Below are 55,086 nucleotides of genomic sequence, written 5' to 3' on the forward strand. Positions count from 1 at the left end.
GCATGATCCCGGAGCAATCGACCTCCGTTGGGCCGGCGCCATCGTCACCAGGAACGGTGAAGTGGAGGAGACCGGTCTTGGTGCGGGCGTCCTCAACGATCCGGTCGAGAGCGTCGTTTGGCTGGCGCGCCGCATGGCCGATTACGGACAGACAATCGAAGCCGGACAGATTATTCTGTCCGGATCCTTCATCCGGCCGGTGGAATGCCCGTCCGGTTCGAAGGTCCACGCCGACTTCGGCCCGTTCGGGTCTGTTTCCTGCTCCTTCGCCTAATAGGGAAAACCATGCCAGCGCCTCAAAACGCCTTCAAAGCCGCCTTGAATTCCGGTCAGCCGCAGATGGGCTGCTGGGTCGGGCTTGCCGATGCCTACACGGCGGAGATTACCGCGAGTGCCGGCTTCGACTGGCTGTTGATCGATTGCGAACACGCGCCCAACGACCTCAGATCCATGATGGCGCAGCTGAAAGTGGTCGAGGCCTCTGGCAGCAAGCCGGTCGTGCGGGTACCCATTGGCGAGACCTGGATGATCAAGCAGTTCCTGGATGCCGGTGCGCAATCGTTGCTGGTCCCGATGGTGGAAAGCAAGGCGCAGGCAGAAGAGCTCGTCAGTGCAGTACGTTATCCGCCGGTCGGTGTGCGCGGCGTTGGATCCGCGCTTGCCCGCGCGTCCGGCTTTTCCGCCATTCCCGACTATCTGGCGACTGCCGACGGTGAGATCTGCCTGCTGGTTCAGGTGGAAAACCGCGCTGGCCTGGCAGACCTCGACGGCATCCTGTCGGTCGACGGTGTTGACGGTGTCTTCATCGGACCCTCGGATCTGGCCGCCGATATGGGCCACCTCGGTGACCCGATGCATCCTGAAGTCGTTGCCGCGATCCTCGACGCCATGAAACGCATCAAGGCTGCCGGCAAGGCACCGGGTATCCTGACCACCAATCTGGATTTCGCCCGCACCTGTCTGGAGCTCGGCGCAACCTTCGTTGCCACGTCGATCGACGTCACCCTCTATGCCGCGGCCATCCGCGGTGCAGCCCGGCAGGCAAAGGAGTTACTTGGGTCGGTCGAAGGCTAAAGGCCAGAGGCTCGATGCAGTCTCTTGAACAAGGTGCCCATCCTTCGAGATGGGCCTGAAGGCCCTCCTCAGGATGAGGCCTTGGGGCGGTAGTATGAACTGTCCTTGACTGACCGGATCCGAGACGCCTGCCTGCCAGAACCCCGGTAACTACGTCAGACAGGTGACCATGCCGGACTTTCCATCCCCGGGAGCCCCTTCACCGAAGAGCCTCCCAACCACCCTCCTCATCCTGAGGAAGCGCGAAGCGCTGTCTCGAAGGATGGGCCGCGTGAACGAAAAAGAGCCGCCAGTCTATCTGAGGAGACCTGGCGGCTCTTCAAACATGAGGCCGTAGTGGATGGTGCCGAAAACCTAGCCCAGCACAACCACCTTGGCGCCGACATTGACGCGGTTGTAGAGATCGATGATGTCCTGATGCCACATGCGGATACAGCCGCTGGAAGCATTGGTACCGATGCTGGAGGGCTGGTTGGTGCTGTGGATGCGGTAGAGCGTATCCTTGTTGCCTTGCCACAGATAAAGCCCGCGTGCGCCGATCGGATTGCTCGGACCGCCGTCCTGCCCGTCACGATATTTTTCCAGTTTCGGATCCCGTTCGATCATCTCGTCCGGCGGAAACCATTTCGGCCACTCGCGCTTGAAGCGGATTTCCGCCTCACCGTTCCAGGCAAAACCGGCGCGACCGACACCGATGCCATAGCGGATGGCACGACCACCGGGCTGGATCAGGTAGAGATACTTGCTGCCGGGATCGACAACGATTGTGCCGGAGGGATATTTGCTCGGATAGAACACCACCTGGCGCAGATATTTCGGGTCGAACTTCTGATACTGGATCGCCGGTATCGAAAACCCGCCATCGGTTCTGGCGGCATAGGCCGTCGCGTAATCCGGTGTCCCGTCGGCCAGCGGGGTCAATCCCGCCTGCACGGTTGAACTCTGCTGGCTCTGGCAGGCTGCCAGCAGCAGGGGTATTGCAGCAACAAATGTGCGTCGGCTCATCGTGGAAGCCATATTCGCGTCCTTTCAGCGGCGTGCACGAACCGTCAAACTTGCAATAATACGGTTCTGACCGGATCAGAAAATTCTAAAGACACATCACGCGATCCATGAGCGAAAGCAACATATTTATGGTAAACAGTTGATTAAAATTGGGGCTTTTCTGCCGTTAGGTTACACAAACAATCAGGCGCTCAACCTGTTGCGGCAGGCAATCAGGTCCATTCTTGTGACAGGCACCAGCGCTCCACGGCTGCCGATCACATGCGCGGCAAGGGCACAGCCCGCACGAACAGCCTCACGCGTTCTTGCCCGTTCCATGTATTCGACCAGGAACGCCGCATTGAAACTGTCGCCTGCTGCCGTCGTGTCGACGACCGTGCTTGCCGGTTCCGGCTGATACTGAAAACTGTCGCCATCGGCCCCGCGCACTAGGATCGGCCCCGCCCCGTTCTTGACCACGACCAGCCTCGCCCCATTGGCGAGATAGCGCGCCGCGGTCGCCGCTTCGTCGGTATCCTTGAAATGGCTGGCTTCATCTTCAAACGACGGCAGCACGATGCCGGCGACACTGGCCGCCTTCATCGTCCAGCGGCACATTTCGTCACTGGCCGGCCACAGGCGCGGCCGCAGGTTCGGGTCGAAGACGATTTCCGCGCCGCGCCCGGCAGCTGCCTGCAGGGCGGCTAGCAGCCGGTCCCGGGCCGCTTCGGCAAGAATGGCCACTGTGATACCGGAAAAATAGAGCAGGTCCCCTTCCCCGGCTGTCTCCAGTGCTGTGAGATCGTCGGCAAGATGCCGGGCCGCGGACTGCGAGCGCCAGTACTGAAAGCTTCGTTCGCCTTCGCTGAGGAAGATCATGTACATGCCCGGCGCAGCACCTGGCACCCTGGCCATCAAGGGCCTGATTCCAGCAGCTTCGATAAAGTCCGTCAGTTGTCCGGAAAGTGCGTCATCGCCGACAGCACTCAGGTACCCGACATCCAGCTTTTCGGTGTCCGTCAGCTGGCGTGCGTACCAGGCCGTGTTGAACGTATCGCCGGCAAAGCCGACGGCGTAGGTTCCTGACGGTGTCGGTGAAAACTCGACCATGCATTCGCCGATGGCGAGAAACCGCATCGGCATACTCATTCCTCGAAATGGTTCAGGTTCTCGGCGCGGATGCGGCCGAGAATGGTGGCAATCCGGCCCAGGTGTTCAGTCAGCATGGATTCGGCCAGTTTGCCGTCCCGCCTGCGAATGGCCGACATGATACGGAAATGGTCGTCCAGTGCGACTTGCGCGCCGGACGCCAGCGACAAGAACCGCACCCGGTCCATATGCGCTTTCTGCTCGCGGATCAGCGCCCAGACATAGTCGTGGCCCGAGATTTCACAGATCCTCCGGTGAAACGTATCGTCAAGCGTGTGAAACAACTGGCGTTCATTCGCATCCACCGCCGCCTGCTGCTGTGCAAGCAGCTCGTCCAGATCATCGATCTGTGCGTCTGTGATCACTTCGATGGCGGCTCGCATGCAGGCAACTTCCAGTGCCGTCCGCACGAACTTGGCCTTCAGCACCGCAACTTCCGAGATCTTGGAGATAACCGTTGCCCGCTGGGGCCGGATCAAAAGGAACCCGAGCTGCGACAGCCGGTAGAAGGCATCGCGCACGGGTTGGCGAGACACGCCGAAGGCCTTGGCCACTTCCGCTTCCGACATGCGCGTGCCCGGCGCCAGGTCCAGTGACAGGATCTGCTGGTGCAATTCCTCGAACACCGTATCTGCGACGGTCGGGATCTTGATCGGCTCGAGCACCTTCAGGGCGCTACTTTCTGACATCAGCGTTGTCTCCGTTGACTCGTCTACTCAACTAGCATATCAGTTTACTAGTAGCAACATCAGCCTGCCCAAAGGCGCCACGGGAGAAACGAATGTCACTGGAAAGAGCGGATGCACCGGATACTTCGGAACAGGGCCTTGACCCGCACCGCCTGTTTCCCGCCGATGCAACCTCGCGCAAGATCGCGACGGAGCTTTATGCCACCGTCAAGGATCTGCCGATCGTCAGCCCGCACGGGCACACGGATCCGCGCTGGTATGCCGAAAACGAAGCTTTCCCCGATCCGGCGCAACTGTTCATCGTTCCCGATCACTACGTCTTCCGCATGCTGTTCTCGCAAGGGATCGACCTCAGCCAACTGGGTGTACCGCGCATCGACGGCGGCTTGAGCGAGACCGACAGCCGCAAGATCTGGCGCACCTTTGCCGAAAACTTCCATCTTTTCCGGGCCACACCTTCACGCATGTGGCTGGAGCATTCCTTCCAGGAAGTCTTCGGCTGGACCAAACGGATCTCCGCCCATACCGCGGATGAAGCCTACGACCACATTGCCGATTGCCTGAGCCGCCCGGAATTCCGGCCGCGTGCGCTGTTCGAGCGCTTCAACATCGAGGTGATCGCAACCACGGAATCACCGCTGGACGACCTGAAATGGCACCGACAGATCCGGGACAGCGGCTGGAAAGGGCGGGTCGTCACGGCTTATCGCCCCGATGCGGTTGTCGACCCGGAGTTCGAGGGATTTAGCGCCAACGTCGAAAAATTCGGCGAGCTCGCCGGTGAAGACACCACCAGCTGGCAGGGCTACCTCAATGCCCACCGGGTGCGCCGAGCCTATTTCAAGTCCTTCGGTGCAACGTCGTCCGATCATGGTCACGCCACCGCACGCACCGAGAACCTGCCGGCTGCGGATGCTGAAGCCCTGTTCCAGAAGGCCCTGAAAGGCAATTGCTCACCAGCGGAAGCCGACGCATTCCGCGGCCATATGCTGACGGAAATGGCACGAATGAGCCTCGAGGACGGGCTGGTTCTGCAGATTCATCCGGGCAGCTACCGCAATCATTCGTCCGGCATCATGGCAGCTCATGGCCGGGACAAGGGTTTCGACATCCCAACCCAGACCAGCTACGTCAAGGCGCTCAAGCCGCTGCTGGACGCGGTCGGTCTGGAAAAGGACCTTTCGATCATTCTCTTCACGCTGGACGAAACGGCCTATTCTCGTGAACTGGCCCCGCTTGCCGGCGTCTATCCGACGCTCAAGCTCGGTCCGGCCTGGTGGTTCTACGACAGCCCGGAAGGCATGCGACGCTACCGGGAACTGACCACGGAAACCGCGGGTTTCTACAACACAGTCGGTTTCAACGACGACACCCGCGCCTTCTGCTCGATTCCGGCCCGCCACGATGTGGCCCGCCGTGTCGATTGCGCTTACCTCGCATCGCTCGTGACATCCGGGAGGCTGGACGAGGACGAGGCATATGAGGTCGCTCACGACCTCACTTACAGGCTTGCCAAGCAGGCCTATCGGCTCTGACGAGCCAATTTCGGGAGGAGACTATGAAAGTATTGAAGACCCTTGCGGCATCGCTTCTGGCTACCGCCGCGCTCACATCCGCATCGCTTGCATGCGAAGTGACACTGAAATCGTCCGACACCCATCCGGACGGCTATCCGACGGTGGAGGCCGTCAAGCAGATGGGCAAGCTGCTGGAAGAGCGCACTGACGGCCGCATCTGTGTCGAAGTGTTCCATTCCGCGCAGCTTGGCGAGGAAAAGGACACCATCGAACAGACCAAGTTCGGCGTCATCGACCTGAACCGCGTCTCCATGGGCCCGTTCAACAACCTGGTCGAGGAAACCAAGGTTGTCTCGCTGCCTTACATCTTCAAGGGCGTCGATCACATGCACACAGTGATGGACGGTCCGATTGGTGACGAGATCCTGGCGGCGTTCGAACCGCACGGCTATGTCGGCCTTGCCTTTTACGACGGCGGGTCGCGCAGCTTCTACAACAAGGTCAAACCGATCAAATCGATTGAAGATCTTGAAGGCATGAAGGTTCGCGTCATGCAGTCCGACATCTTCGTCGATATGATGTCGGCGCTCGGTGCCAACGCGACGCCGATGCCCTATGGCGAAGTCTATTCGTCCATCCAGACCGGCGTTATCGACGGTGCGGAAAACAACTGGCCGTCCTACGAATCCTCCGGTCACTTCGAAGTTGCCGGCTACTACACTCTGGACGAACACCTGATCGTGCCGGAAGTGCTGGTGATGTCGAAGAAGTCCTGGGACAATCTGTCTCCGGAAGATCAGGCAGCCGTCCGCCAGGCCGCAAAGGACTCGGTCCCCTTCATGCGCGAACAGTGGCAGGCCCGCGAAAAGGCGTCTGAAGAAAAGGTCCGCGCTGCTGGTGTCGAAGTCGTCACGGAAATCGACAAGGAGCCGTTCATGGCAGCCATGGACAGCGTCTACGAGAAGCACGTGACCTCCGAAAATCTGAAGGATCTCGTCGCCCGCATCCGCGCGACCGACTGATCTTCGCAAGCCCGCAGCCGGCAAAGCTGTTTCGCGGTCCATCGACCGCGGAACGGCCCGGCTGGCTGCTGGCCGTTTTTCAGGATCCGCCTTGACCCGGTTCCCTGCTTCAGGATCTCGACGTGCAGCCTCATCTCAAGTTCACCGCGCAGATGTTGCGCCATGTCTCCACGGCAGCGCTCTGGCTTGCCGGAGGCGGCCTCATTCTCATGACCGTGTTCATCACGGCGCAGGTCTTCATGCGCTACGTCATGAACGACAGTCTCGTCTGGTCGGAACCTGCTTCCGTCATCCTGATGGGCTGGTTCATCTTCCTCGGCGCCGCCGTCGGCATCCGTGAAGGTTACCATCTCAGTTTCGACGTCCTGCTCTACTTTCTGCCGCAGGGAGCCAAACTGGTGCTTTACAGCATCTCCGATGCCGTGGTCGCCGCCTTTGGCGCGGGCATGGCCTGGTACGGCGCGGAACTGGCGCTGTCGGCCTGGGATGTAAAACTGCCGTCGCTCGGCGTTTCAGGCGCGGTTGATTTCCTGCCGCTCGTTGGCGGCGGTTGCCTGGTTTTTCTCTTTTCCATCGAACGCCTGATGCGTCGCGCAGCCGGTCTGCCGACCGCACGCTTCGGCGAAGATCCCATCGAAGAGGCTGCTTGATATGGAACCCGTTATCCTCTTCGGCACATTCACGGTCCTGCTCCTGATCGGCACACCCGTTGCCTTCTGCCTGGGCGCAGCGTCACTGGCCACCGTGCTCTACATGGGCCTGCCGCCCGTCGTCGTCTTCCAGCGTCTGAACTCGGGTGTCTCCGTTTTCGCGCTGATGGCGATCCCCTTCTTCATTTTTGCCGGCGAACTGATGGTGCGCGGCGACATTGCCCGAAGGCTGGTGGCGCTCGCCGGGGCCGTGGTCGGGCATATGCGCGGCGGTCTCGGTCAGGTAAACATCACCGCCTCCGTACTCTTCGGCGGCATCTCCGGCTCTGCCGCGGCGGATGCAACCGCCATCGGCGGCCTGATGATCCCGCAGATGAAGGAAAAGGGCTATTCGGTCGAATACGGTGTCAACGTCACCGTGGTTTCCTCGATCATTGCGCTGATGCTGCCACCCTCGCACAACATGATCATCTATTCGATCTCGGCTGGCGGGCGTCTTTCCATCGCCGACCTGTTCACCGCGGGCATCCTGCCGGGCCTCTTGCTCGCAGTTTCGCTGATGGTCACTGCCTGGTTCGTTGCCCGCCGTGCCGGTTATCCGACGGAACGTTTTCCCGGACTGTCGGCTCTTGGTGCGATGTTCATCAACGCCATTCCAGGCCTGCTGTTGATCGGCATCATCTTCGGCGGCGTGCGCTCCGGTGTGTTCACCGCTTCCGAGAGCTCCTGCATCGCGGCCGTCTACGCGCTGCTGGTGACCACGCTTGCCTACCGCACCATGCACTGGCCGGAATTCGTCGCCGCCACGAAAGCCGCGGTGCGCACCACTGCCATGGTTCTGCTGGTCATCGGCTGTGCGGCTTCCTTCGGCTGGCTGCTGGCCTTCCTGCGCATTCCCGCGGAACTTGTGGCATTCATGAAGGGCATTTCCGAGAACCCGCTGATCATCCTGCTGATGATCAACATCGTGCTGCTCTTCCTCGGCACCTTCATGGACATGTCGCCGCTGATCGTCATCACCACGCCGATCTTCCTGCCGGTTGCCACCGCTTTCGGGGTCGACCCGGTCCATTTCGGTGTCATCCTGGTGCTCAACCTCGGGATCGGCCTATGCACGCCGCCGGTCGGCACAGTGCTCTTTGTCGGCTGCGCCGTTGGCCGGATATCGGTCTGGGATGCGATCAGGACGATCTGGCCCTTCTATGGTGCCGCCATCTTCACATTGCTCCTGGTGACCTACATCCCGTCCCTGTCGCTGTGGCTGCCATCCCTGTTCCATTGAGGCAAAACCAATGTTCGTGAAAACCTTTCCCGAAGTGACCGCCGACCCGGGCATCCGCCGGCAGGTGCTGTCCGACAGTCCCGACCTGATGGTCGTCGCCTTCCGCTTCCAGCAGGAAGGCGCGGAAGGCAAGCTGCACAATCATCCACACGTACAGTCGACCTATGTCGAAAGCGGCCGTTTCCGCTTCACCATCGACGGCGAGACCTTCGACGTCAGTCCCGGCGACAGCTTCGTCATCCCCTCCAACGCCCTGCACGGGTGCGTGTGCCTGGAACCGGGGACACTGGTCGACACGTTCACGCCGCGCCGCGACGACTTTCTTTGAACACCGCCTGCACCCAAGGACTTTGCCATGCTGACCGTTGAAACCCGCTACGCCATCGACCCGGACACCGCCAAGACCCTCGACACCACGGGGCTTCGCAAACATTTCCACGCCGCCGACCTTTTCCAGGATGGCAAGATCAACCTGATCTACACCCATTACGACCGGCTGATCCTGGGCGGCGCCGTCCCCGGAACTGGCGAACTCGTTCTGGATGAAGTGAAGGAAGCCGGCACCCCGTCCCTTCTCGATCGCCGCGAACTCGGCATTCTCAATATCGGGGAGGCCGGCACCGTGAAGGCGGGTGGGGAAACCTATCAGGTCGGCAAGGGAGATGTGCTCTACATCGGCATGGGCTCCGGACCCGTCACCTTCTCCGGCCCGGGCCGCTTCTACATCCTGTCGGCGCCCGCGCACCGGGCCTGCCCAAGCAGGCTGATCACCGTCAAGGACGCGCGCCGGGTGGAACTCGGCTCGGCGGAAACCTCCAACGAGCGCGTCATCCTGCAATTCCTGCATCCGGAAGTCGCCGAAAGCTGCCAGTTGCTTATGGGCTACACCCAGTTTGCGCCCGGCTCGGTCTGGAACACCATGCCGGCCCATGTCCATGACCGGCGCATGGAAGCCTATCTCTATTTCGAACTTGGCCCGGACCAGCGTGTGTTCCACTTCATGGGCAAGCCGGACGAGACCCGGCACCTGGTGATGGCCAACGAGGACGCCGTGGTCTCTCCGCCCTGGTCTATCCATTGCGGCGCCGGCACGGGAGCCTACACGTTCTGCTGGGCCATGGCAGGCGATAATGTCGACTTCACCGACATGGACATGGTCGCCATGGGAGACCTGCGATGAGCCCGTTTTCCCTGGAAGGCAAACGCGCCCTGGTGACAGGCGCCAACACCGGCATCGGCCAGGCCATTGCCATCGCCATGAGCAAGGCAGGCGCCGAAGTTCTGTGCGCGGCCCGGCGCGATTGCGACGAAACGCTGGCCCAGATAACCAGGGGCCGCCATGTGCACCTCGATCTGTCCGACCCGATGGCTGCGATGCCCCTGTTCGAGGCGGAACAGATCGACATCCTGGTCAACAATGCGGGCATCATCCGCCGCGGCACGGCGGACAGCTTCAGCGAAGCCGACTGGGACGACGTGATGGACGTCAATCTGAAGTCCGTCTTCTTCACCTGCCAGGCTTTCGGCAATGCCGCCTTCAACACCGGCCGGACCGGGGCAATCGTCAACATTGCCTCGCTGCTGTCCTTCCAGGGCGGTATCAAGGTCGCGTCCTACACCGCGGCCAAACACGGTGTTGCCGGCATCACCAAACTGCTGGCGAACGAATGGGCGGCGCGGGGCATCAATGTCAACGCCATTGCGCCGGGTTACATCGCCACCAACAACACCGAAGCCCTGCGCGACGACCCGGAGCGCAGCCGGCAGATCCTGGAACGCATTCCGGCTGGCCGCTGGGGTGAAGCCAGCGACATTGGAGAAGCCGCGGTCTTTCTCGCTTCACCGGCTGCAAAATACATTCACGGCGCTGTCCTCAATGTGGATGGAGGCTGGCTTGCACGCTGACTTGCCGCGCCTTTCCAGAACAACACCGGCGGCAAAAACCGGCATCGTTCATCTGGGGCTCGGAGCATTCTTCCGGGCCTTCGGAGCGATCTACATAGAAGAAGCCATGAAGGCCTCTGGCGGCACCGGACAGAACAACTGGGGCATCATCGGCGTCAGCCTGCAAAGCCCGCGCATGCATGACCAGCTGGCTCCGCAGGACTTTGTCTACACAGCGCAGGAACTTGGCCCGGAAGGCGAAACCCTTCGCCAGGTAGAGATCATCCGGGATGTGCTGGTCGCACGGGAAAACCCGGAAGCCGTGCTGGCCGCGATGGCGGATCCGGACGTCAGGATTGTCACCCTGACCGTGACGGAAAAGGGTTATTGCCACGATCCGGCAACCGGCAGACTGAATGCCGATCACCCGGACATCACACACGACCTGAAAGCCGCGCTGCCTGTCTCCGCTCCGGGTTACCTCGTGCGGGCGCTCGCAAGGCGGAAGGCCGCAGGCCTGCCGCCCTTCACAGTGCTCACCTGTGACAACCTGCCGGACAATGGCCGCCTGGTCCGCCGGATTGTGCTGGATCTTGCCGGGAAGCTCGATCCGGAACTGGCCGCGTGGATCGAAACCAAAGGCCGTTTCCCGGCAACCATGGTCGACCGGATCGTGCCTGCCACAAAACCCGAGGATATCGACGCCCTGGCCCGCAAGACCGGCCGCTACGATGCAGCCCCTGTGCTGCATGAGCCGTTCCGGCAGTGGGTGGTGGAAGATGACTTTGTCCCGGCTTACGGCGCCGATGCCAGGCCGGACTTAGGTGCCGTAGGTGTCGAGCTTGTTGAGAGCGTCACCGCGTTCGAGCACATGAAGTTGCGTATGCTCAACGGCACGCATTCCTCGCTGGCTTACCTCGGCTATCTCGCCGGGCACGAGACGATCGCCGAAACCGTTGCAGATCCGCTGTTTGCCCGGTTCGTGAAAAACCTGTGGCGCCAGGAAATCATTCCGTCCTTCGAGGCTCCGCCGGGTGTTGATCTGGAAGCCTACGCGGATGCGCTTTTCGAACGCTATGCAAATCCCGGCATCCGGCACCGCACCTGGCAGATCGCCATGGACGGCAGCCAGAAACTGCCTCAGCGCATTCTCGGCACCGTGCGCGACAACCTGACGAACGGTCGAAACTGCCCGGGCCTTTGCCTCGCGATTGCCGCCTGGATGATCTATGTCGGCGGCACCGATCTTGAAGGCAAGCCGATTGACGTGCGCGATCCGCTGAGCGATCGCCTCAAGTCTCTTGTCGGAGAAAGCGATGGCGACGCCGGCAAGGTGGCAGCGCTTCTGGGTGTCACCGAAGTCTTCGAACCCGACCTCGCCGCTGCCATTCTGGCGCCCGTCACCGCCGCCTATGCTGCCTTGAAGGCTGACGGTGTCGGCAAATCAATCGGAACCCTGTCATGATCGAAGGTTGGCGCTGGTATGGCGGCTATGACCGCATCTCGCTTTCTGAAATCGCCCAGACCGGTGCTGTCAGCATCGTCACGGCACTGCACGAAATTCCCTACGGCCAGATCTGGCCTCGCGACACAATCGCGAACACCAGGACCCGGCTTCACGCTGCCGGTTTCGACTGGACCGTGGTGGAAAGCCTGCCGGTTCACGAAGCCATCAAGCGCGGGGAAGGCGATCTTTCGGAACTCTTCGCCAACTACCGGCAATCGATGGCAAACCTGGCCGCTGAAGGCATAAAGGTCATCTGCTACAACTTCATGCCGTTGCTCGACTGGACCCGGACGGACCTGGCCGCGCCCGTGGCACGTGGCGGTACCTGCCTGCGGTTTTCCGCTGCCAGGATGGCGGCCTTCGAAATCTACATGGTCAAGCGCCCCAAGGCGGAAGACGACTATTGCGAACAGGTTCTGGTCGAGGCAAAACGCTGGTTTGATGCCGCAAACCAGCCGGATCTCGACCGCTTGACCCAGGCCATCATGGCGGGTTTGCCCGGGGCCTATGATCGTTACGACCCCAACGGCCTGCGTGAGGCACTGGTGCCCTATCAGGGACTCGACCGGGCGGCTCTCAGACAAAACCACAAGCGCTTCCTGGAGGAAGTGGTCCCGGCTGCCGAAGAACTTGGCCTGAAACTGGCGGTGCATCCGGATGACCCGCCCCGGGATCTGCTCGGTCTTCCGCGGATCGTCTCGGATGCGGACGACATCGACTGGATCCTGTCAGCGGTGGCCAGCCCTTCCAATGGCCTGACGCTGTGCTCGGGCTCTCTTGGCGCCAACCCGAAGAACGATGTCCCTGCAATTGCGGAACGCTTTGCCGGCAAGATTCATTTCGCCCATCTGCGCAATGTCGCGAAAGATCCGGATGGCTCGTTCGAGGAAGCAGCACATCTTGGCGGCGACACCGACATGCCTGCATTGCTCGGCGTTCTTCTTGGCGAAGAAGCCAGACGGCGACACGCGGGCCGTAAAGATGCCGAAATCGTCTTCCGGCCAGATCATGGCCACGAGCTGCTGAGCGATGCCGACCGCGGTGCGCACCCGGGCTATCCCCTGATCGGGCGAATGCGCGGACTGGCGGAACTGCGCGGCGTGATTGCAGGTTTGACGGCTCGCCGCGCTGTCCAGGCCTAGCCGTTACACAGGACGTGCCCGCGGACTTCGTCTTCGGGCACGCCCAGCGCCTTCAGAAGAGACGGATCGATAACGGTTTCGGAGCGGTTCAGCAGATCCTTGTTGGCCCGCCCGATGGCCTTGCGCGTGTTCGGGCCGAGCGACCCGTCCGGAGCGCCCACGTCAATGCCGCTGTTGTTGAGACCGGCCTGCACCAGCCGCACAAGACCGGCATCATATTCATCGATCTGACCGCAGAACTCCCGAGGCACCTCGGCAAAGGCAAGGCTTGCCGGAATGCGTTTGAAGGATGTCTCGAACGTTCCCATGTTTTCGGCGAACAGCTCGACAAAATAGAGCAGCGCCACCCGGTGATTGTACTCCTTCAGTGCCAGACCAACCTCGGTATTGTCGATCCCTGCGGCAATGTTCATCAAGGCCGACGCATCCCGGTCACGAAACCCCGAAAGCTTGCCGTTGGCTTCCAGCTCGAACAGCGCCACTTGCCCGAAGTCGCCGAGCAGACATTTCGAACTGCCATCGCAGACGTAGGACCGCCAGCTGTCGCCATTCGGGCTCTTCACGCCCAGACAGACAAAATTCTGCCCGGTGACATAGGTCAGGAAAGTGCGTTCGTTCGATTGCAGATTGGCCAGCAGGTCCGGTGACACGGTGTTGAAGCGTCCGTGATACAGGCTGGAACAATAGGACAGCATCTGGCTGCGGCTGAGATTTGACAGATCCTGCGGACGTCCAACGACGAAGATCCCTTCAGCAGCCATTTCCGCCAGGGACAAGTGATACATGGACCCGGGCTTCGTGCCGTACATGTTGCGCATGAAGCCGATGCCGATACCTGTGCTGAGGAAATAGTCCGTAACCTCGTTGACGCCCCGATTGATCAGCTGAACGACTTGCCCGACCTGCTCCGCGCTGTAGTTGCCCTCAGGAAGCTGGATATAAGGCTGATGAATGCCGAGACGGGCGGTTTCATGTGCAAAACGGCGAGGAAAGAAGAACCCCTCGTATCGCGTGTAGCCCGCCAGAAAGACCAGGGAACAGGCGGACTCGCAGACGGCATTTTCCGGCAGCAGCGTGATGAAGTTCTGCTCCGCGATGTATTTGCCGATTTCCAGCGCCTCGCGCAGGTTGCCGCCCGGGCTGTTGAGCGAAATCACGTTGTTATAGGGGCAGTAGCCGGGCCTCAGGCAGTCCGAAAAGCCGGTGCGTTCCACAAGAGCCTTCAGGTGATCGAGGTCCCCCTTCTGGATCTGTCCCTCGATGGATATGACCTTGCCCGTCTTCAGCCCACCCCAGGCCGGCACGATATGCAGTGTCTCATAGGTATGCGCGCCATCGCCTGCGATGCCGTTTTCGAAATAAGGCAGTGATCCGTCCTTGACGGCACTCTTCGATGTAAAGCCGTCTTCAAGGCCCTTGGCGTGACCGACGGCTTCTGCGCTCACCGTCCCAAGGTCCAGAAGTTGGTAGCCGGCGGCTGATGCAGGATTGCTGTCGAGAAGACGCATTTCCGCAGCATGGGCCACCGAAAAGGCAGGAATACATACAGTCACCGACGCAAGCGTCTGTATTACGCTTCGGGCAACGCCTTTTCCCGCCACCGCCGCTACAGCGTTTCGCAACATGATCAGCCCCTCATTCAATCCAATTGTCTGCAATTTGATTTTGTAAGGCCGCAAATGTGGCAGGGATGATGGGACAGCGTCAAATATCCAACTGACGCAGTGGCCACTTTCATTTTTTGCCAGCCGTATGGTAGAAACGGATCAATCCGTGAAACGACCACGTAACGGTTCGGGATATTGCCATGAAGCCTTTTGCATTTCTTTTGATTTTTATTTCCCTGGCTCTGCCTGCCGCGGCGCAAAGCACTATCACACTTGAGGATTTCGATCTTGGCGGCGACACCAAACCCGCAACTTCCGCCTCGCGTGACGCCAGTGCCCCGGCGGAGACCGACATGGAAAAATGCCTGCTTGATCAGGCCGCCTGCAGCAACTCGGAATTCAAGTCAAACACCGCCCTGTCGATGGACGATGTAGTGAACCTCAAGCTTGTCGATCGAGAAGGTGCTGCCTCCACCCCGCCACCAGTCGGCGGCTCTTCGGAAACTGCGTCATCGGCTCCACTGCCGACGATCGACATGGAAATCCTGTTCGACTACAACTCGGCATCGCTGCGTCCGGACCAGGCCGCGAAGATTACCGAACTCTCGCGCATTCTGAGCCAGGACAAGTTCAAGAACTATCGCTTCCTGCTGCTTGGCCATACGGATGCAAAGGGCAGCGCACAGTACAATCTTGCCCTCTCGCAGCAACGCGCCCAGACGGTAGCAGGTTTCGTTGCAGCCTGGGGTGGGCTTTCAGAGCAGCGTGTTCTGGCAAGCGGAATGGGCGCCTCCAGGCTGAAGGACCAGAGCGATCCCTACGGCGAACAGAACCGCCGCGTCCAGCTGGTCCTGCTGCCGGTCAACTGATCCTCACAAGAGGACCTGCCTACACAGTCGCCTCCCCGACGTCCTCCCGGCCAATCGAAGCGCGGGCTGGGATCGGGGATGCACAGACCTTTCGGTCTCAGAGCGCGGGCGCATCTTCGTTGAAAGCGCCCCGCCTCTTCTCCTGCGTCAGTTGATCTTGAACTCGGCAAAATGATAGGCGACCCGTTCCGGGTCGGACCCGATGGTTCCGGACATCTCGTTTTGCGCGAGCTGTCCGTTGATCCGCCTGAGCACTTCCTTCTTCTGCTGATCGGAAAGAGCGGGTCCCATTGAGCAGAAGAAGCCGATGCGGTTCGCCCCCTTCTCGTCCGCTTCTTCCACGACCAGCCCATAGCGCGAGCCGGGCGAGATTTCGTACCGGATTTTGCCGCCGCCGAGTTCAACCGTCTTGAAGTACGAAGTCGGGATCGGCGTCACCCGGTTTGACGGTGTTATGTTAAAGAAATCCGGTGCGCACTGCTGCGGCACATCCGCCAGAACCGAGACTTCCTCGCCGGCACTGACCGAACCGGGATAGACCGCCAGCAGGGTCTGCTGATCATCTGTCTCCGGAGCGGCTGCGTTGGTGCGCTTGAAATAGAATTCCGTCTGCATCTGAGACAGCTGCTGCGGCCGCTGCTCGCCGTCGGTCTCGGCCATCACGTCACGCGTCACCCGCTTCATCAAGACGGAGACTTCCGCATCCGGTGTGGCGACGTGGCGGGCCAGCGCCTTGGCAAAAGGCGAGTTCTGTCCGGCACCATCCTTTGCAACGGAATTCGGCAAGGTGGCAAAAGTGACCAGCATGTCGCCAACGGTGCGGATAGGGGCAAGCCCGCGGGTGATCCCGGCGGACCGCCCGTCGGAGGAGGACTGCGACAACAGATGTTCGGCAAAGGGGTTGTTGCGGCAGGCGTCAAGGAACAGGAGACTGATCGGCACCTCTTCCATCACCTCCATGAACGAACGCAGACTGACCGTTTCCCGTTCGATCGAGGTCGCAGATTTCAGTTGCGCATCCACGGGGATCAGAAAATTCTCACCATCCTTCTGAATGCCATGGCCTGCGAAATAGAGCACCGCCACATCCAGGTCCGGAGCACGATCGGCAAGATCGTCCAGGACCTTGCCAAGACCGTCCTCATCAAGGTCGAAATGAACCGAAACTTCGAATCCGACCGCTTCCAGCGACTTGGCGACAAGATCCGCATCCCGTCCCGGGTTTCCGAGCCGGCCGATCTTCTCGTAGGACGAATTACCGATAACAAGCGCAAAGCGGTTTTCCTCTGCCTGCGCCAGACCGACGGCCATCAGAAAAAGACAGCAGAACCCCGTCAGAAGCCTGACACATCTCGACATTTGACCGCCCGGCACCACTGCAACCTCATCCTTAGAAATCATCAATTTGAAATACCTCATGACGCCCTGACAATTGACTCAAGCGACCCTGCGTGATGTTGTCTTGCGAACAGATTGAAACGCAATAAGGAACGGAGAAGCAACCGGGATTTTACACCGGTGCGTCAGTTGCAACGTCTGCGAGCCCGGAAACAACCGGCCCTCAACCCTTCGCTGCAAACACCCGCCAGACCGACCTATTTTATAATTTATCATGCAAGAGTTGGAGAGACTTTCCAGCATGCCGCTTATCAGAACTGTTTTACCCGCCCGCCTTATGCACCTGGCGGGCCTTGCCGTCTCCACCGTCATCGCCCTGCCCCTCCTGACCACTGACGCTTCCGCACAACTCGTTTCATGCGAGAGCATTCAGAAGGACTGGCTTGCGATGCCGCTGAGCGCCGGTCACGAAGACCGCGTCAGGATCTACGACCAGGCCTTCAATGACAGCGATTGCGACGGCATGGTGGTGGAAGGCTTCGGCAAGGAAATCATCGATGCCCGGCTCGACGTCATCGCGCCGTTTCAGGATCTTGAAGGCTATACCGGCAACCTTGAAACCCTGAAACAGGACCTGGCCGACCTTCAGGAATTCGGCAGCCACTGGCGTATTTCCTATCTGCTCGGAGAAATTCTGCGCAAGCAGCAGCAAACCCTGCCGGCGTTCCGCGCCTATCAGGAAGCCCTTGGCCTGGTGGATGACACCGAGCTGACCCCTGCGGAACCGGCACATGCCATGATCGCCCGGCTGCGCGACCGCCTGGATGAGCTGGCGGTGGTCGTTGCCCAGATTTCAGAGGAACCGGCAGACATCAAGATCCCGGTCACCCGCAGTGGGCAGTCGATCTCGCAATACAGCTTTTCCACGCGCGGCTACAAACGCAAGAAGACCCTGGTTCCGATCCAGTTCGTCTACGATCAGGATGTCATGACCAAAGCCGGCCGGACCAGCTTCGAAGATGTGCAGGAAGCGCTGGAAAAGCAGGGCTCCCCGGACATCCAGGTCGTCGGCCATACCGATCCGGTCGGCTCTGATGCCTACAACATGCAACTGTCCATGAAGCGTGCCGAGGCCGTACGTAGCGCCTTGCTGGCAGCCGGATACTCCGGCTCCATCGAGGTGCTTGGCATGGGTGAAAGCCAGCCGTTCCAGTTCGACGATCCATCCCTCTACACCGAGGACGTGCGCAATCAGGCGCACCGGCGCGTTGAATTCGTCCGGAAATAGGCGGCCCGCATGACCAGATCCATTCTGCCGGCCTCCGCAGCTTTCCTGAGAAAGCGGGTGCCGGGATTTGCCCCTGCCCTCGTGCTTGCAGCAGGCCTTGCCGCGCCGCTTCCCGCATTTGCCGGCAATCTCTACGGCCTCGTCATCGGCATTGACGACTATCAGCACATCACTGACCTCAAGGGCGCCGTCAATGACGCGAGAGATGTTGCCGGAACACTGGAAAAGCTGGAGGCCAGCAAGGTCATCCTGCTGACCGATGCCGACGCCACACGGGACAACGTCTTTGCTTCGTGGCGGGAGCTGACGGAGCTTGCCGGCCCGGGGGATACGCTGGTGTTTCATTATGCCGGTCACGGTGCCCGGCAGGAAGCGATCCTTCCCGGGCACGAAGAACTCGACAACATGTTCCTGCTGGCGGGCTTCGACGAAACCGGCCCGGGTGTCAACGAGCGCATCATCGACAACGAGGTCGGCCATCTGCTGGCCGAAGAAAAGGAAGCAACCGTCGTCTTCGTCGCCGACAGCTGTTTTGCAGGCGATATGGCCCGGGCAGCCGATTTCCGCGCCGAAGTAAATGTGCGCGTTGCCGATGTTCGGGTCGACAAATCCTCGGACCGGATCGCCGAGCGGGTGAGGCAACTTGGCGAAGTTGAGGAAGATGCACTTCAAAATGTCATCTGGCTTTATGCCCAGGACCGCAACAAGGTCACCCAGGAAGTGCGGATCGGCGAAGAGCTGCGCGGTGCGCTCTCCTATGCCTTTTCCCGCGCTCTTGAGGGTGAAGCGGACGGTGACAGCAACAGCGTATTGAAGACGGCCGAACTGAAGCGTTACGTCAACAGCTCGGTCAAGCGCCATACCGAACGTCGGCAACGTCCGGAAGTCAATGCCGGATCCAGGGACCTGGAAATCCTGCTGCATGATGCTGCCGGCACGCCTGCCCCGAGCGCCGGATTGCCGGAACTGACGCTCTACGCCGCCCCCGGCGAGACAATTCCAGCCCTGTCAGGCATCCGCAAGGTCGACAGCAAGGCAGAGGCCGATCTGATTTACGACGGCGACGGCTCTTCACTGGTCTACAAGACCGGTGACGTGATCGCCTCGTTTCCCGCCCCGCCTTCCGCCGAGGCCTTGCAGGCGACCGTCGACAAATGGCGCTTCCTTGCCTTCCTGATCGGCTTTGCCGAAACTGAAGGTCCGGAACTGGACCTTTCCGACGGCAGCCGGACCTATATCGAAGGTGAGCAGGTGACATTCTCGATCCGCTCGTCCGGCAACGAAAATGTGGTCCTGTTCAATCTCGCTTCAAACGGGGCAGTTCAACTGGTCGGCCCCGTTCGCAGAGGCAAGCGCGGTCTGGCTGCAGGCAAGCTCCGGCCTGGCCGGACTGACAGCTTCCGCTCCGCGGTGATCCCGCCTTTCGGCGCCGACCATCTCATCGCCATCACCACACCGTCCCCCATGCCCGATCTCGTGGATGCGGTTCAGGACGCACAACAAAACAACGATCTCGCCGCCCTGGCCAAGGAAATCGGCCACACGCTCGACGGCCAGTCCTTCGGCCTGGACTGGGTCGGGCTTTATACGCGCGCAAAGGGAGACCTTCAGTGAAAACAGGATACCTCAAGGCCTTCGCGGCAACCATGTGCCTGTGCCTGTCCGCCGGCACGGTTCACGCCGCGCAAAAGGCATTGCTGATCGGCGCCGGCGTCTACCCTTATCTGGAACCGGACGCGCAGCTTTCAGGCCCTGCGAACGACGTGCGCCAGATGGCGGATTTCCTCAAGGGCGACTGGGGTTTTGCATCCTCCGATGTCCGCATCCTGGTGGAAGAAGGCGCGGCCAAGAACAACATTCTGGGTTCCATCACCGGTTGGCTCGCCAGTGAAACGCGCCCGGGTGACCGCGTCATCATTTATTATTCCGGTCACGGCTCCCAGGTTCCCGATCGCAATGGCGACGAAGAGGACGGCCTCGATGAAACCTTCGTCCCGACCGATTACGGGCGCAGGGGTGCAAGGGCCGAGGATATGCTCACCGACGACGAGATCGCCTCCGCGCTGTCCACACTGAGGGGCCGCGAAGTGATCCTGATCGCCGATTCCTGTCATTCAGGTACGGTCAACCGCGATGTCGTGCCGGATCTTGTTTCCAAGGGTCTTGATGCGAAAGCGCGTTACCTGCCGTTTTCGGGCGTTTCCAGGTCCCTGCCGGTGGTGCGTGACGAAGAGCCTCTGGCACGCGAAACCAATGTGCATCTGACCCTGTCCGCTGCCCTGCCACACCAGCTTGCCTGGGAAACCAACGGCTCGGGCATCTTTACCCAGAACCTGATCCGGGGTCTGCGCACGCGCGAGGCCGACCTCAACGGCAATGGCCGTGTCACCACCGCGGAACTTCTGAACTATCTGCGTCCGCGCACCGAGCAATGGTGCCAGCGCGTGGAGGATTGCCGTGATCTGCAGTTCACGCCGAACATGTCACCGCGCAACGAAGCCTTCATTCTGCAACCGGCTTCGGCCGAAGGCCCCGTCCAGACGGTAACCGGAAATACCGCCGACGATGTTTCCGACGTGCTTCCGGAACAATCCTCTCAGGAAATCAAGGTCTCCATCCTGCCCGGCTCCGTACACCAGATCGGTGACGAGGTGCAATTCCAGCTCACCAGCGCGGTCGATGGCTACCTGACCCTTTTCGACCTGACCGTCGAAGACGATCTGGTGCTTCTGTTCCCGACCGATGAGGATCGCTCCGCCGGCAAGACCGGTCGCATCCGTGCCAACTCCGCGCTCACGGTTCCCGACCCGTCCTACGGATTCAGCTTCGAGGCAGAGGCACCGGCGGGCAAGGGCAAGCTGCTGGCGATCGTGACCGAGGATCCGGTGGATCTGGAAAACCTTCTTGCTGCCAACGGTGAATTCGAGCCGATCGGTGACAAGATCGATTTCATGAAGGAACTTTCCGGCCGCCTCAACAAGGTCTGGACCGCGGACAACGCCAATCGCAGCGCCCGTTGGGCAGCCGGTTATCAGGATTATGAAATCCGGCAGTAATCCCTTGGAGGCTGGCACATGCAGGCCTCCAACTTCACTTTCAGGCATCGCAAACGAGCACTTTCCCGGACCTCGTTTGGTCAAAATCATCGAGGCGGCCGGCGCCCGCTTCACTCAGCAGTCGACGGTACCCATGTTGCTCAAATCCATCGTTTTCTGTCTTTCGCTGGTTTTCTCGGTTTCGCAGCTTTCTGCCGCCGAGATTACACAGCGTCCCGATCTCGCACCGCGATTGGCACAATTGAAGCCGTTGTATCCGGGCAAAGGGTCTGCCGGCAGCGTGGTCAATGAACTGCAGGGAACGATATTCCTGATTTCCGGCGTCATCGAAAAAGGCGATCTGGAAAAGCTGAAGGCTGCTCTCGACGGCACCTGGGGCAAATACATCGTCTTCGACAGCCCCGGCGGCAGCTTTCTGGAAGGCATCCGCATCGGCCAGTATCTGCAATACAACGTCGGCTCGCAGGACCCGGATCTCAACGGTGTCTTCGTTCTCAACGGTAACGAGTGCCTGTCCGCCTGCGCTCTCGCCTTCACCCTGGCAGCTACCCCGCGCAACGCTGTTTATGGTGGCGATATCCGCTTTCTGGAAGCTGGCGCGGCACTCGGATACCACATGGCATTCCTGCCAGAGGAGAAGGCCAACCAGCTTGTGGCCGTCAAGGAAGCCATGAACCTGGCCTATGAAGTGACGCAGACCTACGTCAAGCTGATCAAGGGCGGCATTGCCCCGTCCATCTTGTTGCAGGAAGCCCTGTCCCACCGCACTGCCGACAGCTTCTTTTATCTGGCTGGCGGCATTCGGTCCTACGCGATGGGCCTGACGCCGGTTTCTGCCGGCACTATTGCCGACCCGATCAACAAGAGTGCCCTTTACATGGACACGGTTGCCGCCATGTGCACCCAGCTTTTCCAGGCCGACAATTCAATCAGGAAATCTGAAGTCGAATATGAATTCGGAGCAATTGACGGATCTGGCCCGAACCCGCAGGAAACCAAGCTGGAAGATCTGATCCAAGAGTTGGGGTCACGCCGTATCGCCGCCAGCCATAACGGCGTTGCTTATTGCACCGTAGAACTTTCCGAAGACGGCACCGTCGGCATGCGCATCACCTCCGGTTCGCTACCCTGTGCGAAGGGCGGGTATGACGCCCCCACATGGTGCGCAATGCCGGGGCCCTTCGACGATACCCTGCCGAAAGTGACCAACGCGCTGCTTGCCGACGCAGCCAGTTGCCACGGCGGCACGCTGACGACCGAATACGCCTACTGGACGAGCGATGTCATCGACTACGACATCGGCGAGGAAACACCGACCGCTCTGACGGACTGGAATTCGTGGGAGCGCACCATCGCGCGGGACGTCAACGTTCGCCGGACCCCTTCTCTCGACGCGGAAGCCGTTGGCCGGGTGCAGATCGGCGACAAGGTCAAGATTTCCGATTGCCGTATCGTCTCGGGGCCGCAAGGTGTCTGGTATCAACTGTCCACCGGCGGCTGGATCAGTGCCCGCTTCGTTTCCGAATTCGACCAGTTCACCCGTCCGGCAACAGAAGAAACCATGATAGGCCGATAAGGGCCTTGAACCCGGCAGCTCCCGGCAGGCAAGGCCTCTTCCTGCTTTGCCTTCAGGCTGCGGTTTTCACCTGTTCTGCTGCAGGAGACCCACCGACCGTCTGCTGCCGGGCGTCATAGCTTGTCAGCAGGCGGTCGGCAACACCGGCAGACAGCCAGATGGCGGTCAGGGTGATCCACGCCGTCAGCGCGAAGATGGAAGCTCCCGTGATGCCGGCCCCGACGGCACAGCCGCCGGCAAGCATGCCGCCGAACCCCATGAGCGTTGCTCCGGTGAGGTAGCGCGCCATCGACTTGCCGCCTTCGAACCCCTGCAGGGCGAGTTCCCGCGTCACGAAAGCCGCCAGGAACGAGCCCAGAAAGACGCCGGGCACCAAGCCGACATCGAAATCAAGCAGATCGCCCGGTGGTGACAGAACCAGCATCAGGGCATCGGCGGACGGTCCTGTGAAGGTTACCCCTTCCACCTGCACGGGGTCGAAAGCCTGCCGGGCCATGGCGGATGTGAACCACCAGGCCAGGGGAATTGCCAGCCCCGCGCCCGCTGCCGCCACCAGTTGCCAGACCTTCACCCTCGACCGCCAGGCAAAGACAAGCCCCGCTACCAGCCAGAGTGCAGTGAAACCAAGCGTCACGGATGCGCTCAGTCCCAGCATCTCGGTTAGATTGTTGCCGCCGATATCCCCTGTCGTCCAAAGACCTGCAAACCATTCGCGCACCGGTTTCAACAGGCCGCGCAGGCTCGCCTGGGCGACGACGGCAAAGACAAGCCCGGACAATAACGCCCGCAGATTGCCGGTGGCCGAAAGCACCAGCAGACGGCTTGCGCATCCGCGCGCCAGCACCATGCCGGTGCCGAACATCAACCCGCCCAGCAAAGCTCCGGAGAGGCTTTGCGGCGATGCCAACTGGCGGGCTTCATTTGCCTGCACTTCGCCCAGATGGATCAACACTTGCGTGCACAGAACCGCCGCGGAAAAGGTCAGGAGCCAGACCGGCAACCGGTCCTTCGGCGCACCGCGAGAGAATTCCAGGCTGGCAGCGCGCAGGCAAAAGCGGCTTTGCTGGGCAAAGGCGCCAAAAAGGACGCCGACAACCAGCCCGCCGATTGCCAGCAACCAGGGCTCGGAAATTTCGTCCAGAAGAAATGTCAGATCCATGGGCCCCTCCCGGGCACACTGCGTCCTCGATTGCCACCAGCTTGGTGCCCTTTCGCTTCAACGGGCATTGACCTCTCTCAATGAAACATAGATAAATTCAAAAGTTTGAATATGTGGAGGATGCCATGTCCGGGCAATTTCGGAAAGATCTGACGAGACGCAACGTTCTTGCCGGAGGCCTCGCGTTTGCGACCGCGGGTTTTGCCAGCCGGATAACGCCTGCCTTTGCAACCGCGAACCTGACCCTCGGCGCACACGACATCACCGTCTTTTCCGACGGTCATCTGACCCTGCCGATGAACTTCATTTTGCCAGAGCAAAGCGAAGAAGAGATCGCGGCGCTGCTGAAACCCCATGGCCTTGCCACGGACACTCTGACGCCGGATTGCAACATCACATTGCTCCGCACCGGCGACCGCACAGTCCTCTTCGACGTCGGATCAGGCGCCAATTTCCAGTCGACGGCAGGTGAGTTGCCGGACCACCTGGCGGAAGCCGGTATCGATCCGTCGGACATCACCGACATTGTCTTCACCCACGCCCACCCGGACCATCTTTGGGGCATCCTGGACGATTTCGACGATCCGCTTTACCCGGAAGCGCAGATCTGGATGCCACAGGCCGAATGGGACTACTGGCGCGCCGACGATACGCTGGCCAAGACGCCGGAGGAGCGCAAGAGTTTCGTGGTCGGGGCACAGGCGCGTTTCGACGTGATCGAAGACCGGGTGAACATGATCAAGCCGGGCCAAGAAGTGCTTCCAGGCGTTGAGGCGGTCGACACGGCGGGCCACACTCCGGGGCACATGTCCTACATGCTGCACGGCGGATCCGAGAGCCTGCTGGTGGTGGGCGACGCGATTTCCAACACGGTGATTTCTTTCGAAAAACCCGGCTGGGCTTCCGGCTCCGATCAGGACCGCGACATGGGCATTGCCACCCGCAAGGCGCTGCTCGACCGCCTGGCGCAAGATGGCTCCCGCGTCATCGGTTACCACTTCCCCCACCCCGGTGGAGGGCACGTGGAACGCACCGGCGATGCCTACAGTTTCGTCGCAGCCTGAACTGCCGGATGAAAGGTGCCGGGTTTCACTCCGCCGCCGAGTGATGGGCACTGCCCTGGTTGCGCTGGAAGGCGGCAAGGACGTTGCCTTCCACAAGCCAGGCAAGCCCGACCCGCGCACCGAGCGCCATGGATACCATCACGATGGGCGCAGAAATCGCCAGCGTGGAAAAGCCGGTAATGCCCTGCCCCACCGTGCAGCCCATGGAAAACACCCCGCCGACACCCATCAGGGTGCCACCCAGAAGATGGCGGCCGAGTTCGCGTGCATCGTCGCACGCTTCCCAGCGGATATCCCGTTTCCACATTGCCGCGACCACGGCGCCGACCAGCGTACCGGCAATCAGACCGACGCCATAGTCCGGCAAGGTCCCCGTATAGGTGATCAGCTGCATGATGGTGTCGCCGACCGGTACCACGAAGGATCCGGCCTCGATCTGGATCGGATCGAAGGAGCGTCCCGCAAGGAAGGTTGTCGCCCACCAGCCGAAGGCGATCACGCTGCCGATGACAACACCGGTTCCGATCTTGCTCCATTGCCGGCGATAGGACGCCGATTTGAAGATCCAGAACAGACCAGCCAAAGCGAGCGCGATGGCAACCACACCCTGCAGCTTCATGCCCACCAGGGTCGAGACAATGTCGCCCATGGACTGGCTGCCGCTTGCGGTGAAGGAAACGGCAAGATCATCGACGATCGGCACCCGCACGATGCCGACGATGCCCCTTTGGGCTGCCAGTGCCGACAGGCCGATGACCGTCAGCACCACGAGTGCCCGCAGACTTCCGCCTCCCAGACGCAGAACGGCACCGAAGCCGCAGGTGCCGACAAGCGCCATGCCGATGCCGAACATGAAGCCGCCGAGAATGGCGCCCGTCCAGGCAAATTCCGGTGACAGGTAAAAGGAGGCAGCCGTGTCGGCCATGCCGAAGGCGACGAGCAGCTGTGTGCCGATCAGTGCGGATACGGAAGCAAGCACCCAGGTCCTGAGCGCGCTGCTGTCGCCCGCGTACCAGTGCCTTTCCAGGGCCGACAGCGTACAGAAGTGGTTTGACCTGGCAACGAACCCCAGCACGCACCCCGCGAGCACACCCAGAAGCGGTGTCAGCACCGCCGGATCGAGATTGACCATGCGCGTCCTACCCTCCGCCGGTTATTCCGGCCGCGTTTCCCGTACTCGCTCTTTCGGCGATTTTTCAAACCGTAGCAGGCAGCGAAATTTGCAGCAATCGATCTCGTTGCTGCATCGCACGCCCGTATGTTGCGCTACCTGCGTTTATTTTTCAGGTGCACGCACGTCCTTGCAGAACAGCTCGTAAAGGCTCGAAATGATCGAACTTACCTCATCGTTCATGAGGCTGTAGTAGATCATCCGCCCGTCGCGCCGCGACTGCACAAGGCCTTCCAGGCGAAGCCGTGCAAGCTGCTGGGAAACCGCGGCCTGCGGCATTGTCAGGATCTCTTCCAGCTCGGAAACCGACTTTTCGCCTTCAGACAGCAGACACAGGATGACAAGGCGTACTTCGTGCGAAAGGGCTTTGAGCAGATCGCTCGCCTTCCGCGCCTGCTCCATCAGCAGGTCGAGGTCCTTCGCATCCAGGTTCTTGTCAAAGGCCGGCAGTATCATCCGGAACCCATACCCTTTTCAGCATTGCCATTGCAGCGCACAAAACCGCTTTTCAGATTCATGCCTCAACTTCAGCACCGGATCAACAGCATCACTTGCTCGTGTCCGGAAGCTTTCCCAACATATCGGTCAGCAGCGGCCAGAAGAAGTGCTCTCCCGGATAGCCGCGCAAACGGTCGATTTCAACGCCGTCGGCCACCAGAATGAAGGTTGGAGTCATCCGCTCTTTCGGTATGCCGGCCAGGTCCTGCGGCCAGGCGTCGGTAATATCGACGCGGCGCAACGGCGCTTGCCGGCCTTCCGACGTCTTCGGATAGGCGATGCCGATTTCCTCGTTCCAGCGCTTGCACCAGACACACCCCGGCTGCTCAAGCATGACCAGCTCGGCACTCCAGGCAGGCAACGCCTGAAACAGGCCGGAAACCAACACTCCGGCAAGGATCATCGCACGTGTCGCGACGGACATTTTGCAGTCTCCACATTTCTTCCATTGCAATATATAGGAACTTTTGAATATTTTAAAGCAACCGAAGATCGAGTTTCTCTGGGAGGAAATGAATGCTCGATGTTTCTCTGGGCGCTGCCTTTCTGGCAGGTCTGCTTTCATTCATTTCGCCTTGTGTCTTGCCGATTGTGCCGCCCTACCTGTGTTACCTGGCCGGTGTCAGCGTCGATGAACTGAAGGGCGACACGGCCACGGCCGAAACGGGTCGCCGGGTGATTCTGGCGGCGATCGCCTTCGTGCTCGGCTTTTCGCTCGTCTTTGTCGCCCTCGGTGCAACGGCCAGCGTCATCGGCCAGTCGATCGCCCGCTACTACGATATCCTGTCTTATGTTGCAGGCGCGATCATCATCGTCATGGGCCTGCATTTTCTCGGTGTCTTTCGCATCGGGCTTCTGTTCCGCGAAGCCCGCATTCATGTGGAACGCAAGCCCGCGGGTCTGGTTGGAGCCTTCGTCATGGGCCTGGCGTTCGCGTTCGGCTGGACACCGTGCGTCGGCCCGGTTCTGGCGGCAATCCTGTTCGTTGCCGGATCGTCGGACACCACCTGGCACGGCGCCGGACTGCTTGCGGTCTATGCACTCGGCATCGGTCTGCCTTTCATCCTGGCGGCAGCATTTGCCAGCCGGTTCCTGAAACTGGCCGGCCGTTTCCGCAAACACATGGGCACGGTGGAAAAGATCATGGGCGGCCTCCTGGTGCTCACCGGCCTGCTGTTCATCACCGGGCAAATGTCGGCAATCGCCTTCTGGCTGCTCGAAACTTTCCCGGTTTTCTCACAAATCGGCTGACCGGCCATTTCCGGTCCAGGGAGGACAATGACATGCGTATCTGGAAACAATTGGTGCTGGCAGTCGAGCTCTTGGCGGCCCTGACCACAACGGCGCTCGCCGCAACGCTCGGTGACGACGGCCTGCACAAGCAGCCCTGGTTCACCGTAACCTTCCGCGACATAGGCGAAGACATTGAAACCGCGGCAGGAGAAGGCAAGCGCCTGGCAATCATCTTTGAACAACGTGGCTGCATCTATTGCCGCCAGATGCACGAAAAGATCCTCTCCGACCCGGAAGTGACCGACTACATCAAAGAGAACTTCATGGTCGTGCAATACAACATGTTTGGCGACGAGGAAGTGATCGACCTGGACGGCGAAGAACTGACCGAAAAGACCGCCGCGCGCAAATGGGGCTATGTCTTCACACCCACAATCGTGTTCCTGCCGGAGGAGGTTCCGAGCGAGGGAACCGTGTCGGAAGTGGCCGTTGCGACGATGCCTGGCGCCTTCGGCAAGTGGACTTTCCTGAACATGTTTCGCTGGGTTCAGGAAAAAGGCTACGAAGGCGACGAGCATTTCCAGAAGTATCATGCCCGCATAATCAACGAGTTGCGCGAAAAAGGCCGCCTCGACGCGGAATAGGAAGAGCGGATAAAACAGGTTTATGCCGGATAGGGCAAAAGGCCTATTGCATAACATATGCAAAAAATCATATCTTTTAATATGAGGAGGACAGGCAGGCTGGGGAATCGGACCTGCCGAAGGAACGCAAACGGCACCACAGCCGGCCGTTCCGCACTGAGGAGGAAAGCCGACACAATGTTCAAGGGCGCGACACATTTCAGCCTGCCGGCGGCCTTTGCCGGCCTAGCCGTCCTGGCCGCTTCCGCAGCGGCCGCCGGAACGGTTGCTCCGGACAGCGTTCCCATCGTCGATATGGAACTGTCCGAATCCCTGACGGGCGTTCAGGGAGACCCGCAGGCCGGACGCGAAGCCTTCGCCGACCGCAAGAAGGGCAACTGCCTGGCTTGCCATGCCAATGCCGATCTCAGCGACCAGCTGTTCCACGGCGAAGTCGGCCCCGTCCTCGACGGTGCCGCCGACCGCTGGAGCGAGGCGCAACTGCGCGCCATCGTGGTCAACAGCAAGGACGTCTTCGGCGAACAGACCATCATGCCCGGTTTCTACACCCTGAAGGTGGGCATCAACGTCGACGAGGAATTCGCCGGCAAAACCATCCTGTCAGCGCAAGAGGTAGAGGACGTCGTCGCCTATCTCATGACGCTGAAAGAGAATTGATCTCGGGTTTCAAGGAGCAAGAGATGAGCTTTACAAGACGCCAGGTGTTTGGTCTCACGATCGGAGCCGCTGCATTCGTGGCCGCCGGATCGCGGGTTTCCTTCGCCGCAACCGACCAGACCGAAGAGGCCATCAAGGCCTTCACCGGCGGAGCAGATCCCAAGGAGGGAACAGTTTCCCTCGACACGCCGGAAATTGCCGAGAACGGCAACACGGTGCCGGTCGGCGTATCCGTCGACAGCCCGATGACGGCAGACAGCTTCGTTGAATCTGTCCTGATCCTGGCCGACGGCAACCCCAACCCGGCTGTTGCCACGTTCCACTTCACTGCCATGAGCGGTGTTGCCGAAGCCAAGACCCGCATCCGGCTCGCCAAGACGCAGAACGTCATCGCGGTCGCCAAGATGAACGATGGCTCCGCCTTCATCGACCGCAAGGAAGTGAAAGTCACCATCGGCGGCTGCGGCGGCTAATCCGCAACAGCGCAAGCGGCTTGTCCGCAGGACCGGCACCGGCCTTTAGCCGAACCGCCGCCCGGCAAGCAGATCAGGGATACGAAGGAACCAAATCATGGCAGATCCGAAACCGCGCGTGAAAGTGCCCAAGAAGGCAGCTGCGGGCGAAGTCATCACCATCAAGACGCTTATCAGCCACCCGATGGAATCCGGTCAGCGCAAAGACAAGGAGGGCAACCTCGTTCCGCGCCAGATCATCAACAAGTTCACCTGCGAGTTCAACGGACAGGTGGTGTTTTCCTGTGACATGGACCCGGCCGTCTCGGCGAACCCCTACATGGAGTTCAGCGCCAAGGTGAATGAAACCGGCACGTTCAAGTTCACCTGGGTCGATGACGACGGCAGCGTCTACGAATCCGAGAACAAGATCACTGTTGAATAGGCGGCGGCCCTGCATCCGCGGCCGTGACGTCCGCATGGACTGAAAAGCCCGGGACAGGGTGCATCGAGAGTGTCGGGACATCGTATCTGCAGTCGGTTGAAGGCAGGATGTTCCAGGGATCGCTCAAATCGGGAGGAGACGATTTGGCCAATAGAACGAAACGCATAGCCACCATGATCGCAGTAACGATGGTCGGCACAAGCGCAAGCCTGGCCGGGGGGCCGGTTGACGAAAAGCTCGTTATCGACGGGGAAGTGGAGATCATGACCCGTGTACCGGCGCCGGAAGGGCACCCGTTCGACGAACTGATCTCGGGCTGGCACTACCGCACGGAAGAAACGCGTGATCTGGAGGCCGACAGCTTCCAGAACCCGGGTATGCTCTATGTGGAGCGCGGCGAGGAAATCTGGAACACCGTGGACGGTGCTGCTGGCAAGTCCTGCGCCTCCTGCCACGAGGATTCCGAGGAGTTCCTCAAGGGTCTCGGCGCCAGCTATCCCAAGTGGAATGAGGACGCCGGCAAGCCGTTCAACATCGAGCTTCAGATCAACCAGTGCCGTGAACAGAACATGCAGGCTGAGCCCTACAAGTTCGACGCGGCCGATCAGAAGGCTCTGACGACCTACATCAAGCACCAGTCGCTTGGCATGCCGATGAAAGTCGATCTGAGCGAAGGCGAAATGCAGACCTGGTGGGACAAGGGCAAGGAGCTCTACTACACCCGCACGGGTCAGCTGAACCTGTCCTGTGCCACCTGCCACGAGAACTACAACGGCAACTACATCCGGGCTGACCACCTCAGCCAGGGCAGCGTCAACGGGTTCCCGACCTATCGTCTGAAGCAGGCGGACCTTGTCTCCCTGCACAACCGCTTCCGCGGATGTATCCGCGATACGCGGGCAGCCTTCCCGGCCGCCTTCTCCGATGAGCTGATGGCTCTGGAGGTCTATGTGACCTGGCGTGGCTCGGGGCTCGGCATCGAAACCCCGGCGGTTCGCCAGTAGGCCGACCGTTTAAACTCCGGCGCGGTCGCAGCCACCGCGCCGGTTTCTTTCCTGTCGCCGGCGAAGTCCCGCCCGGCCAGCAGGCGGAAACAGAGGGCTGAAAACATCAATGTCCCGAACGTGGGATAACCGGGGTGCACGGCGTCGCCGTGCCTCAACGGGAAAACTGTGCAACCGGCCGGGCATCGGCCGTTGGTTTGGAGTAACTGAGGATGTTCTCAAGACGTGAGTTCCTGATGGCGGCAACCGCGACAAGTGCCTTGCTCGGATCGGGCATGGCGGGTTCGTGGTCGCGGCTGATGGCCCAGCAAGCCCTGACGGAAGACCAGCTCCTGGGGATGGACCCGAAAGGCAAGCTCACGCTGGTGCATATCACTGACATCCACGCCCAGCTGAAGCCGATCTACTTTCGCGAACCGTCCATCAACCTGGGTATCGGCGACGTCAACGGCAAACCTCCACACGTGACCGGTGCCGATTTCCTGAAGCTCTACAACATCGAAGCCGGGTCGCCGGATGCCTATGCGCTGACCTCGGAAGACTTCGTCTCCCTTGCCAGGAGCTATGGCAAGATGGGCGGCATGGACCGGGTCGCGACCGTGATCAAGCGCATTCGCGCCGAACGCGGTGCCGACAACGTTCTCCTGCTGGATGGCGGCGACACCTGGCAGGGCAGCTACACATCCAACGTCACCCAGGGTGAAGACATGATCACGATCATGAACTCGCTCGAGCCCGACGCCATGACCGGGCACTGGGAATTCACCTACGGCACCGACCGGGTTCAGGAAGTCATCGACAGTCTGCCCTTCGCCTTCCTCGGCTCCAACATCTACGACAACGAATGGGACGAGCCCGCCTTCGAAGCCTGGAAGATGTTCGAACGTGGCGGGTCCAAGGTCGCTGTCATCGGTCAGGCTTTCCCGTATACGCCGATTGCCAACCCGCGCTGGATGATCCCCGGCTGGTCCTTCGGCATCCGCGAGGAAGACATTGCCAAACATGTGACCGAGGCTCGCGACGAGGGCGCTGAAATCGTCGTGCTGCTGTCGCACAACGGCTTTGACGTCGACCGGAAGCTCGCCTCGCGCGTTGACGGTATCGACGTCATCCTGACGGGCCACACGCACGACGCCCTGCCGGAACCGGTCATCGTCAACGACACGCTGGTGATTGCCTCCGGCTCCAACGGCAAGTTTGTCTCCCGGGTCGATCTCGACGTTCAGGACGGCAAGCTGGCCGGGTATGCCTATCGCCTGATCCCGATCTTCTCCGACGTCATCACGCCAGATGCGGACATGGCTGCGCTCATCGATGAGGTTCGCGCGCCTTACGAAGCGGACCTCGCCCGCGTTCTCGGCAAGACCGAGAACCTCCTGTATCGGCGCGGCAACTTCAACGGCACCTTCGACGATCTGATCTGCCAGGCACTTCTGACCGAACGCGACGCCGAAATTGCCCTGTCACCCGGCTTCCGCTGGGGGACATCGCTTCTGCCGGGCCAGGACATCACCTTCGAGGATGTCCATAACGCCTGCGCCATGACCTATCCGGCGGCCTACCGTTCGTCGATGACGGGCCAGATGCTGAAGGACATTCTGGAGGATGTCGGCGACAACCTCTTCAACAAGGACCCCTACTACCAGCAGGGTGGTGACATGGTCCGCGTTGGTGGCATGGGCTACACCATCGATCCCGGCAAGGAAATCGGCGAGCGCATCTCGGGCATGACCCTGCTCGCCACCGGAGAAGCAATCGACCCCGCCAGGGAATATGTCGTTGCCGGCTGGGCTTCGGTCAACGAGGGCACGGAAGGCCCGCCCATCTCCGAAGTCGTTGAAGCCTATCTCACAAGCAATCCCGTGGTCAGCCTGCCGGACAACCAGTCCGTCAAGCTGGCAGGATGACGCCTTTTCTTCAGAGATCCTGAGGACACGATCATGACTGACAAAACCAACTCCAAGACGCCGGGTCTTTCCAGGCGCTCCCTCTTGAAAGCAGGCTTCGCCGCAGGCGCCGTTGCAGGCACGGCTGGTGCCGCGCGCGCGGCCGGCGATCCATTGATAACCGAGATACAGGACTGGAACCGATACCTCGGTGACGGTGTGCAGGCGCGCCCTTATGGCACGCCGTCGGAATACGAGGCCAATGTGGTCCGCCGCGACGTGGAGTGGCTGACGGCATCCACCGAGAGTTCGGTGAACTTCACACCGCTGCACGAGCTGGACGGCATCATCACGCCCAACGGCCTGTGTTTCGAGCGCCACCACGGCGGCATTGCCGACATCAATCCTGCAGATCATCGGTTGATGATCAACGGTCTGGTCGACAGCCCCCTCGTCTTCACCATGGAAGACCTGAAGCGCTTCCCGCGCGAGAACCGGGTCTACTTCCTGGAATGCGCCGCCAACTCCGGCATGGAGTGGCGTGGCTCCCAGCTCAACGGCTGTCAGTACACACACGGCATGGTTCACTGCGTGATGTATACCGGCGTGCCGCTGAAACTGATCCTGGAAGAGGCTGGCCTGAAGACCAATGCCAAATGGGTGATGCCGGAAGGCGCCGATGCCTCGGCCATGACCCGGTCCATCCCGATGGAAAAGGCTCTCGACGACTGCCTGGTCGCCTTCAAGATGAACGGTGAGGCTCTGCGTCCCGAACAGGGTTATCCGCTGCGTCTGGTCGTGCCCGGCTGGGAAGGCAACATGTGGGTGAAATGGCTGCGCCGGATCGAAGTCGGCGACGAACCCTGGCACCAGCGCGAGGAAACGTCCAAATACACGGACCTTCTGGAGAACGGCAAGGCCCGCCGCTTCACCTGGGTGATGGATCCCAAGTCCGTCATCACCTCACCGAGCCCGCAGGCCCCGGTCAGCCACGGCAAGGGACCGATGGTCATCTCCGGTGTCGCCTGGTCCGGCAACGGACGGATCAAGCGGGTGGATGTGTCGCTTGACGGCGGCCGGAACTGGAAAACCGCCCGCCTCGACGGCCCAAGCCTGTCGAAAGCCATGCACCGCTTCTACCTGGACATCGACTGGGACGGCTCGGACATGCTGATCCAGTCCCGCGCGATGGACGAGCACGGCTTCTTCCAGCCGACCAAGAACGAGCTGCGTGCCGCCCGCGGCGAAAACTCGATCTACCACAACAACGGCATCCAGACCTGGTATGTCAAAGCAGACGGAATGGTGGAAAATGTCGAAGTTTCTTAAAGCCCTCAGCCTTGGAACCGTGCTCGCCACCCTGCCCCTGCTTGCCGCGACGGCCCAGGCGGGAGACGCAGAAAAAGGTGAGAAGGTCTTCAAGAAATGCGCGGCCTGCCACGCGGTCGGGGAAGGCGCAAAGAACAAGGTCGGTCCGGAACTGAACGAGATTTTCGGCCGTACCGCAGGATCGCTTGAGGACTACAAGTATTCCAAGGCGATGATCGAGGCCGGTGGTGGCGGGCTCGTCTGGGACGAGGCAACACTGACGACCTATCTGACCAAGCCCAAGGACATGGTCAAAGGCACCAAGATGGCCTTTGCCGGTCTGAAGAAGCAGGAAGACCTGGACAACGTGATTGCCTATCTGGCCACCTTCTCCAGTGCTGCTGCTCCCGCCGACCAGCAGGGCGCCGCAGAACCTGCCGCCACTGAAACGGAAACCGCCAGCGCCGACACGGCAGCGGAGGCTCCAGCCGTACCAGTGTCCGAAGTCCGTGAAGGTGGCATCTTCGGCCTTGGCCGTGTGGCGACGGACGACGAGGTCGCCGCGTGGGATATCGACGTACGCCCCGACGGCAGCGGCTTGCCGGAGGGCTCCGGTACGGTGGCCGATGGGGAAGTGCTGTTCACGGACAACTGCGCCGTCTGTCACGGCGATTTTGGCGAAGGTGTCGGCCGCTGGCCGGTTCTGGCCGGTGGCCAGGACACCCTGACCGAGGAACGCCCGGAAAAGACCATCGGCTCCTACTGGCCGTATCTGTCCACGGTCTACGACTATGTCCGCCGCGCCATGCCCTACGGCAACGCCCGTTCCCTGTCGGATGACGACGTTTACGCGTTGACGGCCTATCTCCTTTATCTGAACGACATCGTCGAGGACGAGGACTTCGAATTGTCGAAAGACAACTTCCTGGAGATCCGTCTTCCCAACGAGGAAAATTTCATCGCTGACGATCGCGCCGAAGAGCCGCATTATGCTGCCAAGGCCGAACCCTGCATGAGCGACTGCAAGGACAGCGCGGTCGAGATCACCATGCGCGCCCGTATTCTCGACGTGACCCCGGGATCTGTCGACGACGACGAGGCCTCCGGCATGGGAGGCGTCGACTGACATCGTTTTGCGGCAACGGCCCGTGAAAGAAAGGCCGCCCGCGCAAGGCCGCCGCAGGATATCCTGCGGCGTTAGGAGGAGGAAACGATGGGAATGTTTTCACGACTGGCAGTGGCCACTTCGGCCCTGCTGATGCTTGGCTCTGCCGTATTGGCAGGCGACGGCATTCACAAACTTGCCCTGCAGATCAGCGACAATGATCCGCAGAAGATGAACACCGTCTTGAACGTCGCGTCCAATGTGGCGCGCCACTACTCTGAAATCGGCGAGGAGGCCGATATCAAGATTGTTGCCTTCAATGCGGGCCTGCACATGTTCCGGGCGGATACGTCCCCCGTTTCGGACCGCATGAAATCCTTCGTGGAAAGCATGCCGAATGTCGCCTTCGAGGCCTGCGACAACACCCGCCAGGCCATGGCCAAAAAGGAAGGCAAGGACATCGAGTTTCTGGAAGGTGTCGAAGTTGTTCCCGCTGGTGCCGTCACTCTGATGGAGCTGGACGAAGACGGCTACACCATCCTGCGGCCCTAGACAGTCACAAGACCCGCCGTGCGGACAGTTGCAAGGTCCGTACGGCTTCGTCCCTTTCGGCATGTAGCCCGCCGGAACGCCCGGCTTTTGCATTTCCGCAATCAATTGTCAGCCGTTGCAGGTCTTTCTTTTGCACGAAGCATTCGCGTCCGGCATCGGACAGACTTGCTTTCCCACACCCTTCTGCCTCAAATGGGAACCAGCAGCAGTTCTAGGCGTTTTGATGGATTGCCAATGGAGATGCCATTTGAATGACCGAAACAGTCCCGTTTCAAACCAATTGCCAAACCTGCCCCCTGAGACGGAAATCCGTATTCCGCTCGCTGGAAGACAAGGAACTGGACTTCATTTCGGATTTCAAGACCGGTGAACTGACGGTCGAAGCCGGAGCAACCATTGTTCAGGAAGAAAACAAGAGCCCGCATCTCTACACCATTCTGGATGGCTGGGCCTTTCGGCACAAGGCTCTGGCGGACGGCCGACGGCAGGTGTTGAACTTTGCCCTTCCGGGCGATCTTGTCGGCCTTCAGCTTGCCGTCCTGAACGAGATGCAGCACACGGTCACCGCCCTTACCGACACCACTTTGTGCGTCTTTCAGCGCGACAGGGTCTGGTCGATCTTCAAGGACTACCCGAGCCTGGCCTTTTCAATGACCTGGATCGCAGCCCGTGAGGAACAGATCCTGGACGGGCACATCATCAGCCTCGGTCAACGTTCTGCCCTGGAACGGCTCGCCTATCTCATCCTGCATCTTTACGACCGCGCAGAGACCATCGGCTATGCGAGCAATCAGGCGCTGGATGCACCGTTTTCCCAAAGTCACCTGTCAGATGCGCTTGGCATCACACCGGTTCACACCAGCCGTACGCTCCGCAAGCTTCAGGAAAAGGGGCTGATCAGCTGGGCCAAGGACCGCATCCGGATCCTGGACAGGGATGCTCTGGAAAAACTTGCCTCATACGAGAGCATGGCCGATGAGTGCCGCCCGCTCATCTGAGCGGCGGCCGACATCTTCACGTTTGCTTGAAAGGCATCTTCCAGCGAAAACGAGCGCGTCAGATCAGGGCGCTGATCTGGGCTTTGGTGTAGGGCTTGCTCAGGACCACCTGCCCCTCGAACGCCGTGGGCAGCGGGTCGAGATCGCTGTAACCGCTGGCGAAGATGAACTTCGTCCCCTTTTCCAGCAGCTGGCTGGCGAAAGCCAGGCTGGTATCGTCGCCGATCTTCACATCCAGAATGGCAAAGCTGAACAGCTGAGCTGCCAGTGTTTCCGCCGCTTCCGCAAGATTTGCGAGCGTCTGTACCGGCGAGAACCCGAGCTCTTCCAGCATCATCTGCGTATCGAGCGCGATGATCGGGTTGTCTTCGACAACCAAGGCAGCGCCGCGCGTTGCCAGCACGGCAATAGTGGGTTCCATTGTCACGAGGGTTCTCATCGTCAGACTTGTTGACTGTCCGCACGATGACACGAAATCAATCGCTCCGCATTAACATAAGTTATCGGTGCAGTTAATTTTCCACTTTGATCTCAACCTCCTCCTTTATCGAAAAGAGGCGTGAAACCTTTTCTTAACTCGGGAGTTTACTAGGCGGAGGTAGACACCATGTTCACGCATCGCAAACGAATTCCGACCAACGCCCCTACGGCAATCGCCGTTGCCGCCCTTCTGGCTTCCAGCCTGATTGTGGCAGAACCCCTTTTCACCAACGAAGCGGACGCGGAAACCGCTCACAACAGCAACACGCCCGCACCGGTAGAAGTTGAACAGAAGGCCGCTCCCAAAGGCGACCTGAAGGTTGAGCTTGCCGACGTGCATGGCCGCCCGATGCGCTGCGTCTCCGGAACGCGCGTAACCACCTGTACCGGCTGGCCGATTTCCCACGGCATGCTGGCATTCAATACCGAGTAAAGAGTTCATGACGCAAAATCGTTGAAAAGCCGCCTTTTTCAGGCGGCTTTTATTTTGCCTTGATCCGTGGCGAACGACACACGACCCCGCTGGAAGGGCCCCACCCGGCAAGCGTTTTGGCAACTGACAAATTGTCCGTATCACCTGTTGGAACCTGGAACCGGTGCCCCCTCACCCACGGCGTCGGACAATTGCAGCCTGGGTGCCACCTTCCATCCGCTCCGGAAAGAAGAAACCCGCGACAACGTTGAACCCGCGGGCATTGGAACGCCGGCACGGGTGGCCTTTGTCATGTCCGCGGGTTCGCAGGATTGCAATTGTCAGTGAGATGCGCCGGCCTCGGGCTCAGGTTCGGAACGCCCGGGCTCTTCGGACTGAGCTGTGTTGTTGATGATCTCCAGCACACTGACCACAACCAGCAGCAACGGCACGGCTATGAATCCGCCGATCGGTCCCCACAGCCAGATCCAGAAGGCAATTGCCAGGAAAACCGCAAAGGGGTTCAGCGTCATCGTCCGGCCGAGAACGGTTGGTGTGACGAACTGCGCTTCGATCAGGTTGAGAACCAGATAGGCCAGCGGCGGCGTCAGGATCTCCACCGCCGTGTATCCCGTCGCAAGTCCGATGCCGCTCATCACCAGGACCATGATCGCCGGCCCCAGATAGACGACGTAGTTCAAGACGCCGGCAAGCATTCCCCACAACAGCGGCGAGGGAACATCGAGCAGCCACATGGTCAGCGCCACGGCCACGCCGAGCCCCGCATTGATGACGCTGATGGAGATGAGATAGGTGGAAAGACGCGCTTCGATCGTCCGAAACGCGGTCACGATGCAGCGCCTGCCTTCACTGTCGGGAGACAACTGGAGCGCTGCCCTGCGCAGATGCGGGCGTGTCAGCAGAAAGAAATAGAGACTTGCCAGGAACAGGACCACCTGGGCCATGAAGGCCGGTGCGAAATAGAAAACGCTTTCTACCGCGGAATTGTCGTCGACACTCACTTGCATGCCGCCCTTCTGGCCCATGGCACTGCGAAGGTCTTCCTGCAGGCTCGCGACAGACGAAAAGAACCCCTGCCAACTGACCAGTTGCGCCTGCAGCCGTGACCAGATGAGCGGAAGCCTGTCGAGCCAGTCCGACAGCGGCACGACGAAAGCCGCCCCGGCGGTCAGGATCAGCGCAATAAAGACGAGCACCATCCCCCCTGCGGAGAGCCAGCTCGGCACGCCCAGGCGAGACAATCTTTCCATGGGAAGTCCGAAGATCGTGCCGACAACCACCGACAGGAAAACCGGTGCGAAAAACACCTGGGCAAGATCAAGGGAAGCAATCACCACGATGCCACACAGGATGGCCGCCGAGTAGCGGACAACCGGGTCCGATCTGACAGCCTCGCCCACTGTTACGGGGGGAACGAGTCCTGTTACTGCGGGTCGGTCTGGCTGCGCTGTCATTACTGTTTGCTCCGGTGGCCGGCAAGAAGGCGCGGCAATGGGTTAGCCGCGCTCTTCGTCACCTCGTGCCTGCGCTGCCAGAAAGGCCAGACCGCCCAAAGCGGCGGTGATCATCAGGCCTTTTGATTTTGTGAGCTGTGGCAGAACGGAAATGGCAGCAGCCAGGCCCAGGCGCTGCGCGGCCTGACTATGCGCCTTGCGTCTTCGGTCCTTGTGCTTCAGGAAGCTGAGCACCGCCACGAAGACCAGTCCCGTTACGGCCATGAAGACGGCAATCAGCAAAGCCGCCATCGCAGGGCCGAACACCGGCGCCAGAAAGGCGCCGGCTGCCACCACGCCGGCCACATAGGCTGTCGCGAAACAGACTGCCGCAATGCCGCCCAACACGGCATTGCGCTTGGCACGGTGAACCATGCCATTGAAGTCTCGCGAAACAGCCCCGAAGGCCAGCGGTAGGGCGCGCAGGAGCATCAGCGGCGCACCAGCGCTGCAATCAGGAAGCCGACACCGGCAGCAATGCCGATCGACTGCAGCGGACGACGGCGCACTTCAGCAACGAAGGCGCGTTCGTAATTCTGCAGCTCAGCAGACAGATCGCTCAGGGCGTCCTGGGACAATTTGGTCAGATCCTGCCCTGCTTCGGCGGCCTTGGTCTTGTACTCATCCGTCTTGCCGGCGCCGTACTTCTTCAAGGAGCCGGCGAGAGAGGCAATATCGCCGCGAATGCGTTCGATGTTTTCCTCGATCTCACGAGCGCTAACGGTGTCATTGGCAGGATTGGCGGTCGATGCCGTGGCAGTCTTCGCAGTTGCCATCTTGTCGCTCCTGTTTTCAATCGCGTGAAGCCCTGATGACGGGCGACACGCATCGCGTGAATGGGATCAAGCCCGGAATTCGGACACTTGGACACCGCGCTGAACCAAATTGCGCGGTCTGGCTTGTAAACGGCCTTGCGCTCATTTGGTTCCAGACAACACAGCATGAATTGTTGCAGCGGCGTCTTCACGGCTGCCCGTCAGCCGCGCAAGGCCTCGATCAGATCGGATTTGTTCATTGAAGACCTGCCGCTGATGTCGAGCTCCTGCGCCCGTTCATAAAGCGCATCCCTGGTCCAGGTTTCATAAGGTGCGGCCTTGCCACCCTTGCGCGACGGCGCTTGGTGGTCGTTTGCCTGCGCATTGGCAATTCTCGCCGACTTTTCCTTGCTGTAGCCCTTGTCGCGCAGGGCGTCGTAGGTGTCTTCCTTCTTGATGCTGGAGCTGTTTTTGGAAGCCATGGCCGTGTCCTTTCATTTGTTGTTCCGCTGTTTTCAAAACAACCTCAAATGAAAAACGCCGTCTCGTGCGGGATCGTTCCAATATCTCTTCGATGAAAGGACTGGATAGAGATCCTTTTATCGAAGTGATAAAAATGAACTATGCCACCCGGAAGCTCAGACTTATAAAAAATACAAATGCTATTCTTGAAATAATTTCAGATCACATTTTCCATACTGTCAAAAATCGAAATATTTTCAAAAACATGGAACTGAGGACGAGCTGAAGACTTTTCCTATCGAACGTCCGGGCCACGCTCTTGTCAGCAGCACACCCGGACACATCGATCGCCAATCGAAAGCACGAAAGGAAGAACTATGTCGACGTCTCAGGTTCTGAACATCGAAACCCCGAAGGTCGACCCGATCAAGACGGGTGTTTCTGCCGAGGTGCGCGAACAACTGGCGAAGCATCTCTCGGTCATTCTGGCCGAAACCTACATGCTCACGGTGAAATCGCACCTTTATCACTGGAACGTCGTTGGACCGCTGTTCAAGTCGATCCATGACCTCACCGAAGAGCACTATGAAAATCTCTTTGCCGCGACAGACGACCTTGCCGAGCGCATTCGTGCCCTTGGACACCGGGCGCCGGTCAATGTCGACGAAGGCAAATTGAACCTGACCGTCAGCCTGCCGGCCGGCGGCATGCCCAATGCCTTCGAAATGATCGAGGATCTGGTTCGCAGTCATGAAATGATCGCTGCCGAAATGCGCGACATGGCAGCCTACGCCGGCGACAATAGCGACCCGGTGACGGAGGATCTTCTGACCCAGCGCATCACATTCCACGACAAGGCAGCCTGGATGCTGAGGGCCGTCATTACCGAATGACCGTTCCTCACCGGCATCCCGGATAACTTGCAAGACGACAAAGGTCCGTCTGCCGCGAGACGGCAGGCGGCCTTTGGCGTATGCACCAACTCAGTTTCAACCGTGTGATACCATGATCAGCGTATCAAAACGATTTGCCGGGTTCCGGACGCCTGCAAGCGTCCTGGAAGACCGGCACCTGTCGAATGAGCAAAAGCGGACAGCCTTGCTGGCCTGGCGGGCCAGCCTGCGCAAGGCACCTCGGGCAATTTCTCGGGACGGCCGGTCTCCAGCCGAACTGATCGAAGAAATCGACGAGGCCCTGAAGGCGCTTCGCCGCGAAAAGACTTCGCTCGGCAAAGGGTGATAAAGCTTCGTCGTCGCAGGACATAACGCACCTCTGTCGGCCCTGCCTGCAGTTAACGGCACGGGCGCCTAAGAAGTTGTCTTCCTGACCGGAAACTCGATGACGCAACTCACGCCTTCGGGAGCGAAGTCGATGTTGACATCGCCGTCGAGCGCCGGCCCCACCAAACGCTCAAGCAACATCCGCCCGAAGCCGTTGCGCCTTGGCGGCACCACTTCCGGACCGCCACGTTCCTTCCAGACCAGCCTGATCTTTCCATCTACGGTCGTCCACGACACCGACAGTTTCCCCCCGAGCACTGACAAGGCGCCATATTTGGCAGCATTGGTCGTCAGCTCATGCAGGGCAAGGCCAAGGTTCTGCGCCGCATCCGCCGTAATCGAATGCGGATCGCCCTCGATCTCGATCTGCGGGCTTCCCGGGTCGATCGATTGCGCCAGATGCGCCAGCACGAGTTCTTTCAGGTCAGCGCCGTACCAGGACTGCGACACCAGAAGATCATGACTGGCCGCCATCGCCTGGAGTCGTGCGGCAAAACTTTCGACAAATTCCTCGGTGTTGTCCGAACGCGCTGCTGTCTGGCGTGCCATCGCCTGAATGACCGCAAGCAGGTTCTTGGAGCGATGCGTCAGTTCCCGCATGACGAGATGCATCTGGCGTTCGTTTTCCCGCTTGTGGGTCAGGTCGATGGAGATGCCGATCAGGCCGGCAATCCGGCCTTCCTTGTCGCGCGAAGGCTCCATGCGCATGTTGTAGCTGCGATTGACCCCGTTCATGTCCATGTCGAATTCGATGACGGCGCTTTCACCTGTCTCGAGGACCTTCTTCTTCACCGGAATGAGTTTCAGCTGATCTTCTTCCGGAAACAGCTCATCATCGCTTTTGCCGATGAAGAAATCCGGTTTGAAACCGGGCGACGGATTGACGACATGAATATATTTCAGGTCCAGATCCTGTTCGAACACAGTTGTAAGCGAGCCGTCGAGCGCCTTTTCGAAACGCCGGTTTGCCTCCGCAAGCTGACTTGCCAGCGAGGCAAGACGGATCTCATAGAGATTCTTCTCGGTCATATCGATGGCCGTGCACAGCACACCATCAATTTCGCCACTGCTGTCGCGTGTCGGATGCACGATCAGGTCCAGTGAAACTGTTCCCGTTTCTTCGCTGTCGAGCGCGAAATAGGTGGAAGCGGTCTCGCCGGTTTCCATTACCTGGCGCTTGACCGGCTCCAGATCCGCCGCGGTCTCTTCCGGCAGCAGATCCTGATCGGTACACCCGATGACGTCATCGGCTTCCTTGCCGAACCGCGGATTGTGGATCCACGTGTAGCGCAGATCCTTGTCCTGTGTGAAAACGGAGATGTTGGATCCGGTCAACGCGGTCTCGAACCGCTCGTTGATCCGCCTTATCTCCCGCCGCGATCTGCCGACCTTGTCGGAAAGCTGGAGATTTTCAGCCTTCAGCATATCGTTGGCCCGCTCCAGATCCTTGAGCGAGGGAATGGCCAGCAGCATCGGCCGCACCCGCCAGACAACCACGGCTGTTGCCACCGAGACAAGGGCTGTTACCAGCTTGATCAGACCCTGTGCGCCGTAGATCGGCCACCAGAGCGTTACCAGGGCTGTCAGATGGGTCAGCGCACACGCCAGAATGAAGGCGATGAACAGGTAACCGATCTTGCGGGAATTGCCTTGAATGTCCGGACGCTTGCGCAGAAACCCGAAGATCATCAGGGGAATGGCAATATAGGCCAGCGCAATCAGGGCATCGGAGATCGCATGAATGGCCACGAGATCCGGACGCCAGAGCAGGCAGTATCCATGCGGCATGAAGGCGGCCGCACCAAACAGATAGGACACGATTTCAGACATTTCGAATTTGCTCCGTCATCCGGGCATATAAACTTTCGCGGCCGTTCCGCATCGGAAAAGCCGCCCCCGCGCCGGTGCGCCAGCAAACATTCGAAGCTGGCAGCAACCGCAATTCATTCGGAACCTTTGACCTCAGGAACCGTTTTCCAGATGTCAGAAAGACAAGGAGAAAACGACCGATGAATTGGGACCGGATTGAAGGAAACTGGAAAGAATTCAAAGGCAAGGCCATCACCCAATGGGGCAGGCTGACCGACGATGATGTGGATCGTGTTGCCGGCAAACGGACCGAACTCGCAGGTCTGATCCAGCAGAAATACGGCAAGACCCGTGAAGAAGCCGAGCGGGAAATCGATACCTGGATCTCGCGGCACTGATGGAAGAAGGCGGGCAGTGCCCGCCTCTTCCTCCCGCTACGGGATCTGTCGTTATCGCGCACTGAAGGGCAGACACCAGAAACGGCATCTTGCTTCGCTCTCGAAGAACGAAAGCAGCGGAACACGCCCCCCGTGCTCATCGCGCAGCGCTGCCCTCAGGCAGCTGCCACCTCTTCCGCCCCTTTGAAGAACAGCGCCTGGCTGATCCCCGCCTTCACCGTATTCGGATTGAACGGCTTGGTAATAAGGAACGTCGGCTCCGGCCGTTCGCCTGTCAGAAGACGCTCGGGGAACGACGTGATGAAGATGACCGGAACGGACATTTCGGCAAGGATATCCTTGACCGCATCGATGCCGGACGATCCGTCGGCAAGCTGGATATCGGCAAGCACAAGACCCGGGGCCTGCGCCTTGGCCGCTGCGATGGCATCGCTCGCTGTCCGGGCAACGCTGGTAACGCCATGGCCGAGCGACTCCACGATCTGGATGAGATCCATGGAAATGAGCGGCTCGTCCTCGATGATCAGCACATCCGTCTTGGTCTGCCTGTCAATTTCCGCGATCGCATCCTGGACGAGCTGGGTCACTTCATTTTCGCTACGCTCGATGATGAGGGCGGTTTCGGGAAGCGAAAACCCTTCCAGTGTGGACAGCAACAGGGTCTGCCGGCTTTCGGCCGCCATGGTCGCCAGCCGCTGCTGAGCGGTCTGCTCGAAGATGGAAACCGTCCCGTCATTCGCGATGGGCGGAACGACGCTCGCGTTCCAAAGGACATGGAAAAGCCGGTACAGACCGATTTTCACGCCATGAGATGTATCGATAATGGTCTGATCTGCCACCAGCGCCTGCAGGCAGGCCCTGACATAGGCATCGCCACTTTTCTGACTTCCCGCCAGTGCTCTTGCATATCTACGCAGATACGGCAGGAGCGGCGCGATTTCTTCCGAAAGGCTCACGGACATAAATTAGTTCCTCAATAGTTGCCGCCTGAAAGCGGTCGACGGGCCCGCGTCAAGCGCACCCATAAGTTGGAAATGCATTCGGCAAAAAAAAGTTCCATACTCGAGGAACTTTTTTTTTGCCGCCGCGTTTACGTCGCAAATCAGCCTATCGTCGAAGACGCAAATATCGGGAATCTGCCATGGCAAGCAAGCTTAACCCAAGTCGGCCCAACGCCGGATTTGGTGTAATAACACCGGCCGCCGGAGCCAAGTCCAAAGAAGACTGGATCGGCAACCAGCTCAAGAAGGTTTACGACGAGGCCCTATCGGAAGACATACCGGATGACATGATGGACCTGCTGTCCGCCTTGGACGACAGAGGCTCTGACGAGGAGGCCGCCGAATGAACGTCGCAAAGTTCAAGCAGGATCTGGTCGACGCCATACCGCGATTGCGCGCCTTTGCCAGATCGATCAGTGGTGACCGCGACCGTGCGGACGATCTGGTCCAGGAAACACTGGCAAAGGCGATCGCCAACAAAGACAAGTTCACCGAAGGTACCAACCTCACCGCCTGGCTGATTACCATTCTCCGTAACCAGTATTATTCCGTTGGCCGGAAGATGCAGCGCGAGGTCGCCGACCCTGACGGTGAACACGCCGCCAGCCTGGAAAGCAAACCGCAACAGGCAGGCCATCTGGAACTGAAGGATTTCCTGAGCGCCCTCCAGGTTCTTCCGGACGACCAGCGTGAAGCCCTTATCCTGATCGGTGCCAGCGGCTTTTCCTATGAAGAAGCAGCCGACATCCTCGGCGTGAAGGTCGGCACGGTCAAAAGCCGCGTCTCCCGTGCACGCCTTCGTCTGGATGACCTCATGAACGGGACCGAGAAATTTGAACGGTCCGAAATCGCCGCCGCCGAATCCGCCTCCCTGATCAGGGACGCTCTGTCCGTCTGATCATTCTCATCTACACCGGAACCTTTCCGCTTCTGCGTCCGTTACAGGCCGGCGCACTGCATCCGGTGTGATCAGGCAAGCCGGTTGGCGCACGACAGCTAACAATGACCGGCAGGGTTCCATCGTCGATGGAACCCTGCCGGTTTGAGGGGGAACGGGAATGGATCTGGCCTATCGGGAAAACGCCCGCGAACAAGCCCTCGTCCGTCTGGCCAAGGGCTTTCTGTTCATCCCCGTCTGCATCACACTTCTGGGGGCTGTCCTCGCATTCGCAGCCTTCCTGATCGATGACCTTCAACTCCTGACCGGTGTCTTCGACTTTTTCGGCTACAGCTCCATCAGCATCGATGGTGCCCGCTCGGTCCTGTCGACCATTGCCGGCGCGATGATGTCGGTCATCAGCCTTGTCTATTCCCTGACGCTGGTCGTATTCACACTCGCTGCGGGCAATATTTCGGCCCGCCTGCTGGAAACCTTCGCCAGCAACAGAACCACCCAGATTACCATCGGCCTTCTGGGCGCGACCTTCCTTTATTCCATGCTTGTCCTTTTCGGTGTCGACGACACCAAGGATCTCCGGTTTTCCGTCATCCTCTCGATAATCCTAGCCTCCAGCAGCTTTTTCTGGCTTGTCTATTTCGTCAACGACGTTGCCGGCCGTATCCGGGTCGACGCCGAAATCGGCCGCATTCATGCAGCGTTGCGATCCTCGATCGACGAGCTTCTGGCGCACGAACCGCGTGAAAAGCCGAATGACCGCGAGGAGATACCCGACCTGCCGGTCTGCACCTTCAAAGCCGCGCGCAGCGGCTACATCACCTTCATCGACAGCGAACGGCTGATAAACATCGCGAAGTCTCTCGACGGTTTCATCGAAGTGTCCGTCATTCCCGGAACCTACGTCATCGAAGGCATGCCGATCGCAAAGGTGCGCACGGAGGCCGAAGCCCCTGATCTGAAGCCCTTGAACGGTACCTTCAAGATCGAAAAGGCCCGGGCTCCCGAAGGGGATATCCAGTTTTCGGTGCACCTGATGGTGGAGATCGCGCTGCGAGCGCTCTCCCCCGGCGTCAACGACAGCTACACCGCGATAAGCGCGATCGATCACCTGTCGGCCTCCGCCGCGCGGATCCTGCAGCGCGGCGCTCCCAGCTCGCTCATTACGGATGACGACGAGACCCCTCGCCTGTGGTTGACGATCCTGGAAGTGCACGATCTCCTGGACACGGCGATCAGTCCGCTCAGGCAGGCTTCAAGAGGCAACATCCTGGTGCTCGACCACCTCATTTGCGCTTTGGAAAAGGCGTCCCTGGTCTGCCGCAAGGAGCACCTGCACCTTGTCTCGAGGCAGCTGTTCAATATAGCCCAGGATGCCGTTTTCTCGATCGAGAGCAGACCGGACAGACACCAAATCGCCCGCCGGCTCTGGACTGCCCGCAATACGCTGCGCATTCAGGCCGAAGCCCGCTAGCCACCGGATACCGGCAAGGCGACTGAATCACCTAATTCATTGAACGAGGAAAGCGTTGCCTTGTCAGGCGTTTGACGTCGCCTGAATGCCTGTTGGGGAAGGCACAAAAAAGGGCGCCGAAGCGCCCGTTTTGTTCTCGTGTCAGACCCTGCGGCCTCTGATGGCATGTGCGACTGCCGAAATCAGGAACAGCGCAATGGCGACAAAGAAGATCAGTTTGGCAATGGAAACCGCAGTACCGGCAATACCGCCAAAACCAAGTACGGCTGCAACAATAGCAACCACCAAGAACAACAATGCCCAGGAAAGCATAGCAACCTCCGATATTTGAGATACGGAGATGAAACGCCTCGTTTTCGAAATCGTTCCAAATATTTTTGAAAATTATCTCGGAAACTTCAAGACCACCGCAGGGAACCTTCTTCGCGCCCGGCCGTTTCCGTCACAGTCACCAGCATCGGAGATCTGTCATGGAATATGGAATTGTCGGCCTGTTGATCCTCATCCTGGACGTCTACGCGATCATTCAGGTCCTCGGAAGCGGCTCCTCCACCGGGGCAAAGTTGCTTTGGGTTCTCGGGATCCTGATTTTCCCGGTCGTCGGCTTCATTGTCTGGCTGCTGGCCGGTCCGAAAAGCGCAGGCAAACTCGCCTGATTTTTCGCGTCACGGCTCAACGCCCCCCAGGCGCAGCCGTGACGCCTTCTCCCGGAACTTCCCGAAAGTTCAACCATTTACCTACTGCACTTTCAACTTTTCAGAACACGAAAGGGAGATGCTGAAATGCTTCGCCATCTACTCGCCACCACCGCAATCGTAGCTGCCATTTCAACGGCGGCTGTTGCCGGTGAGACCGCTGCGATGAAAGACGGCGGTCAGGCCGGTGCAAGTGATGACACCGGCGTATACGAATTCGAACTCCACACCCTTGCACCGGATACGACCACCGGCATTCTCGCCACCAACATGGTCGGCAAGCCTGTGGTGACCAGCAGAAATGCTGAAGGGGAAGAAATCGGCGACATCAACGACGTGGTCTTCGGCCGCGACGGCTCCGTGCATGCGGTGATTGTCGGTGTCGGCGGTTTCCTCGGCATCGGCGAAAAGGAAGTCGCCCTCGATTTCGCCCGCCTCAACTTCGTGGCTGGTGAGGACAAGCGGCTCATCGTCGTCAGTGACGTCTCGCGCCAGGAACTGGAAGCGGCAACCGCCTATGAGCGCCCGGATTACATCCCCTACTGGATGACGACGGAAGGTGCGCGCGAGCAAATGGACAAGGTCACCGAAAACGCCAGGTCCACCTATGAGACCGTGCGCAAGGAGGCCATCGACCCGGCCAGGCAGCAGCTGGATGAAGCCATGTCCACCGGCTGGACTGAAGAAAAGACCGAGGTCGATGCAGCCAGCGTATCCACGGACGAGCTGATCGATTCAACGGTCTACACCAACCAGGACACAAACATCGGTGAAGTCGCCGAGGTCCTGATCGGCAAGGACGGCAAGGCCCAGGCAGTTGTCATCGATGTCGGCGGTTTCCTTGGCTTCAACGCAAAGCCGGTTGCCGTTGCCTTCAACAGTCTGAAGATGTTCGAAACGGAGAACGGCGACCTTCTGGTCACCGCCCCTTTCACCAAGGAACAGCTTGAAAATGCGCAGACCTATGAGCCTGCCACCTATAAGGCCAATCCGGATGCGGTTCTGCTGAAAGGCTGAACGGCTGTCTGAAAAACACCAAGGAAACGGGTCGCTTCGGCGGCCCGTTTTTTTTGGGTGACCAGAGGTCGTGGCTCTACCAGCGATGAGGAGCTGGCTTCAAGGCAGAAGGACAAAGGAAAACTGGCTCACATCGGGGCTTCTTTCGTGCCGTGGACGGACGGATCACACACCTGTCCTGATCCGCGCTCCCCCCGGTTGTCCGTCACGAGGAGGCCTCCCGGTTTCGGGGCGAACTCATGGACAAGGTCGTCACGAGAAGCCCTCAGGCAAGCCAGTAAACGACGGTGGCGACCGCTGCCAAGGCCACCATCAACCCCACCAGCGTCACGATACCATCGCGCACCAGCAACCCGAGGCTCAGGAGAAGTATTGCCGAGCCGGGCAAGGCGACAGCAAAGGGCAGCAGGGTGGCGGGATAGACAAGAAGAGACAGAAAGATGCAAAACGCCGCGACGATCCGGCTCGCGGTTTCGCCGGCAAACATGGCCAGGCGTTGCCCGAGGTAACGGTCGGCGCGTTCGGCATAAGGGGTGAGCTTGTCGATGATCGACTTCACCTTCTGCTTGGGGAAACCGCGATTGCGCACGAAAGACGGTAACCAGATCGAGGTTCTGCCAAGCACAAGCTGTCCCGCCACCAGAAGCGTCAATGTTGTGAGAACAATCGGCACACCTGGTATGGCCCCGATGGGAGATATCATCACAAGGGCCGGCAGAAACAGAAGAGGTCCCGCCGCACGGCTGCCAGAAGCATTCAACAGCGAGCCGACATCGGCGCGGCCTTCCTTTTCAATTTCGTCTTCCCAGTTTGTAAGAACTTCCTTGATTGTCTCCGACTGACCTGTCGCCATCCAGGTATCCCTCCAGTTCGAATTATCGTCGGACGTCCGCACACTTTTCAGCCAAATCCGCGTCCGGAAATGCAAAAAGGGCCGGCAAAGCCGACCCTTCTTGACGTTATGTCACTTTATTCACTTGATCGCTTCCAGTGACATCCGACTGACACCAACCGTGATGTTCGTGCCCGTCTGGCTTTCCACACTGAGCGGGTTCAGCGCAATCGACTTGTCGAAGCCGCCAATAAGGGCATTGGCCTTGATACCCGCCCCAAGGCTGGCACCTGCGGTCACGCCGGCGTATTCACCTTCAAGAGCGCCCACCTCCAGGTCGGCGGTCGGTGCAACGACGCCCCATATCAGCGTGGCCGAGTCGGTGGTCCCGATATCAAGCCCGTACTCGCTTACGGTCGCCGTGTAGTAGCTGGCAGGGCCGTCACCGACCCGGTCGAAGGTGCAGTTCATGACGGCCTTGGAACCGACGATGAAATTGGTTTCCTGCTCGACAACGCATGTCAGTTTGCCAACTTCAACGCCAGCAGGCTTGTCCTGGGCCATCACAGGGGTCGCAAGAAGCGTGGCTCCCGTCAGGGTCAGGGCGAGTTTGGTAAACCGTGTCATCAATGTCTCCTTCGTGTATGTGGCCTCCGGATTGCTCCGGTCCGCCTTCATCACGGTGGAAACGTCTGCCCGGTCTGTCAGTTCCAAAATAATTCTGCTCTTGTCCCCTCAGCGCATGGCCATCGGCAGATAAAGCGCAATCTGCGGCAGGGCGATCAGCGCCGCGACCATGGCCAGCATCGCCAACACGTAGGGAATGGCTCCCAGCATCACCTCGGCAATGGATCCGCCGCGCCGCGCACTCTGGACGACGAAGAGATTGAGCCCCACCGGCGGTGTGATCAGCGCCATCTCGATCAGCACGATCATCAGGATGCCGAACCAGACCGGATCATAGCCCAGGCTGATAACGATCGGCACAACGATGGGAATGGTGATGACCATCAGCGACAGGGTCTCGATGAAGAAACCGAGCACGATATACATCGCGACGATCACCAGCAGCGTCTGCAGGGGACCGAAGCCGAGCCCCTCCAGAAAGCCGCGCAATTCCTGCGACAGGCCGGCGGCCGAAAGCGTGAAGTTGAGAAACGACGCCCCGATAACCACCAGCATGATCATCGCCGTGACCCGCACTGTGCCGATCAGCGCTTCGCCGATCATGCGTGTGTTGAGCCCACCGAAAAGCGCGGCAATCGCCAGCGCACCGGCAACCCCGACAGAGGCTGCTTCGGTTGGTGTCGCCCAGCCCTTGTAGATCGAGCCGATGATGGCGCTGAACAGGAGGATGATCGGCAGCAGATCCGCCAGCCCGAGCGCCATTTCCCGCAAGGGGAACGTCCGCCGTGCCCCGCCGAGCTTTGGATTGACCAGGCAAACAAGCGCAGTCACTGCCAGAAAGGCCGTCGCCAGCAGGATGCCGGGCAGAAGCCCTGCCAGAAAAAGCTGCGGGATCGAGGTCTGTGTCAGAAAACCGTAGACGATCAGGTTGATCGACGGCGGGATCATGATGCCGAGCGTACCCCCGGCGGCGATCGCACCGGAAAAGAGCTTCTGGTCATAGCCCAGCCGATCAGCCTGCGGCATGGCCACCGTCGCCACCGTGGCAGCGGTCGCTACCGAAGATCCGGATGTGGCCGAGAACATGGTGGCGGTTGCCACATTGGCATGCACCAGCCCGCCTGGCAGCCAGGAGACCCAGCGGTCGAGCGCCGAGTAGGTGCGTGCGGCAATGCCGGTGCGCACCAGGATCTCGCCCAGCAGCACAAAGAACGGAATGGCGATCAGCGCCGCATTTTCCGACGTCGACCAGACCATCGACCCGAGGCCGCGTGTCAACGGAAAGGCACTGAAGAACTGGTCGATGCCGAACCCCAGCAGGAACAGCACGATGCCGACGGGAATGGAAAGGCTGAGGAGCCCAAGAAGGCCTACGGAAACGAAGGAAAGCATCAGGCCGTCTCCCCTTCCGGAAAGGCACCGATCGCCTGCTCGGATTTTGCAAATTCACCGCGCAGGACCAGCAGCACACCGGCGACAAAGGTCAGCCATGCGGTGATCGCGAACCACACCCACCCGGCAAACCAGGGCAATTGCACCAGCGCGAGCGGAGTTTCCAGGGGTGTGTTCGCCCTTGAGGAATTGCGCAGTGTCGTCTCCACCACCGGCCAGCACTTCAGCGCGACGATCGAGACGGTCGAGGACAGGGCAAAGATCGACAGAAGATCCAGCACCGCCCGCCATTTTGGCAATCCAACCGAGCGGCGCAGGAAATCGATCCGGATATGCGAAAGTTCGCTCAATCCGAAAGCCATGCCCCAGGCCGTTCCGATGGCCATCACGTAGCCGGAGATTTCGTCGGTGCCGCCGAAGGAGGCACCGACACGGCGGAGACAGATATCAATCAGAACAAGACCTGCACAGGTGAGGAACAGAACGCCGACCGAAATCGCTATCGCCCGGTTGATCCTCGACAGGATTGACAGGAGTTTCTCCGCCACCTCGATGTCTCCCGGGCTTAGTTGGTCTTGATCTGCACACCGACGACGGTGCCGACGCTGTCGTTCCAGCGCGCAGCCCAGTCACCGCCGGCCCGCTCCGCCCATTCCGGCAGAACATCCGTTTCCAGGATCTGGCGTGCCCGCTCGATGTCACCGTCGCTGGCTTCGACAAGAACCATGTCCCGCACGTCGCCCGAGGCGCATTCCCCCTTGCCGGTCAGGCAGGCGATGTCATTGCTCAGCGCACCTTCCGCCGATGCCCAGGCAGGGGCTTCGAACTTTTCGGCAATTTCCTTTTCGATCAAAGCCCGGGTCTCGCCGGACAGAGCGTTCCACTTGTCGAGATTGATCGCTGTCACCACCGGGTCCCAGCCGCCAAGCGGGATCGGCAGAAGATGCGTGCTGACTTCCCACCACCCGGCGCTATAGCCGGAGCCTGCCCCGGTCACCGCACAATCGACGACGCCTTTCTGCAGCGCGCCCGGCACCTCGGAAAAGGCAACCGTAATGCCTTCTGCTCCGAGCGCTTCCAGGAACTTGGCCGTCATGCGGCCGGATGCGCGGATCTTCTTGCCCTTCAGGTCGTCCAGCGAACCGACTTCAGCGTTGCAGAACACCACCTGCGGCGGATAGGGCGCAATCGCAAGCACCTTGGAATTGAAGCGTTTTTCGAAGATCTCCTCGACCATCGGCCGGGCGGCATCGACCGCGGCATGGGCCTTGTCGGCAGACATGGCCACCAGCGGCACATCGAGGCCTTCCAGTTCCGGTGCATCGGCAACTGCATAATCGCCCACCGTCATGCCGACGTCGAAAACACCCTGGCCAAGCAGGCGGAACACTTCGCCAACGCCGAGGTTCATCTGGTTGTGGGTGGTGACGGTTGTGTTGATGGTGCCACCGGATGCTTCAGGCAAGGCGGTCTGCCAGAACGGCGCCTCATAATCCTGGTGCAGAGGCAGGCTGGACCAGCTGCCGACCACAGACAGATCTTCCGCGGCGGCGGCCGAGGACATGGCGACACCGGCCATGAGGAAAGTCAGAATCTTTTTCATGTGTCCACTCCGTGAAGGTTCGAGCTTACAGCGTCTTTTTTGTTATGATTGGAATTTCAGCGTCATCCGGGATGTCCGTGATCAGCATGTGTCCCGGTTTATGGGTAATCAGCAACGGCAGGGCAGCGTTCTGGATGATGGCTTGCGGCGTCACTCCGCAAGCCCAGAAGACGGGCGTGAAGCCGGCCTCCACCGGCACCGCATCGCCCCAGTCCGGATTGTCGAGAGCGGAAATGCCGATGGCCGCTGGATCGCCGATATGGACCGGTGATCCGTGCGCCAGCGGAAAGCGGGCCGAAATGGCAACCGCGTCCCGCACCCGCTCATCCGGGATCATCCGCATGGAAACCACCATTGCACCGCGGAACGGCCCGGCCGGTGTCGTTTCCATGTTCGAGCGGTACATCGGCACGGTGACATTGTTTGAAATGTGCCAGAGGTCGATCCCCGCCTCGATCAGCGCATGTTCGAAAGTGAAGGAACAGCCGAGCGCAAAGGCCACGAGATCGTCTGACCACAAGGCGCTTATGTCCGTCACCGAGCCTTCCAGCCGGCCATCGCGATAGATGTTGTAGGCGGGGACGTCGGTACGAATATCCAGGCAGTGTCCCAGGGTGAACAGGAGGGGGTTTCCCGTGTCCGAAGCACCGATCAGCGGACAGGGTTTGGGATTGCGCTGGCAGAAGCGCATGAAATCCAGCGCAAAGGCTTCCGGAATGATCGCCAGATTTGCCTGAAGCAGGTTCTTGCCCAGCCCCGCCGTGTGCGAGCGATAGCTGCCGGACCTTATCTGCGCCCGAAGCGTCTCGATGTTTTCCTGTCGAAGGGTTTCATAAGATTGCAGCACCGGGGCTCTCCTCCATTGGAGAAAGGCTCCCGCATTGCGGTTATAAACTCAAATTGAATGATTTTAGCAGATCTTATAAATGATTTTTATAATCAGAGTAGGCGACCGCAACCTCAAGCGCCTTCTTCGCAGCAGCCGCGACGATGTGGCTGCGCGGGTCACCGAGATAGCTCGCCGAAAACCTCAGGGCATCCGGTACCCACCCCGGATCGAACTCGACGATGCTTCCTCCCTCGACATAGGGCCGTGCCAGCGCCCTCGGCAGTGCCGCGACCCCGAGCCCTGCTTCCACCAGCCTGAAACAGGCAGACAGAGACGACGACGGGAACATCTGCACGTCCGGCGCAACCCGTTCGAACAACAGTGTTTTCAGCTCGCGGTAAGGCCGCGTGTGCCGGGCGTAGGTGATTACGGGTTTTTCCCGCAAAAGCGCCTCGGCTTGCGCGCCCTTGGCCGGACTGTCCGCCGCCACATACCAGCCGAGGTCGAAACCGGGCAGCTCGATGTTGTCGACCGAATATTCCGAAATCGGCCCCAGCAACAGGGCCAGATCGATTTCCCGGTCGAGCAAACCGGCGCGCAGGTTCACGGAAATATCGACGTTGATTTCCACGATTAGATTGGGAAAGTCGGCCCGCAGCGCGGCAACCAGATCCGGCAGCCAGCACTGCGCAATGGTTTCCGAGGCTCCAATGCGCAGATGCCGGTCAATCCCCTCACGGGAGACTACCGTCTCCTCGACCTTGTCCGACAGACGCTCGAACTGCTCGGCGAATGTCTGAA

At 59.9% G+C, this 55,086-nt stretch carries 61 protein-coding genes (2 of these 61 only partly in view); 37 read left to right on the plus strand and 24 right to left on the minus strand.

Annotated features, from left to right (window positions below):
- Both hpaH and hpaI read left to right on the plus strand, forming a co-directional pair.
- On the plus strand, window positions 1–274 hold the 3' end of the coding sequence (hpaH, locus tag J7447_RS14065) for a 2-oxo-hept-4-ene-1,7-dioate hydratase (protein WP_209169899.1). It extends 533 nt beyond the left edge of the window; the window shows 274 of its 807 coding nt (coding positions 534–807); its start codon lies beyond the left edge, outside the window; it ends in the stop codon at window positions 272–274.
- A gap of 11 nt (window positions 275–285) precedes the next feature.
- On the plus strand, window positions 286–1,074 hold the full coding sequence (gene hpaI / locus J7447_RS14070) for a 4-hydroxy-2-oxoheptanedioate aldolase (RefSeq protein ID WP_209169901.1): 789 nt from the start codon (window positions 286–288) through the stop codon (window positions 1,072–1,074).
- A 354-nt stretch (window positions 1,075–1,428) separates the two neighbouring features.
- On the opposite strand, the gene J7447_RS14075 is transcribed toward hpaI, so the two are convergent.
- From J7447_RS14075 to J7447_RS14085, 3 genes are all read right to left on the minus strand, one after another.
- Complete coding sequence (locus J7447_RS14075) at window positions 1,429–2,091, minus strand: L,D-transpeptidase (RefSeq protein WP_023003258.1); 663 nt, start codon at window positions 2,089–2,091, stop codon at window positions 1,429–1,431.
- Between the two features lie 171 nt (window positions 2,092–2,262).
- On the minus strand, window positions 2,263–3,201 hold the full coding sequence (locus J7447_RS14080; protein ID WP_168692288.1) for a sugar kinase: 939 nt from the start codon (window positions 3,199–3,201) through the stop codon (window positions 2,263–2,265).
- A gap of 2 nt (window positions 3,202–3,203) precedes the next feature.
- Entirely contained in the window at window positions 3,204–3,896 is a 693-nt protein-coding gene (locus tag J7447_RS14085; protein WP_023003256.1) for a GntR family transcriptional regulator, read from the minus strand.
- Window positions 3,897–3,988: 92 nt separating this feature from the next.
- On the opposite strand from J7447_RS14085, the gene uxaC reads away from it, so the two are divergent.
- The 9 genes from uxaC to uxuA all read left to right on the plus strand — a co-directional run bounded on the left by uxaC (window position 3,989) and on the right by uxuA (window position 12,900).
- The gene (gene uxaC, locus J7447_RS14090) at window positions 3,989–5,431 is read left to right on the plus strand and encodes a glucuronate isomerase (protein WP_209169928.1); all 1,443 of its coding nucleotides are present in this window, start codon (window positions 3,989–3,991) and stop codon (window positions 5,429–5,431) included.
- 23 nt (window positions 5,432–5,454) lie between these two features.
- Window positions 5,455–6,435 carry a TRAP transporter substrate-binding protein gene (locus J7447_RS14095; RefSeq protein WP_023003254.1) on the plus strand — a complete coding sequence of 327 codons (981 nt, stop codon included), beginning with the start codon at window positions 5,455–5,457 and terminating at the stop codon, window positions 6,433–6,435.
- Window positions 6,436–6,587: 152 nt separating this feature from the next.
- On the plus strand, window positions 6,588–7,085 hold the full coding sequence (locus J7447_RS14100) for a TRAP transporter small permease (protein WP_088665314.1): 498 nt from the start codon (window positions 6,588–6,590) through the stop codon (window positions 7,083–7,085).
- A gap of 1 nt (window position 7,086) precedes the next feature.
- A complete protein-coding gene (locus J7447_RS14105; protein ID WP_055656087.1) occupies window positions 7,087–8,367 on the plus strand; it encodes a TRAP transporter large permease in 1,281 nt (426 codons plus the stop codon).
- 10 nt (window positions 8,368–8,377) lie between these two features.
- Window positions 8,378–8,695, plus strand: a complete 318-nt coding sequence (locus tag J7447_RS14110; RefSeq protein ID WP_062487450.1) for a cupin domain-containing protein — start codon at window positions 8,378–8,380, stop codon at window positions 8,693–8,695.
- A gap of 27 nt (window positions 8,696–8,722) precedes the next feature.
- Window positions 8,723–9,547, plus strand: a complete 825-nt coding sequence (gene kduI, locus J7447_RS14115; RefSeq protein ID WP_209169930.1) for a 5-dehydro-4-deoxy-D-glucuronate isomerase — start codon at window positions 8,723–8,725, stop codon at window positions 9,545–9,547.
- The gene (gene kduD, locus J7447_RS14120) at window positions 9,544–10,272 is read left to right on the plus strand and encodes a 2-dehydro-3-deoxy-D-gluconate 5-dehydrogenase KduD (protein WP_209169932.1); all 729 of its coding nucleotides are present in this window, start codon (window positions 9,544–9,546) and stop codon (window positions 10,270–10,272) included. Before kduI ends, kduD begins: the two co-directional genes overlap by 4 nt.
- Entirely contained in the window at window positions 10,262–11,716 is a 1,455-nt protein-coding gene (locus J7447_RS14125) for a mannitol dehydrogenase family protein (RefSeq protein ID WP_286189137.1), read from the plus strand. Before kduD ends, J7447_RS14125 begins: the two co-directional genes overlap by 11 nt.
- Window positions 11,713–12,900: a mannonate dehydratase gene (uxuA, locus tag J7447_RS14130; RefSeq protein WP_209169941.1), complete on the plus strand. Its 1,188-nt coding sequence runs from the start codon at window positions 11,713–11,715 to the stop codon at window positions 12,898–12,900. Before J7447_RS14125 ends, uxuA begins: the two co-directional genes overlap by 4 nt.
- Here the strand turns inward: uxuA and J7447_RS14135 are convergent.
- Window positions 12,897–14,525 carry a hypothetical protein gene (locus J7447_RS14135; protein ID WP_209169943.1) on the minus strand — a complete coding sequence of 543 codons (1,629 nt, stop codon included), beginning with the start codon at window positions 14,523–14,525 and terminating at the stop codon, window positions 12,897–12,899. The two genes, uxuA and J7447_RS14135, sit on opposite strands and share 4 nt — an antisense overlap.
- 182 nt (window positions 14,526–14,707) lie before the next feature.
- Here J7447_RS14135 and J7447_RS14140 point away from each other — a divergent pair, with 182 nt between their 5' ends.
- A complete protein-coding gene (locus J7447_RS14140; protein WP_055656098.1) occupies window positions 14,708–15,376 on the plus strand; it encodes an OmpA family protein in 669 nt (222 codons plus the stop codon).
- 147 nt (window positions 15,377–15,523) lie between these two features.
- Here the strand turns inward: J7447_RS14140 and J7447_RS14145 are convergent, their stop codons facing one another.
- Window positions 15,524–16,735 (minus strand): caspase family protein, encoded by a 1,212-nt coding sequence (locus tag J7447_RS14145; RefSeq protein ID WP_209169945.1) that lies wholly within the window; start codon window positions 16,733–16,735, stop codon window positions 15,524–15,526.
- 280 nt (window positions 16,736–17,015) lie between these two features.
- On the opposite strand from J7447_RS14145, the gene J7447_RS14150 reads away from it, so the two are divergent.
- From J7447_RS14150 to J7447_RS14165, 4 genes are all read left to right on the plus strand, one after another.
- On the plus strand, window positions 17,016–18,002 hold the full coding sequence (locus J7447_RS14150) for an OmpA family protein (RefSeq protein ID WP_209169947.1): 987 nt from the start codon (window positions 17,016–17,018) through the stop codon (window positions 18,000–18,002).
- 9 nt (window positions 18,003–18,011) lie between these two features.
- Window positions 18,012–19,616 (plus strand): caspase family protein, encoded by a 1,605-nt coding sequence (locus tag J7447_RS14155; protein ID WP_209169949.1) that lies wholly within the window; start codon window positions 18,012–18,014, stop codon window positions 19,614–19,616.
- Window positions 19,613–21,058: a caspase family protein gene (locus J7447_RS14160; RefSeq protein WP_209169951.1), complete on the plus strand. Its 1,446-nt coding sequence runs from the start codon at window positions 19,613–19,615 to the stop codon at window positions 21,056–21,058. The genes J7447_RS14155 and J7447_RS14160 overlap by 4 nt, the downstream gene beginning before the upstream one ends.
- Window positions 21,059–21,134: 76 nt before the next feature.
- Entirely contained in the window at window positions 21,135–22,634 is a 1,500-nt protein-coding gene (locus J7447_RS14165) for an SH3 domain-containing protein (RefSeq protein WP_209169953.1), read from the plus strand.
- 52 nt (window positions 22,635–22,686) lie between these two features.
- On the opposite strand, the gene J7447_RS14170 is transcribed toward J7447_RS14165, so the two are convergent.
- Complete coding sequence (locus tag J7447_RS14170; protein ID WP_209169961.1) at window positions 22,687–23,793, minus strand: YeeE/YedE family protein; 1,107 nt, start codon at window positions 23,791–23,793, stop codon at window positions 22,687–22,689.
- 125 nt (window positions 23,794–23,918) lie between these two features.
- Between J7447_RS14170 and J7447_RS14175 the strand changes: the two genes are divergently transcribed.
- A complete protein-coding gene (locus J7447_RS14175) occupies window positions 23,919–24,857 on the plus strand; it encodes an MBL fold metallo-hydrolase (protein ID WP_209169963.1) in 939 nt (312 codons plus the stop codon).
- Window positions 24,858–24,882: 25 nt separating this feature from the next.
- Here the strand turns inward: J7447_RS14175 and J7447_RS14180 are convergent, their stop codons facing one another.
- The 3 genes from J7447_RS14180 to J7447_RS14190 form a co-directional block, all read right to left on the minus strand.
- Window positions 24,883–25,989 (minus strand): YeeE/YedE family protein, encoded by a 1,107-nt coding sequence (locus J7447_RS14180; RefSeq protein WP_209169981.1) that lies wholly within the window; start codon window positions 25,987–25,989, stop codon window positions 24,883–24,885.
- A gap of 144 nt (window positions 25,990–26,133) precedes the next feature.
- Window positions 26,134–26,484, minus strand: a complete 351-nt coding sequence (locus J7447_RS14185) for a metalloregulator ArsR/SmtB family transcription factor (protein ID WP_023003236.1) — start codon at window positions 26,482–26,484, stop codon at window positions 26,134–26,136.
- Window positions 26,485–26,575: 91 nt separating this feature from the next.
- Window positions 26,576–26,950 (minus strand): regulatory protein SoxS, encoded by a 375-nt coding sequence (locus J7447_RS14190; RefSeq protein WP_023003235.1) that lies wholly within the window; start codon window positions 26,948–26,950, stop codon window positions 26,576–26,578.
- A gap of 92 nt (window positions 26,951–27,042) precedes the next feature.
- Here J7447_RS14190 and J7447_RS14195 point away from each other — a divergent pair, with 92 nt between their 5' ends.
- The 11 genes from J7447_RS14195 to J7447_RS14245 all read left to right on the plus strand — a co-directional run bounded on the left by J7447_RS14195 (window position 27,043) and on the right by J7447_RS14245 (window position 36,810).
- Complete coding sequence (locus J7447_RS14195) at window positions 27,043–27,777, plus strand: cytochrome c biogenesis protein CcdA (protein WP_023003234.1); 735 nt, start codon at window positions 27,043–27,045, stop codon at window positions 27,775–27,777.
- Window positions 27,778–27,809: 32 nt separating this feature from the next.
- Window positions 27,810–28,403: a thioredoxin family protein gene (locus J7447_RS14200; protein WP_023003233.1), complete on the plus strand. Its 594-nt coding sequence runs from the start codon at window positions 27,810–27,812 to the stop codon at window positions 28,401–28,403.
- Window positions 28,404–28,580: 177 nt separating this feature from the next.
- Window positions 28,581–29,060: a sulfur oxidation c-type cytochrome SoxX gene (soxX, locus tag J7447_RS14205; protein ID WP_075282328.1), complete on the plus strand. Its 480-nt coding sequence runs from the start codon at window positions 28,581–28,583 to the stop codon at window positions 29,058–29,060.
- 23 nt (window positions 29,061–29,083) lie between these two features.
- Window positions 29,084–29,533: a thiosulfate oxidation carrier protein SoxY gene (gene soxY / locus J7447_RS14210; RefSeq protein ID WP_209169993.1), complete on the plus strand. Its 450-nt coding sequence runs from the start codon at window positions 29,084–29,086 to the stop codon at window positions 29,531–29,533.
- A 97-nt stretch (window positions 29,534–29,630) separates the two neighbouring features.
- Window positions 29,631–29,957: a thiosulfate oxidation carrier complex protein SoxZ gene (gene soxZ, locus J7447_RS14215; protein ID WP_023003230.1), complete on the plus strand. Its 327-nt coding sequence runs from the start codon at window positions 29,631–29,633 to the stop codon at window positions 29,955–29,957.
- Window positions 29,958–30,130: 173 nt separating this feature from the next.
- A complete protein-coding gene (soxA, locus tag J7447_RS14220; RefSeq protein WP_209170153.1) occupies window positions 30,131–30,961 on the plus strand; it encodes a sulfur oxidation c-type cytochrome SoxA in 831 nt (276 codons plus the stop codon).
- A gap of 212 nt (window positions 30,962–31,173) precedes the next feature.
- Window positions 31,174–32,868 (plus strand): thiosulfohydrolase SoxB, encoded by a 1,695-nt coding sequence (gene soxB / locus J7447_RS14225; protein WP_209170000.1) that lies wholly within the window; start codon window positions 31,174–31,176, stop codon window positions 32,866–32,868.
- Window positions 32,869–32,901: 33 nt separating this feature from the next.
- Window positions 32,902–34,176 (plus strand): sulfite dehydrogenase, encoded by a 1,275-nt coding sequence (soxC, locus tag J7447_RS14230; protein WP_209170002.1) that lies wholly within the window; start codon window positions 32,902–32,904, stop codon window positions 34,174–34,176.
- Window positions 34,160–35,281, plus strand: a complete 1,122-nt coding sequence (locus J7447_RS14235) for a c-type cytochrome (RefSeq protein ID WP_209170004.1) — start codon at window positions 34,160–34,162, stop codon at window positions 35,279–35,281. Before soxC ends, J7447_RS14235 begins: the two co-directional genes overlap by 17 nt.
- Window positions 35,282–35,368: 87 nt before the next feature.
- Window positions 35,369–35,812 carry a DsrE family protein gene (locus J7447_RS14240; protein ID WP_023003225.1) on the plus strand — a complete coding sequence of 148 codons (444 nt, stop codon included), beginning with the start codon at window positions 35,369–35,371 and terminating at the stop codon, window positions 35,810–35,812.
- Between the two features lie 251 nt (window positions 35,813–36,063).
- On the plus strand, window positions 36,064–36,810 hold the full coding sequence (locus J7447_RS14245) for a Crp/Fnr family transcriptional regulator (RefSeq protein ID WP_055656122.1): 747 nt from the start codon (window positions 36,064–36,066) through the stop codon (window positions 36,808–36,810).
- 58 nt (window positions 36,811–36,868) lie between these two features.
- Here the strand turns inward: J7447_RS14245 and J7447_RS14250 are convergent, their stop codons facing one another.
- Window positions 36,869–37,231, minus strand: a complete 363-nt coding sequence (locus tag J7447_RS14250) for a response regulator (protein WP_051990105.1) — start codon at window positions 37,229–37,231, stop codon at window positions 36,869–36,871.
- A 186-nt stretch (window positions 37,232–37,417) separates the two neighbouring features.
- On the opposite strand from J7447_RS14250, the gene J7447_RS14255 reads away from it, so the two are divergent.
- Entirely contained in the window at window positions 37,418–37,723 is a 306-nt protein-coding gene (locus J7447_RS14255; RefSeq protein WP_055656123.1) for a hypothetical protein, read from the plus strand.
- Between the two features lie 320 nt (window positions 37,724–38,043).
- Here the strand turns inward: J7447_RS14255 and J7447_RS14260 are convergent, their stop codons facing one another.
- From J7447_RS14260 to J7447_RS14275, 4 genes are all read right to left on the minus strand, one after another.
- A complete protein-coding gene (locus J7447_RS14260) occupies window positions 38,044–39,177 on the minus strand; it encodes an AI-2E family transporter (RefSeq protein WP_075282323.1) in 1,134 nt (377 codons plus the stop codon).
- A gap of 42 nt (window positions 39,178–39,219) precedes the next feature.
- Window positions 39,220–39,648: a hypothetical protein gene (locus tag J7447_RS14265; RefSeq protein ID WP_023003219.1), complete on the minus strand. Its 429-nt coding sequence runs from the start codon at window positions 39,646–39,648 to the stop codon at window positions 39,220–39,222.
- The gene (locus J7447_RS14270; protein ID WP_023003218.1) at window positions 39,648–39,992 is read right to left on the minus strand and encodes a DUF883 family protein; all 345 of its coding nucleotides are present in this window, start codon (window positions 39,990–39,992) and stop codon (window positions 39,648–39,650) included. The genes J7447_RS14265 and J7447_RS14270 overlap by 1 nt, the downstream gene beginning before the upstream one ends.
- A 200-nt stretch (window positions 39,993–40,192) precedes the next feature.
- A complete protein-coding gene (locus J7447_RS14275; protein WP_023003217.1) occupies window positions 40,193–40,453 on the minus strand; it encodes a Rho termination factor N-terminal domain-containing protein in 261 nt (86 codons plus the stop codon).
- A gap of 357 nt (window positions 40,454–40,810) precedes the next feature.
- Here J7447_RS14275 and J7447_RS14280 point away from each other — a divergent pair, with 357 nt between their 5' ends.
- Together J7447_RS14280 and J7447_RS14285 are read left to right on the plus strand one after the other, a co-directional pair.
- Window positions 40,811–41,326, plus strand: coding sequence for a DNA starvation/stationary phase protection protein (locus tag J7447_RS14280; RefSeq protein WP_055656126.1), 516 nt, complete (start codon window positions 40,811–40,813; stop codon window positions 41,324–41,326).
- Between the two features lie 112 nt (window positions 41,327–41,438).
- Window positions 41,439–41,672, plus strand: a complete 234-nt coding sequence (locus J7447_RS14285) for a hypothetical protein (protein WP_062487420.1) — start codon at window positions 41,439–41,441, stop codon at window positions 41,670–41,672.
- Window positions 41,673–41,740: 68 nt separating this feature from the next.
- Here the strand turns inward: J7447_RS14285 and J7447_RS14290 are convergent, their stop codons facing one another.
- Window positions 41,741–43,543 carry a PAS domain-containing protein gene (locus tag J7447_RS14290; protein WP_209170006.1) on the minus strand — a complete coding sequence of 601 codons (1,803 nt, stop codon included), beginning with the start codon at window positions 43,541–43,543 and terminating at the stop codon, window positions 41,741–41,743.
- Window positions 43,544–43,722: 179 nt separating this feature from the next.
- Between J7447_RS14290 and J7447_RS14295 the strand changes: the two genes are divergently transcribed.
- Window positions 43,723–43,920 (plus strand): CsbD family protein, encoded by a 198-nt coding sequence (locus J7447_RS14295; protein ID WP_023003212.1) that lies wholly within the window; start codon window positions 43,723–43,725, stop codon window positions 43,918–43,920.
- Between the two features lie 155 nt (window positions 43,921–44,075).
- Here J7447_RS14295 and J7447_RS14300 read toward each other — a convergent pair whose 3' ends face one another.
- Window positions 44,076–44,876, minus strand: a complete 801-nt coding sequence (locus J7447_RS14300) for a response regulator (protein ID WP_035908044.1) — start codon at window positions 44,874–44,876, stop codon at window positions 44,076–44,078.
- Window positions 44,877–45,061: 185 nt separating this feature from the next.
- Here J7447_RS14300 and J7447_RS14305 point away from each other — a divergent pair, with 185 nt between their 5' ends.
- From J7447_RS14305 to J7447_RS14315, 3 genes are all read left to right on the plus strand, one after another.
- Window positions 45,062–45,268 (plus strand): NepR family anti-sigma factor, encoded by a 207-nt coding sequence (locus J7447_RS14305; protein ID WP_023003210.1) that lies wholly within the window; start codon window positions 45,062–45,064, stop codon window positions 45,266–45,268.
- Window positions 45,265–45,819 (plus strand): sigma-70 family RNA polymerase sigma factor, encoded by a 555-nt coding sequence (locus J7447_RS14310; RefSeq protein ID WP_023003209.1) that lies wholly within the window; start codon window positions 45,265–45,267, stop codon window positions 45,817–45,819. Before J7447_RS14305 ends, J7447_RS14310 begins: the two co-directional genes overlap by 4 nt.
- Before the next feature lie 160 nt (window positions 45,820–45,979).
- On the plus strand, window positions 45,980–47,290 hold the full coding sequence (locus J7447_RS14315; RefSeq protein ID WP_209170008.1) for a DUF2254 domain-containing protein: 1,311 nt from the start codon (window positions 45,980–45,982) through the stop codon (window positions 47,288–47,290).
- 141 nt (window positions 47,291–47,431) lie between these two features.
- On the opposite strand, the gene J7447_RS14320 is transcribed toward J7447_RS14315, so the two are convergent.
- Window positions 47,432–47,602: a DUF1328 domain-containing protein gene (locus J7447_RS14320; protein ID WP_023003207.1), complete on the minus strand. Its 171-nt coding sequence runs from the start codon at window positions 47,600–47,602 to the stop codon at window positions 47,432–47,434.
- 158 nt (window positions 47,603–47,760) lie between these two features.
- On the opposite strand from J7447_RS14320, the gene J7447_RS14325 reads away from it, so the two are divergent.
- On the plus strand, window positions 47,761–47,946 hold the full coding sequence (locus J7447_RS14325) for a PLD nuclease N-terminal domain-containing protein (RefSeq protein ID WP_023003206.1): 186 nt from the start codon (window positions 47,761–47,763) through the stop codon (window positions 47,944–47,946).
- A 126-nt stretch (window positions 47,947–48,072) separates the two neighbouring features.
- The gene (locus tag J7447_RS14330; protein ID WP_168685037.1) at window positions 48,073–49,002 is read left to right on the plus strand and encodes a PRC-barrel domain-containing protein; all 930 of its coding nucleotides are present in this window, start codon (window positions 48,073–48,075) and stop codon (window positions 49,000–49,002) included.
- Between the two features lie 265 nt (window positions 49,003–49,267).
- On the opposite strand, the gene J7447_RS14335 is transcribed toward J7447_RS14330, so the two are convergent.
- The 7 genes from J7447_RS14335 to J7447_RS14365 all read right to left on the minus strand — a co-directional run.
- Complete coding sequence (locus tag J7447_RS14335; protein ID WP_209170015.1) at window positions 49,268–49,855, minus strand: exopolysaccharide biosynthesis protein; 588 nt, start codon at window positions 49,853–49,855, stop codon at window positions 49,268–49,270.
- Window positions 49,856–49,975: 120 nt separating this feature from the next.
- Window positions 49,976–50,461, minus strand: coding sequence for a DUF992 domain-containing protein (locus J7447_RS14340; protein ID WP_031270375.1), 486 nt, complete (start codon window positions 50,459–50,461; stop codon window positions 49,976–49,978).
- A 108-nt stretch (window positions 50,462–50,569) separates the two neighbouring features.
- Window positions 50,570–51,853 carry a TRAP transporter large permease gene (locus J7447_RS14345; protein WP_209170017.1) on the minus strand — a complete coding sequence of 428 codons (1,284 nt, stop codon included), beginning with the start codon at window positions 51,851–51,853 and terminating at the stop codon, window positions 50,570–50,572.
- Window positions 51,853–52,401, minus strand: coding sequence for a TRAP transporter small permease subunit (locus tag J7447_RS14350; protein ID WP_209170019.1), 549 nt, complete (start codon window positions 52,399–52,401; stop codon window positions 51,853–51,855). Before J7447_RS14350 ends, J7447_RS14345 begins: the two co-directional genes overlap by 1 nt.
- Before the next feature lie 17 nt (window positions 52,402–52,418).
- Window positions 52,419–53,456 (minus strand): TRAP transporter substrate-binding protein, encoded by a 1,038-nt coding sequence (locus J7447_RS14355; protein ID WP_023003200.1) that lies wholly within the window; start codon window positions 53,454–53,456, stop codon window positions 52,419–52,421.
- A 25-nt stretch (window positions 53,457–53,481) separates the two neighbouring features.
- Window positions 53,482–54,303 (minus strand): putative hydro-lyase, encoded by an 822-nt coding sequence (locus J7447_RS14360; protein ID WP_209170020.1) that lies wholly within the window; start codon window positions 54,301–54,303, stop codon window positions 53,482–53,484.
- Between the two features lie 73 nt (window positions 54,304–54,376).
- Window positions 54,377–55,086, minus strand: partial view of a LysR family transcriptional regulator gene (locus J7447_RS14365; RefSeq protein WP_209170021.1) — the 3' portion only. Its footprint extends 199 nt past the window's final position; the window shows 710 of its 909 coding nt (coding positions 200–909); its start codon lies off the right edge, out of view; its stop codon occupies window positions 54,377–54,379.

Source organism: Labrenzia sp. R5_0 (assembly GCF_017743835.1).
GTDB classification, from domain to species: Bacteria; Pseudomonadota; Alphaproteobacteria; order Rhizobiales; family Stappiaceae; genus Roseibium; species Roseibium algicola.

Excerpts from the sequence above, each read along its gene's own strand:
- J7447_RS14095 (WP_023003254.1), top strand. The coding sequence starts at position 5,455 with ATGAAAGTATTGAAGACCCTTGCGGCATCGCTTCTGGCTACCGCCGCG.
- J7447_RS14150 (WP_209169947.1), top strand. The coding sequence starts at position 17,016 with ATGCCGCTTATCAGAACTGTTTTACCCGCCCGCCTTATGCACCTGGCG.
- soxX (WP_075282328.1), top strand. The coding sequence starts at position 28,581 with ATGTTCAAGGGCGCGACACATTTCAGCCTGCCGGCGGCCTTTGCCGGC.
- J7447_RS14265 (WP_023003219.1), bottom strand. The coding sequence starts at position 39,648 with ATGCTCCTGCGCGCCCTACCGCTGGCCTTCGGGGCTGTTTCGCGAGAC.
- J7447_RS14340 (WP_031270375.1), bottom strand. The coding sequence starts at position 50,461 with ATGACACGGTTTACCAAACTCGCCCTGACCCTGACGGGAGCCACGCTT.
- J7447_RS14270 (WP_023003218.1), bottom strand. The coding sequence starts at position 39,992 with ATGGCAACTGCGAAGACTGCCACGGCATCGACCGCCAATCCTGCCAAT.
- uxuA (WP_209169941.1), top strand. The coding sequence starts at position 11,713 with ATGATCGAAGGTTGGCGCTGGTATGGCGGCTATGACCGCATCTCGCTT.
- J7447_RS14290 (WP_209170006.1), bottom strand. The coding sequence starts at position 43,543 with ATGTCTGAAATCGTGTCCTATCTGTTTGGTGCGGCCGCCTTCATGCCG.
- J7447_RS14310 (WP_023003209.1), top strand. The coding sequence starts at position 45,265 with ATGAACGTCGCAAAGTTCAAGCAGGATCTGGTCGACGCCATACCGCGA.
- J7447_RS14235 (WP_209170004.1), top strand. The coding sequence starts at position 34,160 with ATGTCGAAGTTTCTTAAAGCCCTCAGCCTTGGAACCGTGCTCGCCACC.
- soxA (WP_209170153.1), top strand. The coding sequence starts at position 30,131 with ATGATCGCAGTAACGATGGTCGGCACAAGCGCAAGCCTGGCCGGGGGG.
- soxB (WP_209170000.1), top strand. The coding sequence starts at position 31,174 with ATGTTCTCAAGACGTGAGTTCCTGATGGCGGCAACCGCGACAAGTGCC.
- J7447_RS14200 (WP_023003233.1), top strand. The coding sequence starts at position 27,810 with ATGCGTATCTGGAAACAATTGGTGCTGGCAGTCGAGCTCTTGGCGGCC.
- soxY (WP_209169993.1), top strand. The coding sequence starts at position 29,084 with ATGAGCTTTACAAGACGCCAGGTGTTTGGTCTCACGATCGGAGCCGCT.
- uxaC (WP_209169928.1), top strand. The coding sequence starts at position 3,989 with ATGTCACTGGAAAGAGCGGATGCACCGGATACTTCGGAACAGGGCCTT.
- soxZ (WP_023003230.1), top strand. The coding sequence starts at position 29,631 with ATGGCAGATCCGAAACCGCGCGTGAAAGTGCCCAAGAAGGCAGCTGCG.
- J7447_RS14275 (WP_023003217.1), bottom strand. The coding sequence starts at position 40,453 with ATGGCTTCCAAAAACAGCTCCAGCATCAAGAAGGAAGACACCTACGAC.
- J7447_RS14170 (WP_209169961.1), bottom strand. The coding sequence starts at position 23,793 with ATGGATCTGACATTTCTTCTGGACGAAATTTCCGAGCCCTGGTTGCTG.
- J7447_RS14330 (WP_168685037.1), top strand. The coding sequence starts at position 48,073 with ATGCTTCGCCATCTACTCGCCACCACCGCAATCGTAGCTGCCATTTCA.
- J7447_RS14320 (WP_023003207.1), bottom strand. The coding sequence starts at position 47,602 with ATGCTTTCCTGGGCATTGTTGTTCTTGGTGGTTGCTATTGTTGCAGCC.
- J7447_RS14135 (WP_209169943.1), bottom strand. The coding sequence starts at position 14,525 with ATGTTGCGAAACGCTGTAGCGGCGGTGGCGGGAAAAGGCGTTGCCCGA.
- kduD (WP_209169932.1), top strand. The coding sequence starts at position 9,544 with ATGAGCCCGTTTTCCCTGGAAGGCAAACGCGCCCTGGTGACAGGCGCC.
- J7447_RS14190 (WP_023003235.1), bottom strand. The coding sequence starts at position 26,950 with ATGTCCGTCGCGACACGTGCGATGATCCTTGCCGGAGTGTTGGTTTCC.
- J7447_RS14345 (WP_209170017.1), bottom strand. The coding sequence starts at position 51,853 with ATGCTTTCCTTCGTTTCCGTAGGCCTTCTTGGGCTCCTCAGCCTTTCC.
- J7447_RS14080 (WP_168692288.1), bottom strand. The coding sequence starts at position 3,201 with ATGCCGATGCGGTTTCTCGCCATCGGCGAATGCATGGTCGAGTTTTCA.
- J7447_RS14155 (WP_209169949.1), top strand. The coding sequence starts at position 18,012 with ATGACCAGATCCATTCTGCCGGCCTCCGCAGCTTTCCTGAGAAAGCGG.
- J7447_RS14110 (WP_062487450.1), top strand. The coding sequence starts at position 8,378 with ATGTTCGTGAAAACCTTTCCCGAAGTGACCGCCGACCCGGGCATCCGC.
- J7447_RS14195 (WP_023003234.1), top strand. The coding sequence starts at position 27,043 with ATGCTCGATGTTTCTCTGGGCGCTGCCTTTCTGGCAGGTCTGCTTTCA.
- J7447_RS14075 (WP_023003258.1), bottom strand. The coding sequence starts at position 2,091 with ATGGCTTCCACGATGAGCCGACGCACATTTGTTGCTGCAATACCCCTG.
- hpaI (WP_209169901.1), top strand. The coding sequence starts at position 286 with ATGCCAGCGCCTCAAAACGCCTTCAAAGCCGCCTTGAATTCCGGTCAG.
- J7447_RS14105 (WP_055656087.1), top strand. The coding sequence starts at position 7,087 with ATGGAACCCGTTATCCTCTTCGGCACATTCACGGTCCTGCTCCTGATC.
- J7447_RS14255 (WP_055656123.1), top strand. The coding sequence starts at position 37,418 with ATGTTCACGCATCGCAAACGAATTCCGACCAACGCCCCTACGGCAATC.
- J7447_RS14175 (WP_209169963.1), top strand. The coding sequence starts at position 23,919 with ATGTCCGGGCAATTTCGGAAAGATCTGACGAGACGCAACGTTCTTGCC.
- J7447_RS14245 (WP_055656122.1), top strand. The coding sequence starts at position 36,064 with ATGACCGAAACAGTCCCGTTTCAAACCAATTGCCAAACCTGCCCCCTG.
- J7447_RS14280 (WP_055656126.1), top strand. The coding sequence starts at position 40,811 with ATGTCGACGTCTCAGGTTCTGAACATCGAAACCCCGAAGGTCGACCCG.
- J7447_RS14240 (WP_023003225.1), top strand. The coding sequence starts at position 35,369 with ATGGGAATGTTTTCACGACTGGCAGTGGCCACTTCGGCCCTGCTGATG.
- J7447_RS14145 (WP_209169945.1), bottom strand. The coding sequence starts at position 16,735 with ATGTCGAGATGTGTCAGGCTTCTGACGGGGTTCTGCTGTCTTTTTCTG.
- J7447_RS14335 (WP_209170015.1), bottom strand. The coding sequence starts at position 49,855 with ATGGCGACAGGTCAGTCGGAGACAATCAAGGAAGTTCTTACAAACTGG.
- J7447_RS14140 (WP_055656098.1), top strand. The coding sequence starts at position 14,708 with ATGAAGCCTTTTGCATTTCTTTTGATTTTTATTTCCCTGGCTCTGCCT.
- soxC (WP_209170002.1), top strand. The coding sequence starts at position 32,902 with ATGACTGACAAAACCAACTCCAAGACGCCGGGTCTTTCCAGGCGCTCC.
- J7447_RS14180 (WP_209169981.1), bottom strand. The coding sequence starts at position 25,989 with ATGGTCAATCTCGATCCGGCGGTGCTGACACCGCTTCTGGGTGTGCTC.
- kduI (WP_209169930.1), top strand. The coding sequence starts at position 8,723 with ATGCTGACCGTTGAAACCCGCTACGCCATCGACCCGGACACCGCCAAG.
- J7447_RS14185 (WP_023003236.1), bottom strand. The coding sequence starts at position 26,484 with ATGATACTGCCGGCCTTTGACAAGAACCTGGATGCGAAGGACCTCGAC.
- J7447_RS14325 (WP_023003206.1), top strand. The coding sequence starts at position 47,761 with ATGGAATATGGAATTGTCGGCCTGTTGATCCTCATCCTGGACGTCTAC.
- J7447_RS14085 (WP_023003256.1), bottom strand. The coding sequence starts at position 3,896 with ATGTCAGAAAGTAGCGCCCTGAAGGTGCTCGAGCCGATCAAGATCCCG.
- J7447_RS14295 (WP_023003212.1), top strand. The coding sequence starts at position 43,723 with ATGAATTGGGACCGGATTGAAGGAAACTGGAAAGAATTCAAAGGCAAG.
- J7447_RS14355 (WP_023003200.1), bottom strand. The coding sequence starts at position 53,456 with ATGAAAAAGATTCTGACTTTCCTCATGGCCGGTGTCGCCATGTCCTCG.
- J7447_RS14315 (WP_209170008.1), top strand. The coding sequence starts at position 45,980 with ATGGATCTGGCCTATCGGGAAAACGCCCGCGAACAAGCCCTCGTCCGT.
- J7447_RS14260 (WP_075282323.1), bottom strand. The coding sequence starts at position 39,177 with ATGACAGCGCAGCCAGACCGACCCGCAGTAACAGGACTCGTTCCCCCC.
- J7447_RS14305 (WP_023003210.1), top strand. The coding sequence starts at position 45,062 with ATGGCAAGCAAGCTTAACCCAAGTCGGCCCAACGCCGGATTTGGTGTA.
- J7447_RS14285 (WP_062487420.1), top strand. The coding sequence starts at position 41,439 with ATGATCAGCGTATCAAAACGATTTGCCGGGTTCCGGACGCCTGCAAGC.
- J7447_RS14250 (WP_051990105.1), bottom strand. The coding sequence starts at position 37,231 with ATGGAACCCACTATTGCCGTGCTGGCAACGCGCGGCGCTGCCTTGGTT.
- J7447_RS14100 (WP_088665314.1), top strand. The coding sequence starts at position 6,588 with ATGTTGCGCCATGTCTCCACGGCAGCGCTCTGGCTTGCCGGAGGCGGC.